The following is a 56,396-nucleotide window of genomic DNA, read 5'->3' on the forward strand; positions in this document are numbered from 1 at the left end:
GGGCTAGAAGAAAATTGCATAACATTTTCATTCCGTATATAGAAATTTGATGAACCCCATCGACTGGGAGCAGCAGCGCGCCTTCCTGGCGGTGCTCGAGACCGGCAGCCTGTCGGGCGCGGCGCGGCGGCTGAACCTTGCGCAACCGACGGTCCGGACACGGATCGAAGCGCTGGAGGCGGCGCTGAGCACGCCGCTGTTCACCCGCTCCCCGGGCGGCCTCACGCCCACCGAGCGGGGACTGGCGCTGCACGAGCATGCCCGCGCCATGGCACTCGCTTCGGACGCCTTTGTTCGCACTGCCTCCGCCGCGCCCGACGAAGTGGCCGGCACGGTGCGCGTCACCGCCAGCGAAGTGATTGCGGTGGAGGCGCTGCCGCCGATCCTCGCCATGCTGGCGCGCCAATATCCGCGTCTGGTCATCGAACTCAGCCCGAGCAACCGCAACGAGGACGTGCTGCGCCGCGAAGCGGACGTGGCGGTGCGCATGGTGCCGCCGCGGCAGGAGGCGCTCGTCGCCCGGCGCATCGGCGCGGTCCCGCTCGGCGTGCATGCCCATCCGGACTATCTCGCCGGCCGGCCCTTCCCCACTCGCTATGCCGAGCTTGCCGGCCACCGGCTGATCGGCCCCGAGCGCGATTCGCCGATGCTGCGCGCGGTGCAGGCGGCGGGCTTCCCGGTGAACATCGGCGAACTGGGGTTCCGCAGCGACAGCGACCATGCCCAGCTCGCCGCGATCCGTGCCGGGCTGGGCATCGGCATCTGCCAGGTGCCGATCGGCCGGCGCGAGGGGCTGGTCAGGCTGCTGCCCGACTTCCAGCTCGACCTCGAAACCTGGGTGGTGTGCCATGAGGACCTGCGCGGGCTGGCGCGCGTGCGCACCGTGTTCGACGCACTCGTCACCGGCCTTGGGGCCTATCTCGGTTAACCCCGCTTAGGCCACGCCGCGCCGCGCTTCGCTTGTCCCGTTGCATCCCCGTCACCCAAGCTTGCGTTCGAAGCATGAGTTTGTTTGCGTTTGGAGTGCAGTAATGAAGCTTATCGGTACGATTCTGGCTGGCGCGACGCTGGCCCTCGCCCCCGCCGCGCTGGCCCAGACGGCGCCGGCCCCGGCACCCCAGCCGGCTCCGCAGGCCCAGGCCCCCGCCAGCGCCGCCACGGTGACCGAAGCCGAAGTCGGGCAGTTCGCCACCGCGGCGCTCGAGATCGACAAGATCCGCAAGGACACCGCCACGCCCGAGGCCGAGAAGGGCACCAAGATGGCCGCCGCCGCCACCGCCGCGGGGCTGACTGCCGAGCGCTTCAACGCGATCGGCCAGGCGATGCAGGCCGACACGGCGCTCAACCAGCGCATCCAGGCGGCGGCTTCCGCCAAGCTGGCCGCAGCGGGCGGCGCGCCCGCGGCGAAGCAGCCGTAAAGCCGGACCGTTCGGGCAAGGCGAAAGGGGCCGGGATATTCAATCCCGGCCCCTTTTTTGCTGGAGTGACGCGGGCCGGGAAGCTTTCCATTTCCGTCGTCGCCACGGACTATTTCCGTCATCCCCGCGCAGGCGGGGATCCAGAGCCACGAACCGGGCGCGCGCGGCTCGCTTCCACATGTCCGGCATCGGAACGCTCGATTGCGTCGATTGTCCCGAACCACCCTGGATCCCCGCCTGCGCGGGGATGACGGGGGGAGTGGGGATGACGGGGGAAGCCGCGATGGCGGAGGGAACCGGGATGACCGTCCGAGGAGAGCAGCCGGCCATCGAGACCGACATGCCCGCTACTTCTCTACCGCCCCGCACAGCCCAGCGCGGCCGCGTCGATCGCAGTCGCCGCGCCGCGCAACGCATAGCTGTCGGCGAAGGGCGCGCCGTTCGCGCCCATCGTCTCCACGCTCATGCTCCGTCCCGCGCGCATCGCCGCGACGATCGCGGCATCGGTGCGCGGATCGGGCGCCCAGGCATCGGCATCCCCCGCCTGCAACTCGAAGCGGCGCTCGCCGATCGACAGCGTCACGCGTGCGTCGGCCGCGCGCGCGCGGCTCAATCTTATGTGCAGCTGGTTGCGCACTCCGTCGCGCGGCCAGGTTGCCACGCTGGCAAAGGGCTTCGCATCCCGATGCTTCTCCACCGGCTGGGCAATGGCGAAGCAGCGCAGCGGCGAGGGATCGCGGAACGCGCCCCAGCCGTCGAAAATGCCGAGCGGCACCCGCGCCTGGAGCAGCAGCAGGAGCGCCAGCATGCTCATGCCGGCGCCGCGCCGCGCCCGGCGCCGACATGCACCACCGTCTCGATCCCGCGCTCGATCCGCACGACCGAGCCCTGGGGCAGATCGGGCGCCACCGGTGCGCCGAACCGCGGCTGCACGGGCAGCCCGGTCATCACGCCGCGCAGGATGCGGCTCGACATGCCGTGCATGATCACCAGCCGGTCGCCCGGGTCGTCGTCGGTGTCGGCGAGCCAGGACGCGACGCGCACCGCGATGCCGTCATACCATTCGCCGCCCGGCGGCGGACGCGTGTAGAGCCCATGCTCCAGGTCAAGAAAGCCCGGCACCTCGGCCATCAGATCGGCATAATAGCGCCCGCTCCATTCGCCCATGCCGATCTCGACCAGGCGGTCGTCGCGATGCGCCTGGTGCCAGTCGAGCTCGAGATGCTCGGCAATGATCGCCAGCGTCTGCAGCGCCCGCCCGGCGCTCGACGACCAGAGCGTGAGCTTTGGCCGGGCCCCCAATATCTCCCGTAGCGCCGCGCCCATCGCATCGGCCTGGGCGAAGCCGGCCCGGGTCAGCGGCGTGTGCGGATGATCGCCCTGCATGCGCCGGGCAAGGTTGAACACGGTCTCGCCGTGGCGGGCGATGAAATCGCGGCCTTTGCGCTGGTTGGTCATCGGCCCCGCACAAGCCTTGGCGGCAAGAGAAAGGCAAGTGCCCAAATTGCGCCCCCTTTCGTTCAGCCAGCGATAAGGTGCGCTATTCCAATAGAACACCAGCCCGTTCGCGGGCAGAACGATAAGAGGGAGTGACCATTGCGGCGAAGTCGTCGCCGCAAAGGGCCAGGTGCGGCCGGCGATTTCAACTGTTGCCGATAAGCCACGCTTTTTTCTGTTTATCGGGGGTTCATGAAACGGCGTCCCTCGCGCCGGGTTGATCTCCCCGCCCGCGCTAAGCAGCGCGGGTGCGTACCCAAGGAGTTCAGTTATGCGTACCAAGTTCATTGCCGCCGCCGCAGCGCTTCTCGCCGGCTCGGCCTTCGCCGCTCCCGCCTTCGCGCAGAGCACCGATGCAAGCTTCACCGGCCCGCGCGCCGAAGCGATCGTCGGCTGGGATCATGTGAAGCCCTCGGGCAGCGGCGTGAAGGGCGCCGACGGCGTGCTCTATGGCGGCCAGATCGGTTATGACTTCCAGGCCGGCAACGCCGTGATCGGCGTGGAAGGCGAAGCCACCGGCTCCACCGCCAAGCGCAGCGACACCAGCGTGCTCGTCGCCGGCGACCGTGCCCGCATCAGCACCGGCCGCGACCTCTATGTCGGCGCGCGCGTCGGCTTCACCGTGGGCGGCAACGCGCTGATCTACGCCAAGGGCGGCTACACCAACGCCAAGTTCGACAGCCGTTACGTGTCGGGCACGACCAACATCCGCACCTCGGACAATGCCGATGGCTGGCGTCTGGGCGCGGGTGCCGAAGTGAAGCTTACCGACAAGGTCTATGTGAAGGGCGAGTATCGCTACTCGAAGTATAATGACGACAATGCCGGCATCGATGCCAAGCGCCACCAGGTGCTCGCCGGCGTCGGCGTGCGCTTCTAAGATCGCCTCCCAGGCGATCCGCCACCGATTTAAGGTGTGAACTATAGGGCCGGGGCGCTTGCTCCGGCCCTTTTTGCCGTTAAGGGTAAAGCTCGGAAAAGTCCCGGTACCGGGTTAGATTCGGGCGATACATGCCCCGGGGGTTCTTGATGAAGGCGACGATCGAACGCGCAACTCTGTTGAGGGGCCTCAGCCACGTCCAGTCCGTGGTCGAGCGGCGCAACACGATCCCCATCCTGTCCAACGTGCTGATCGAAGCGCAATCGGGCGGCGCGCTGCGGCTGATGGCGACCGACCTCGACCTGCAGATCGACGAGACGATCGCGGCGGCGGTGGACCAGCCGGGCGCGATCACCGTGCCGGCGCACACGCTGTTCGACATTGTCCGCAAGCTGCCCGAAGGCGCGCAGGTGGAGCTGTCGGCGGCCGAGGGGCGGATCACCGTCAATGCCGGCCGCGCGCGCTTCACGCTGTCGACGCTGCCGCGCGACGATTTCCCGATGATCGCCGAGGGCGAGCTGCCGACGGTCTTCGAGCTGCCGGCCGAGACGCTCAAGCAGATCATCGACAAGACGCGCTTCGCGATCTCGACCGAAGAGACGCGCTATTATCTCAACGGCATCTATCTGCACGTCGTCGACGAGGCGACGCCGGTGCTGCGCGCCGCCGCGACCGACGGCCATCGCCTCGCCCGCGTCACCGTGGCGCGCCCGGACGGCGCCGATTCGATGCCGGGCGTGATCATCCCGCGCAAATGCGTGGGCGAACTGCGCAAGCTGCTCGAGGAAGTGGACGGATCGATCGGCGTGTCGCTCTCTGCCTCGAAGATCCGCTTCGACCTGGGCCAGGCGATCCTCACTTCCAAGCTGATCGACGGCACCTTCCCCGATTACACCCGCGTCATCCCGACTGCGAACGACAAGCTGCTCAAGCTCGATCCGAAGAGCTTCATGGAGGGCGTCGACCGCGTCTCGACCATCGCGACCGAGAAGACGCGCGCGGTGAAGATGGCGCTGGAGCGCGACAAGGTGATCCTGTCGGTCACCAGCCCCGAAAATGGCGCGGCGGCCGAGGAAGTGCCGGGCGACTATGCCGCCCAGGGCTTCGAGATCGGCTTCAACAGCCGCTATCTGATGGACATCCTCAACCAGATCGAAGGCGATTCGGTGGAAGTCCATCTGGCCGACGCCGCGGCGCCGACGCTGATCCGCGAGAACGACAAGTCGCCGGCACTCTACGTGCTGATGCCGATGCGCGTCTGATCGCACAGCGGATCCGGACGGAAAAAGCCGGTGCGGGGCCGTCCCGCACCGGCTTTTTCGTTTCAGGCGCTTCGGATCAGGCGAACATGCCCCGGCGCAGCGCCACGACGATCGACACGACCAGATAGACTGCCCCCGAGATCGTCATCAGCGTCCACAGGCTGACACTGGCGACGAGGCCGAGCCTGGCAAGCGCGGCCCAGCCGAACAGGCCGAACTGAAGCAGCCAGAAGCTGGCGATCGACGCCTCGGCAAGTGCGGCGCGATTGAGCTCGTCACTGCCGCGCCGGATCCGGGCGCTCAGCCAGGTCTGGAGCGCGAGCAGCGCCGCGATACCGGCCGCGACCGGGATCGCCGCGTCGCCGGTGAACCCGAAACGGACGGCGAGCGGCGGCGCAAGCAGCAGCGCGGCGCCCAGGAGCAGGGCCACGCCGTTCATGCGCAGATAGCGGAGCACGCCGGCGTCGAGCGGGTCGCCCTCCTGGTAGTTCTCGGCCATGCGGCGATAGAGCGTGCGGCTCGACGCGGCGATCAGGGCGAAAAGGCCGAGGGACAGCAGCAGGACGGCGAGCGTGGTGGAGGCCATGTCCGCGACCGGCATCTCCGCCAGCCAGGCGATCAGGCCGCTCCGCCCGGCGGCAAGGGCGATGGCGAAGCCGACCACGGCACCATATGCGGCGTGGACCAGCCGGCGGCGAAGCCTGGGATCAGCCATGGGGGAGCTCGGGCGCGGTCCAGTCGTCGAGGAAGATGGCATCGATGGGCACTCCAAAGATCTTCGAAAGCCGCATCGCCAGCGGCAGGCTCGGGTCGTATTTGTCGGTCTCGACCGCATTGATCGTCTGGCGCGAGACGCCGAGCAGCCCGGCCAGATCACCCTGGCTGAGATTCGCTTCGGCTCGCAGCACGCGCAGTCGGTTCTTCATGCGGCCTGTCCAGAACTCTGTACCATATGACAAGAGTTCTTGTCATCGCGCGCCGCGGCTGTCAAGAACTCTTGTCAGGCCTGCAAAGACAGGCAGGCAGGTTGATTTTCCGATCCGACTCCTATATTGACACTATTGTCAGTAAGGGATTCGCTTCCATGGCCACGCAACCCGCGCCGCAGATCTTCAACCCCGGCATCCCGATGAAGCGGGAATGGGGCACCGCGTTCCGCGCGCTCGGGCGGCTGCTCGCCAATGGCGACGATACCGAGCAGGTCTTCCGCATCATGCGCGCGCTGAACGGCGACGCGACGCAGAAGAGCTATCGCAAGCTGCTGACCATGCCCAATGGCGGGCGCATCGCCTTCCAGCATGTCGAGATGGCCGAGAAGCTTACCGACCGCGCCTGGATCGACGGCTTCGCCGAGGGCACGGTGGGCGCCGCCTATCGCAACTTCCTCGACAGCACCGGCTATTCGGCCGACGGGCTGGTCGCGGTCAGCATGGCCGAGGGCGCGTTCCAGAATGCCGACATCCAGCATCCCTATGCCTGGATGGGACGGCGCGAGCGCGACATCCACGACCTGTGGCACGTGATTACCGGCTATCAGGCCGACGAGCATCTGGGCGAGGCCTGCCTGGTCGCCTTCTCCTATGCGCAGACCGGCGGGCTGGGCTGGGGCTTTATCGGCCTGGGCGCGGCGCTGAAGAGCATCCGCATCACGCGCAGGCTCGATTTCTTCCGCGCGGTGGCCGAAGGCTATCGCCACGGCAAGCGGGCCGAATGGCTGCACGGCGAGGATTACGAGACGCTGCTCGCAGAGCCCCTCGACCAGGTCCGCCGTCGTCTCAACATCGGCGACCCGGTCCGATACCGCGCGGCGCAGGCCAGCCTCGAGGCGGCGGGGCTGAAGGGCATCTGATCCCGGACCGCCCGCTCAGGGCAGGTTCTCGATCTTGCCGGCGCCCGGCCGCATCAGCGCATCCATCGATCCGAAGATCTCCTCGGTCGGAGTGACCGGCGCGGGCAGCACGAAATGCCCGGGGTCGATCTCGGCGCCGTCGACCGAGCGCAGTTCGAGAACGGTCTTGTCGGGCTTGCCCGAATCGATCGGCTGGACACGAAGCGGCGCGCCCTTGGCGAGGATGGCGCGGGCGCTGGCACCGAACTGCGTCGATTCGGGAAGGAAGCCGCCCATGAAATCGAGCGCGACGTCGGCGGCGCGGGCAATCGCCTGCCCGACCGGGGCCAGCTGCGGATCGGGACTCATCACGATCTCGACGTGCTGCTTGCGATTCCTCTCCGTCCCCTCGACCATGCGCAGCAGCCAGACCGAGCCGACACGCCCGGCAACGGCCGCGGATGCCGGGCCCGGCTCGATGCCGAACCGCATCTTCTCCGCCTCGGGCGCCGCGGCCTTGGGCAGCGCAGTCTTGAACAGCGCCGCGACGGCCTGGAACTCGAAGACCTTCGGGCCGGCCTTCTCGTGCACCACGAGATAGTCGGTGCCGTCGCGGCGGATGATCGCGAACTTGCCGGCCAGCTCGACACGGGAATTCCCGCCCTCGTCCACTTCGACGACCAGCTCCTTGCCGTCCACGCCGTAGCGTGCGGTCACGTCGGCCAGCGCGGGCGAGGGCGCGAGCGCGAGCAGCGCGGCCGGGAACAGCTTGGTGCGGAGCATCATATTTCCTTCCCCGAAGGATGCGGGCCGCCCGATCATCGGGCAAGTCCCGTCCGGCGGCAAGCAGGGACGGCGGCGAATCACGGGCAGGTGATCCCCGGCGCACGATCGGCTATCGGCCGGGAATGGCCGTATCCCGCCTCGTCCTCACCGATTTCCGCAACCATGCGGACGCCACGCTCGCCCCCGGCCCCGGTTTCGTGGTGCTGAGCGGGGAGAACGGCGCGGGCAAGACCAATGTGCTCGAGGCATTGTCGCTGCTCGCGCCCGGCCGCGGCCTGCGGCGTGCGCCGCTCGCCGAAATGGCGCGCCAGGGGGGCAGCGGCGGATTCGGCGTCGCCGCGCGACTGGACGAGACGGATATCGGCACGGGCACCCAGGCCAATGCGCCGGAGCGCCGGCTGGTGCGGATCAACGGCGCCGCCGCCGCCGCCACTTCGCTGGCCGAATGGGTGAGCGTATTGTGGCTCACGCCGGCGATGGACCGGCTGTTCGCCGATGGCGCGGGCGAGCGCCGCCGCTTCCTCGACCGGCTGACGCTGGCACTCCTCCCCGGCCATGCGCATCATTCGACACGCTACGAAGCGGCGATGCGCGAGCGCAACCGGCTGCTCGCCGACGATGCCGCGCCCGATCCCGACTGGCTGACCGCGCTGGAGGCGCGCATGGCCGAGCATGGCGGCGCGATCGACGCCGCCCGGCGCGACATGGTCGCGGCGCTCGCCACGCGGCTGGCGGCACAGCCCGAAGGGCCCTTTGCCCGCGCCGGGCTGGCGCTCGAAGGCTGGCAGGGCGATGCCGAGGCGCTGATCCGCGAACTCGCCGCCGGCCGCCGCCGCGACGCTGCCGCCGGGCGCACGCTGGCCGGCCCGCACCGGGCGGACCTGCTCGTCACCCATCTCGGCAAGCACCAGGCGGCGCATCTCTGCTCGACCGGCGAGCAGAAGGCGCTCCTCCTCGGCCTCGTCCTCGCCCATGCCGAACTCGTCGCCGAGCGCACCGGGCGGGCGCCGATCCTGCTGCTCGACGAAGTCGCCGCGCATCTCGATCCCGGCCGCCGCGCCGCGCTGTTCACCCGGCTGGAAGGCCGCGGGCAGGTGTGGATGACCGGCACCGAGCCGGCGCTGTTCGAAGCGGTGCCCGGCGGCGCGACGCGCTACCGCGTCGCCGACGGAGCGGTGCTTACGGAATAGGGCTGGACGGCGGAGCGTTTCCCGCTCACCCTCCTCCGTTCCACGGGGAGGAAGGCATCATGCCCGGCTTGCTCATTCTCGGCGCCGTCACGGCGATGCTCGCGCCGAGCGCGCCCGGCGACAAGCTCCGCGCCTATCCGGCGATGCGCCACGAAGGGGCCGCCTATGCGGTCGCGACCGACACGAAGGACAGGATCGTCACCTGCCTGCCGCTCGACCCCGCCACCGATGCAGCCAGGGCCAGGGCTGCCTGCGCCGCGATCGTCGCCCGGGGCGTGCCGGCGGGAATCACCCCGGCATTGTCCAAGGGCGCGAGCGACACCTGGTTTCCCTCGCGCGACTATCCCGTCGCGTCGATCCCGGCGCACAGTTCGGGCAGCGTGACCGTCCTCTACGAGATCGACGAGCGGGGCACGGCCACTAACTGCATGATCCGGCACAGCAGCGGCATTGAGATGCTCGACTTGGCCGCGTGCGCCGCGATGCTGAAGCGCGCGCGCTTCACCCCGGCCAGCTATCAGGGCAAGCCCGTCCACGCCGCCGCCATCGCCACCTTCGAATATGAGAGCGAATAGCGGAGCTTGGGCCAGTGCCGGCACCTGGAATCGAGCGCCGTCCCTCGCCTGAATTCCACCGTCATCCCCGCCTGCGCGCGGATGACGCGGGAGGGGCCCTGTCATGCGGGGAGGATCGCCGGCGCGCGCCCTATTTTGCTTCCGTTTCGTGACGCCAATTCCTATATGCTGGGCATGGCAACCGACGACACCACACCCGAAAATACCCCGAACCAGAACAGCTACGGCGCAGACTCGATCAAGGTCCTCAAGGGGCTGGACGCGGTGCGCAAACGCCCCGGCATGTATATCGGCGACACCGACGACGGTTCGGGCCTCCACCACATGGTGTTCGAGGTCTCGGACAACGCGATCGACGAGGCGCTGGCCGGCCATTGCGACAAGATCATCATCCAGCTGAATCCGGACGGCTCGGTCTCCGTCGAGGACAATGGCCGCGGCATCCCGACCGGCATCCACTCCGAGGAAGGCGTATCGGCGGCCGAGGTCATCATGACCCAGCTCCATGCCGGCGGCAAGTTCGAGAACACCAGCGACGACAATGCCTATAAGGTCTCGGGCGGCCTGCACGGCGTCGGCGTCTCGGTGGTGAACGCGCTTTCCGAGTGGCTCGACCTCAACATCTGGCGCGACGGCGAGGAACATTACATGCGCTTCGCCTATGGCGACGCGACTGCGCCGCTCAGGGTGATCGGCAAGGCGCCCGAGGGCAAGAAGGGCACGCGCGTGACTTTCCTCGCCTCGACCGAGAAGACCCCGGGCGACGGCGGCACCTTCAAGAACCAGATCGAATACGACTTCGACAAGCTCGAGCATCGCTATCGCGAGCTGGCATTCCTCAATTCGGGCGTGCGCCTGTTCCTCCGCGACGCGCGGCATGAGGAAGTGAAGGAAGTCGAGCTCTATTACGAGGGCGGCATCGCGGCCTTCGTGAAGTGGCTCGATCGCAACAAGCAGCCGCTGATGCCCGATCCCGTCGCGATCGCCGGCACCCGCGACGACGTGACCATCGACGTCGCGCTGGAGTGGAACGACAGCTATTACGAGAACGTCCTGTGCTTCACCAACAACATCCCGCAGCGTGACGGCGGCACCCATCTGGCGGCGTTCCGCGCGGCGCTGACCCGGACCATCAACAACTATGCCGACAAGAGCGGCATGTTGAAGAAGGAGAAAGTGACGCTCACCGGCGACGACATGCGCGAGGGGCTCACCGCGATCGTCTCGGTCAAGCTGCCGGATCCGAAGTTCAGCTCGCAGACCAAGGACAAGCTGGTCTCTTCCGAAGTGCGCCAGCCGCTCGAGAGCCTGATGGCCGACAAGCTGGCCGAATATCTGGAGGAAAACCCCGCCAACGCCCGGATGATCATCCAGAAGGTGATCGACGCGGCGGCGGCACGCGAGGCCGCCAAGAAGGCGCGCGAGCTGACTCGGCGCAAGGGCGTGATGGACATCGCCTCCCTCCCCGGCAAGCTCGCCGACTGCCAGGAGCGCGATCCCGCCAAGTCCGAGCTGTTCCTGGTCGAGGGCGATTCGGCCGGCGGCTCGGCCAAGCAGGGCCGCGACCGGCATTTCCAGGCGATCCTGCCGCTACGTGGCAAGATCCTGAACGTCGAGCGCGCCCGCTTCGACCGGATGCTTTCCAGCCGCGAGATCGGCACGCTGATCCAGGCGATGGGCACCGGCATCGGCCGCGACGACTTCAACCTGGAGAAGCTGCGCTACCACAAGATCGTCATCATGACCGACGCGGACGTGGACGGCGCGCACATCCGCACGCTGCTGCTAACCTTCTTCTACCGGCAGATGCCCGAGATCATCCAGGCCGGCCACCTCTACATCGCCCAGCCGCCGCTCTACAAGGCGACGAAGGGCCGTTCCGAAGTCTATCTCAAGGACGATGCCGCGCTCGACCAGTATCTGGTCGAGGCCGGCGTGGGCGCCACCCGGCTGGAGACCAACGAGGGCCCGATCTTCGGCGATGAGCTGATCAGGCTGGTGGATCATGCCCGGCGCATGCGCACCCTGATGCGCTATGTTCCGCGCCGCTACGCGCCCGACATCGTCGAGGCGCTGGCGCTGGCCGGCGCCTTCGATCCGGAAGCGAGCCGCGAGCAGCGCGCCGAGCGGCTGGGCGCGGTTACCCGCCGGCTCGACCAGACCGACGAGGATGCCCGCTGGTCGGCCCGCGTCACCGAGGATGGCGGCTTCCATTTCGAGCGGCTGTGGCGCGGCGTGACCGACCACCACATCATCGAGGCGGCGTTCCTGACCTCGGCCGAGGGCCGCAAGCTCCACGCGCTCGCCGCCGAGCAGGCGCAAAGCTATGCGGCGCTCGCCAAGCTGGTGCCGGCCAAGACCGCTGCGACCGAGGAGGCTGCTCCGGCCGCCGAGGATGGCGAGGAGCTGGTCGCGGCGGCCAAGGGCGAGACCCTGGTCGCGCGCCCGAGCGAGCTGCTCGACGCGGTGCTGGCCTCGGGCCGCAAGGGCCTGTCGATCCAGCGCTACAAGGGCCTTGGCGAGATGAATGCCGAGCAGCTCTGGGAGACCACGCTCGATCCCGCCAACCGCTCGATGCTCGTCGTCCAGGTCGACCAGGCCGATGTCGCGGACGAGATCTTCACCCGCCTGATGGGCGATGTGGTCGAGCCGCGCCGCGAGTTCATCCAGGAGAATGCGCTGAGCGTCGCCAATCTCGACGTCTAGAGGGGCCATCTGGAATAGACTGATCGGCTGTTTCCGGAAGCGATTGGCCGTTCCGGACAGCGTCTTTTCGGGCCTTTCCAGAAGAGACAGGCCATCTGATCGATGGAAACGGCGTTGAGAAAGCCGATTGCCCAATGGGCAATCGGCTCGTGATGGCGACGCGCTGACGGCCGAATATGATGGCTCGGGCAATATGCCGAAGCGCCCTGCCCGCCCTTCATCCGCAGACCATCGCGCATTGGAGATGCCGATATCATCGCAAGGGCATTCGGCGCGCCGCGGATTTGTCTACCATCGCGGTCTTGCGGAGAGTCCCAGGCCGCAGAAGACAAACAACGCCGCGAGTGCCATCCAGAGCCCCGCCCAGGAACCATGGGCGGAGTGGTGGCCGGGGTCGCGCTGCTGCGGAACCAGTTCGAAGCCGGACACGGCATTCGACGGCGACACGGAACCCGCCCGCGCCGGCGCCGTGCCGCCATCAGCGGCGGCACGGCTACCGCGCAGCGCCTGGCTGACCGAGGCGAAGCCCGGCGCGGACGCTGAAGCCGCGGCGCCCATCCCCAGCTGGCGACGCGTGGCGATATCGGCGTGCCAGTCCCCCCGCGCAATCGCCTCTCGCATCGCCGCGACAAGCTTGTCACGCGCCGCCGGATTGGCTTCGGCGAAGAAGCGGTCGAGCCCAAGATCATAGCGATCGCGCAGATAGACGTCGCGCACGGCCTCCCAGTCGCGATCGCGCACCAGGTCCGGCTTGGTCGCTTCCCACAGCAGCATGGAATCGGTCAGGTCAGCCATGTAGCGCGCGCCGTTATAGCCGCTTGCCTTCATGCCCTTGATCCATTCGGGATTGAGATAGCGGCTGTCGCGCTCACGTGCATAGAAACGACTGAGCGTCTCGATCCGCGCCTCGCCAGCGACCTGGCCATTGGCGACATAGGTTTCGATGTTGCGCCCGGTGCGCTGCCGCACCGCCATCGCCAGACCGCCGAGATACGCCGCGGGCATCGGCGTATCGAGCAGGCCATAGGCGCTGGACGAGCGACTGAATATCGCGGCATCGACGCGTTCCAGATTGGCGGCGAAGGCGGCGGCGTCCGCCTCGCCATCGCCGCCATCGCCATAGGAATATCCCAGCCGCGCCTCGTAGAGGCGGTTGAGCCGCTCCGGGCTCCAGCCTTCCCGGTTGGCGAACTGGGTTGAAGGCGAATAGGCACCGGGCGCAGTGGAAAAGATCCGGCGCAGCGCGCGGCGTTCGGCAAGGCCGGCGGGCACGCCGGCCCGGCGCAGCGCTGCGATCCGCGCCCTGGTCTCGGCACGCACGGGATTGTCGGGCTCCTCGGCCGTGTCGGCCAGGGCGATCGCCCTGGAGATCAGGTCGAGCCGGTCACCAAAATGATCGCGATAGGTGCCCGAAGTGGTCACCAGCACATCGACGCGCGGACGGCCAAGCGCAGTGCGGGGCACGAGCGCGATATCCACCACCTGCCCCCGCGCATTCCAGATCGGCCGGACGCCGAGCAGGCGGAAGATCTGGGCCTCGCTGATGCCGCCATTCTGCGCGGTTTCGCCCGACCACAGGACGAAAGCCACCTTGCGCGGCGATTTGCCCGTACGGACGCGATGCTGGGCGACCAGGTCGTCGGCGAGCCTTGCCCCCGTCGTCCAGGCGGCCGGGGTCGGGATCGCACGAACGTCGAGCGTGTAGGCGTTGCGGCCGCCGGGCAGCGCATCGGGATTGCGGATCGCGTCCTGCATCGGCCCCGGCTCGACATAGCGGCCGGACAAGGCGGCGACGATCGCGTCGATCTCGCGCGGGGCCCGGGCGAGCCGCGCGGCATAGTCGCGCGCCTGCGCGGCCAGTTCCGGGACAAGCGCAGCGTCATCCCCGGCAAGCGATCGGGCCACGGCGGCGAGGCCGGGCGCGCCGCCGCCGCCGGCCAGCATGGCTTGGACGAGCTTCGCCATGGTCGCCGGATCGGGAGCCTGACCAAGGACATGACCGCCCATCGGCATGGGTGCGGCGGAAGTTTCCGCGAGATAGCCGCGGAGGGCAGGCTCGAGCGCCGCCCAGGGCGCGTTCGCGAGATCGAGGCCCAGCGCGCCCGCCATTCCGGCGCGGACGGCGGCGGCGCGGACGGCCTGCTGATCGACGGGCTGGGAATCGAGCAGCTTCGCGACCGCCGCCAAGTCCGGATTGAGCCCGGCACGGACGATCTCCGGCATGAAGCCGATGGTCACCGCATGGGTGCGCCGCTTGTTGCCTACCCCGCCATTCGCCTGCAGCGGCAGCGGCTGAATATGCGGCAGCGCGCCGATCAGCACCGCGACGGCGTCCTCGGCGGCGGGCCCCTCCCGCTTGCCCGGCATCAGCGAGAGCTGAGTGAACATCGGCAGATAGGCGTCGGCACGCTCGCCCTTCTGCATCCAGAGATAGAAGGCGAGATACTGGTGATGCGGCGGCAAGGCGCCCGTCGCCGCAAGTGCACCGGCGTCGGCCTGGACACCCCAGATCGGATGCGCGACCAGCGTGACCTTGCCGAAGCGCAGCGCGGGGATGACGATCCGGCCATCCACCGTCATGATCCTGCCCGGCGGCGGCCCCCAGCGTGCCTCGGTGGCCCGGCGGACCTCGGCGGGCAGCGCCGCGTACCAATCGAGGTAGGTCGCAAGCGGGACGGTGACCGCGCCGTGCGCGATCCGGGTGCGGAGCGCCGCCGCATCGCCCATGGGAGTGTTCGCCCCCGCCTCCGCCATCCGTTTCGACAGAGTCGCGGCATCGGGGACCGGATCGGATCCGACATCAAAGCCTTCGGCACGCAGCCGGGTGAGCAGCGCGACGATGCTCCCCTGCGCATCCATATAGCTGTCGGGATCGCTGCCGACATCGGCGCCGCCCGGCTCTTCGTTGTGATAGGGAATGACGATGCGCTTTTCGGCGTTTGGCAGCCGGCGGAGCCGGGCCCAGGCCATCGCCCTGGCGACGCGCCAGCGGACCTGATCGGGCAACGCGACATAGCCGACTGCGCCATCGGGCGCGACGGCGCGGGCACCGACGACCATCGGCTCGATGATCCCTTCGAGTTCGCTCAGCGCCAGTTCGCCGGTCTGATCGGGCGCGAAGCCGCCCGGACTCTTGCGCCATTCCTCCGGCGTGCGGCGATAATCGGTGGCGCACATCAGCGGCGGAACGCCGAGCCGGGCGGCTTCCGCCGCCCCTGCCTTGGCATCGGCATAGTCGAGCCGGTTCGCGCACAGGATCAGCGCGTCGAGGCGGTCGTCGCCGAGCAGCGAGGACGCCAGGTCGCGCCCTCCCTCGCGCCAGATCGGCACGGGCATGCCGCCCTGGCGCTCGATCTCGCGGATCAGCGCCGACACCACCGCCATGTTGTTCGCCAATACCAGGCTGCGATAGAACAGGATGCCGATGCGCGGCCGGGCGGCGGCGTCCGCCAGCCGGCCATTCTCCCAGGCCAGATAATCGGGAAGCGTCGCGAACAAGGCCTTTGCATCGGGATGCCACAGGGCGAGATCGGGAAATACCCGTGGCGGCGGCACGACAGTGGACAGGCCCAGCAGGCGCGCGCCGGCATAGGCGAAGAGGCCCGCATAATTGTCCTCGGTCGCATTGTCCCAGTATCGCGCGACATCGGAGTGCAAGGCGGGATCGACATTGCCGGTGATCGGCGTGCCGGCGCCCACCACCAGCACCCTGGTCCGTTTCTTCGCCGCTTCGATCTGAGCCGAGAAGTTGAGCAGACGAGGCCCGGCCGCATCGATCAGGACGAGATCATAGGCGCCAAGGTCCACGCCTTCGATGCTGGGCAGCAAGCCGCCGCCCAGCCCGAAGAAGTCGATCGCCATGCTGCCCTCGACACGCTTCGCCCCCGCCCGCGCGATCGTCGGCATTTCGGCGATGTGGATCGAGACGAAGGCGATGCGCGGCCGCCTGGCCTGCGCCTGTGCGGCCGCCGGCGCGACCAGGCCGAGCAACAGGATCAGCGCGACGATCGCCCTCACTTGCCCGCTCCCGCCTTTTCCTCGGGGACATAGACGACCTTGCCGTCGGGCAGCCGATAGGCGACTCCCAGCCGATCGCCGTCGCCCGACAGCTTCTTGTCGCTGACCCGCTCGACCTTGATCGTCTTGCCGTCCTTGCGGACGATTTCCATCCGGCCGTCTGCGGTCGTGCGCGTCATCGTCCAGGACGATTGCGGATCGAGCATCGAGGGCGCGCCCATCATCGAGTAGAGGGCGGCCACCATCGCGACGATGAAGGCGAGGCTGATGTCGAACAGATTGGCGACCCCCGACAGGGGATCTTCCTGCCAGCTGCCGTCGTCGCGGCGCCGGGCGAAGCGCAAGGCCCGCCGCCGTGTCACGCCCTGCCCTCCTCGCGCCGCAGCGCCCGTTCGGCATGGAAGCGCACCGCATCTAGGTCGCTGCGTGCCCAGCCCTCGCGCACCATCGCAATCAGATAGGCGGCCACGCCCACCGCGAGACCGACGACGGTGCTCGAAAAGGCAATCACCATGTTGGAAGCGAGCATCTGGAGATCGCCCCTGGCCAGCCCCGACAGCGCCGTCGCCATCGGGATCAGCGTGCCCATCAGGCCAAGCGATGGCCCCACCCTGATCGCGAAGCGGACCAGGTTCAGCGACCGGGCAGCATCGCTCTCCGCCCGGGCGACGACTTCCTCCACCGCGAGCTCGTCGTCATGCGCGTTGCCGGTCAGCGCCACATCGATCGCGACGCGATAGCGATCCCGCGCCGGCCGTTGCCCGCACAGCCTCCCGACATAGCTGCGCGCGAACAGGCCGATCGCCAGCGCCGTCCAGGCGACGACGCCGAGCAGGCCGATGACTACGGGAAGGAACAGCAGATCGGAGATCGCCGCCAGCGCTTCCTTTGCCCACATGCTCAGAGGCTCCGCACATAGCGGGCATAGATGGTGCGCCCGGGCATGGCGTAGTCCGCCTTCTCGTAATAGTTGATGTCGAACGCGTTCGCGACTTCGAGGCGGAGCGTGTCCTTGGGCGTTATCCGCCAGCGGCCACTGAAATCGACGGTGGTGAACCGGTCATAGGTGAACAGCCCGCCCATCCCGTTGGTGAAGATCTTGCCCTGGCTGTTGTCGGTATCCAGCCGGTCGCCATTGTAGCGCACGGTCACCGTAGCCGAGACCGGCCCCGCATTGATCGTCGCGGAGCCAGTGGCCTTCCAGTCCGCGACGTTGCGGATCGGAGTGGCGGCGCCCGAGGGCAGGATGTCCTCGGCCTTGAGGATGCGGGTGATGCTGCCGTTCAGGCTGAATCCTCCGGGCGCGATGCCCATCGCCGCGCCTGCATCGAGCGCGAACTGCCCCTCGATCCCGCGCATCCGCGACTTGTCCGAATTGATGTAGCTGGTCTGGCGCAACGTCGGGGTTTCCGAGACGATCGCCGTGGTGATGCGGTTTCGCGTGCGGGCGTCGAAATAGGTGACGTCCGCGCTCAGCAGGCCGCGCGCGAAGCCGAATCCGACATCCCAGGTGGTGTTGCGCTCGGGCTTGAGATCCGGATTGCCAAAGGTCACGCGACGCTGGACGCCGGCGAACTCCTCGCTCTCGCCGGCAAGCTGGATTGCCTGGGCGGGTACGAACGCACGACCGACCGTGCCGTGTGCGCGGAAGCCCGCGCCCAGCTTGACCACGGCGCCGCCGCGCGGATTGAACACGCCGAAATCGGCCTTGCCCGGCGTGAAATTGGTCCGGAACGGCGTCGCCCGCGTCGCCACGGCAAGCCAGTCATAGCGGCCGCCGGCCGTCAGGATCACGCGCTCGCCGAACAGGTTGAGCCCGGCCTCCGCGAACACCGCCTTGGTCTCGCGGCTTTCATTCGGGGACGAAGGCGCCTTGCCGGTACCGTTCGCATTGTACGACAGCCGGTCCGCCCAGACCTTCTGCCAGTCGAAACCGTAGGTGAGCCGCAGGGGTGCGATGACCTGCCAGCTGTCCTGCAGCTGGGCTCCGCGATAGGCGGTGACGGTGTTGTTCGACTGGTAGCGCACGGCTGCAGCCGGCACCTCGAAATAATTATAGTCCTCGCGCGAGGCGTAAGCGACCAGGCGGATGGCATGGTCCTGCGGGGTAATCTCTATCCGGACATCGCCGCTGACGCGGTTGGTACCCGTCGCCGAGCGGCTTTGCGGATTGAACGAGCGCGGTCCCGGCGCATTATTGTCGAGGTCCGCGAAATCGATGCTGCCGTCGATCCGCACGATCGGGCCAAGGTCGCTCCCGATACGCAGCCGGCCGGAGGCGCGGCTGAAGTCGCTGTTGGGACGCTTCTCGCCACCGCCCAGGCGGAAATTGCCCATCTGGTCGACATAGCCGAGTTCGAGATCGAAATCGGCACCGCCGGCCAGGTCGCCGCCGAGGCGCATGCCCGAACGGATCGTCTCGAAGCTGCCCCCGCCGATGTTGAAGGAACCGGCGAGCGGCCCGGACGAGCGCCGCGTGATGATGTTGACCACGCCGCCGACCGCCGATGCACCATAGAGCGCCGAAGCCGGCCCCTTCAGCACTTCCACCCGCGCGATGCTCTCCGGAGCGATGGTGGTGAAGCTGGTCGAGCCCGAGGGGCGGCCATCGACCAGCACCAGCGTCCGCGGATTGATGGTGAATTCGAAATCCGGCCGAAGCCCGCGCAGGCCGATCCCGGCCAGCCCGTTGGGATATTGGATCACATCCAGGCCGGCATTCTTCTTGAGCTGATCGAGAAAGGTGACGCCGACAGTCTGATCGAGCTGCGCTTCGGTCACGACCTCCATCGACGATGCCACATTCTCGCGCTTCTCGCGCGTGCGATTCGCCGTGACGACGAGCGCATCCTCCGGCTGCGCCACCGACGCGGCGTCCGCCACGCTCTGCGCCGATACGGGCGTCCCGCTGATGACGGCCAGCCCCAGTCCCCAGATCACATATTTCACAAATGGCTCCCCGCTCTACTGCATGATATGATATCTTGTATCGTGCCTTGGCGATGGTTGTTGCAGCCGTCAACCCGGGGCTTCGCGATAGGGGGCTCCCGCAAGGGATCGCCGCCGATGGTTGGGAATATCGCGTCGGAGTCGACGATGGGCCTTCCGAACGGGGAAACCGGCGCCACCGCCAATTTCAAGTCGATCCTCACCGCTATCCGTGACAGCAGCGTGGAAGCTGGCAATCGCTCTTCCGGCCCCGTCCCTTGGTCGACCCCAACCCTATCGGCCCACGATCCGCGCAGACTTGCCGATCACTGCGCGACTTCATAGCATGTCCGAGCCAATCACCAGCCATGGAAACCGGATGTTCGCCCTCACCTTCGCTCTTCTAGCTTTCCAGCACTCACCTGCCGACTGCGCTTATGATCGCGCCGCCATATTGGCGCTCGACGAAAGGGCGTTCGACCAGAATCTGGAGGGCGGCTGGCGGTCTCTCGCCGCCGCGGGCTGCACGCCGGAGGCTGCCGATCTGATCCGTGACTGGAGGGTCCTGCACAAGGCGACAGCTACGATCCTCTTCTGGCATGAGGGCCAGCTCCGTGCCGAGGCAGGCCAGGCCGACCAGGCGATCGCGCTGTTCGAACAGAGCCGCAGAACCATGGGGGAGGACGGCAGCCAGGCCTGGAATCTGTATGTCGACGGCAGCCTCGCATTCCTTCGCCGCGATCGTGCCGCATTCGATGCGGCCCGTGCGAAGCTCTCCGCGCTGCCGCAGCCGGCTACCTTCGATGCCAATCCCAAGGGCCCGGACGGCAAGCCGATTCTACTGCCCGACGGCCGCCCGCTCACAGTCGCATGGCCTCCCAATCTCAACGTCTTCGATCGTCTGTCCCGATGCTGGGGACAGGGGTACAAGGTCGCCTATGCCTGTCCGGCCGGCCGCGCTTCGGAGTAATGGCCGAAGGCAGGTAGGAAATCGGGTCGAGCGCGCTCGCGCCTGGACAGCGAAAATTGGGGCCCATCGCTGTCCTCGGGCCGCGGCAAGCACGCCTCGAACCGCCATCCGGGAAACCGGCGCTCACCCATCGGCGAGCGCCGGCTCCTCGTCCACGATGTTGCCCGATTGCCGGTCGAACAGCTTGCGGTATCGGCCGTTCGGATCGGACAGCAGGGCGGCATGGTCGCCATCCTCGACGATGCGGCCCTGGTCGAACACCAGGATCCGGTCGAGCGTGCGCACCGTCGAGAGCCGGTGGGCTATGACGATCGCCGTACGGCCCTTCATCAACCGATCCATCGCCTGCTGGATCAGCGCCTCGCTCTCGGAATCGAGGCTCGAAGTCGCCTCGTCGAGGATCAGGATCGGGGCGTCCGCCAGAAAGGCGCGCGCGAGCGCCACACGCTGGCGTTCGCCGCCCGACAGCTTGACTCCGCGCTCGCCGACCGGCGTGGCATAGCCGCGCGGCAGCTTGACGATGAAGTCGTGCGCATTGGCCAGCCGCGCCGCCGCCTCGACCTCCGCCTGGCTCGCTCCGGGGCGGGCATAGGCGATGTTGTCGGCCAGGCTGCGGTGGAACAGGATCGGTTCCTGCTGGACGATCGCGATCTGCGCGCGCAGCGACTGCTGGGTCGCGTGCGATACGTCCTGCCCGTCGATCGTCACCCGGCCCTTGTTCACGTCGTAGAGGCGCTGGATCAGCTTGACGAACGTCGTCTTGCCCGATCCCGAATGGCCGACCAGACCTACGCGCTCGCCGCCGCGGATGAGCAGATCGAGATGCTCGTAGAGGGGCGTATCGTGCCCGCCATAGCGGAAGGTGACGTCGTCGAAGCGGACCTCGCCCGCGGCGATGCGGATCGGCGTGGCATCCGCCCGATCCTCGATCCCCAGCGGCTGCTCGTGCAGTTCGACCAATTCCTCCATCTCGTTCACCGAGCGCTGCAGGTGATGGATGTGGAAGCCGATGTCGAACAGATAGCCGTGGACGACGAAATAGCTGGCCAGCACGAAGGTGACGTCGCCCGGGGTCGCCGCCCCGAGCCACCATAGCCATAGCGCGGTGCCGGTGATTGCGGCACGGATCGCCCACAGCACCGCGATCTGCGCGCTGCCCGACCAAGTATAGCGCAGCCAGGTGCGCCGCGTACGCTTCGCCCATTTGGCGAGCAGCGCGACGACGCGGCCTTCCTCGCGCTCCTCCGCGCCGAACGCCTTGACCACGGCGTTCGAACCGATCGCATCGGAAAGCAGGCCACCGAGCTTCGTGTCCCACGCATTGGACAAGGTTGCGGCGGGCGAGGCCCAGCGCGTCGCGAGCACCAGAGTCATCACCACATAGGCGACGGCGCCGACGGCCATCACCACGCCCAGCACCGGCCAGTGCCACCCCAGCAGGAGCATCGTGCCGACGAGCACGGCGAGCGACGGCAGCAGCTGGAGCAGCAGGACGTCGTTCAGCGTGTCGAAGGCCCACATGCCGCGCGTGATCTTGCGGACCGTGGAGCCGGCGAAACTGTTGGCGTGCCAGTCGGTCGAGAAGCGCTGGACGCGGTGGAAGCCGTCCTGGGTCACGTCGCGCATCATGCGCAGCGTGAAGGGGATGATGCCCGCCCATGCGACGTGCCGGAGCACCACCATGGCAAGGCCGAGCGCCGCCATCGCCGCGAACAGCGTCAGCGCCTCATTGCGCAGATTGGCGGCGAGCGCATCGATCAACCGGCCCGCGAACATCGGGACGAAGATTTCCGTTGCCGTCGCCGCGATGATGAAGAAGGCGATATAGGCAGCGCGCGCCCGCTGCCGTGCCCAGTGGCGGAAAGTGAAGCGCAGGACGCGGCGGATCGAATCCGTGCGGTCGAGGTCGTGTGTCATGTCGTGAACCGGCGCCGGGGCGCCGTCTCCAATGCGATGTCGATCAGGGGTGATGCGGGTGGAAAGCCCGGATCAGGGGGGCTTCAGGACCTAGTGGTGGAAGCGCCCGATGGTGCGGAAGGCACCGGGAAGGCGTGGTGTGGTATCCGTCATCTACGCCCTCCCTTTTTCGCGTTGGAACGGACGCCATGTAAGGCGATATATCAGGGCTGACAAGGCGTTGATTGGGAGTGGCCATGCATCGGAGCCCGGTGGCGCCTGCAATCCTGCCGATGTGCTCCCCATGAACGAAGGGCCGCTTTCGGCCTCGCGCGGGATAGAGTCCGAACCGCCGAACTGAGGACGAATTGCGATCATGGCGCCGAGCCAGTGCCATTTTCCGGCCCCGGGAAGCTTGGAGGACCCGGGCCCGTCGTCACCGCCCGGCCCGCCATAAGCCACCATTTCGCTGCCAACTCCGTTTCGCATCCGCGCCGCGCGCACCTAAGCTGCCGGCGAGCGGCGGGGGCCGATTCCACATGCGGGGCAGGTCCTCCCCCCATGAATCTCGCGCGTCTTTCCGCTTGCCCATTCGAACCGGCGCCCGTCACCGGCGGCCGGCGACAGCGAGAGGAAGATCATGGCCACGCCTCCACCCACCCTGCCGCCCCAGCAGCCCATCGGCTATTCCGGCCTCTATCCGGATGCCGATACGGCATGGAGCATCTCGAACGGCCAGGTGATGGTCGCGCAGGTCGCATCCGGCGTCGCGGGAACGCCCCAGCCCTTCGTCTTCAAGGGCGTCCGCTATCAGCCGACGCCGCTCGACATCAACGGCGGCGCCGCCGGATCGCCGATGGGCGACTTCTATTACATCGGCATGCAGAACCCCGGCACCGATGCCACCACCATGATCATGTACCAGCCGATCTGGAACCGCGACGTCGGGCCGAACGGCCTGATCCGCAAGCTCGGCGCCAACAATATCGGCGTCTATGGCAGCTTCAACATGCCGCCCTTCACGCTGTCGGCCCCGGGCAACGTCACGCCGGTGGTGCCCTCGGCCGGCAACGCCGCGATCGACTGGACCGCACTCGGCCCGATCCGCTACGTCCCGGCCAACGGCCAGGAATATCCGACCTACATGCCCGAGGGGGCGAGCGACAAGCAGGCGCCGCCCTATTGGTATCATTATTGCCACGACGTCTTTCTCGACATGTGCTGGAACGGCGGAGTCGATCCGATCTACGTCTTCCTGTCGGTCGGCGTGTCGGCGACGGCCTTCTACTCGGTGAACCCGGCGCCCGCGTCGGGCTATCAATATACCCAGGTCCAGCAATATTATCTCGATGCCGCGACCTGGCTCGGCCAGAGCTACGGCCATCACCCCGCCCTGGCCGGCTTCTACGTCACCAACGAGACCAACCAGCCCGGCACGAGCGGCACCTATGCGTATCGCGAATATTGGGACTTTCTGAACGCAGTGGGCGCGGCGCTGAAACAGGGCGCGCCGGACAAGCTCACGATTGCCGCGATGCAGGACGACATCGCGACGCTGCAGACCCAGCTGAGCCAATATGTCTCGACGCCGAACCCGGCCGATCCCGCGCCGGCAACCGAATCGCTCTATGTCGACAGCAACGGCAACATCACCACGACCGCCGCCAACAACCGCCCGGCCTATGCCACCGATGTCTACGACCTCGACCTATGGGGCTGGAACCTCTATGCGGCGCCCACCGCGCTCACGCCGATCATCGCCTATCTGAGCCAGCGCAAGGCTGCCGGCCTGCCGATGGCGCCGGTCGTGCTGAGCGAGATCGGCATTCCCCAGGCGATGCGCTTCACTCAGGTCGACGGCGTCGGCTTCGGCCCGCTGGGCGGCAACGATCCCTATGTGGCGAACCCCAATGGAGAGCAGGCGACCTGGGATTCGACCACCGGCACCGCGACGCTCTCGCCCTATATCAAGGGCACGGTGCTGGGCCAGGAAAGCCTGGCGGTCGTCACCTCTTCCAGCACGGACAGGACGTCGCCGAACTTCTTCACCCTCAATCCCGGCTACAATGCCGGCGGGCTGGTCGTCTATGAAGGCGACACAGGCGACTATTGGCTCTTCCAGGGCGTGCCCCAGGTTCCCGGCAACCCCACCCCGCCCCCGCCCAGCTGGGTGCAGCTGGACGCGACGATCTACGGACCGCTGCTCGACGACCTGCGGACCGCGAAACATCCGCCGGCGGCGGCGGGCCCCGCGGTCGCGCTCTACGCCTATCTCCAGGCGGCGGCCGGCTTCCAGGTGGGCAACGACTCGGTCGCTTCCGCCAACCAGCTCCTCCAGGGCGTGCAGGTCTTCGAATTCTCCGACGAATGGTACAAATGGATGGACCCGTCGGTGACCGATGCGACGACGATCCAGACGGCGGCCGGCGTCCATGATTTCCGCGATGCCCCCATAGCCCCCTGGGGCCCGGCGAACGCGCAATTCTACACCTGCTGGGAAGAGGAGTGGTTCGGCCTCTGCTCGGTCCTGCCCGTTGGCCGGAACTCCACCGATCCGGCGATCGCGACCGACGGCTGGCTCACCGGCGGTGTCGCCGACCAGCTCACCCCGCGCGCCAGCTACACCGTGGTGCAGCAGTTCTTCGCGCAATAGCGGGGCGTGACCGGCGGCGGGAGGGCTGGCCTTCCCGCCGCTTCGCGCGGCCGGCCATTTCCTCCGATCCGCGACCGATCGCTCTTTACAAAGGCGGCATGATCGGGATCATTCGCGTCTGGCGTGACGGGAGTTCTGTCGATGCGCATCCTGGCGTTGTCGCTGCTATCTACGCTTTCCTGCGCATCGCCCGCCCTCGCGCAAATGTCCGAACCGATGGCGCTGGACTATCGCGCCGCGCAGGACCGGCTGCTCCAGCGTTCCGACGCGATCGAGGCCGCCGCCGCCAATCTGCGCGGCAAGGAAGCGCAGGAAGGCGCCACCCGCACGCTCGGCCGGCCGGACGTGGACGTCGAGGCACAGCTGCTCGAATATCAGAAGACGCTCTACCTCCCGCTGGGGTCGCTGGCGCCGGTGGCGGAATCCTTCGGCATCCGCGATCCGCTGAAGTTCCGCCAGGAACGGACCAGCACCCGGCCGATCGTCACCGCCACCCTGCCCTTCTACACCGGCGGCCAGATCTCCGGCACCCGGGCGGGCGCCCGCGCGCAGGTCGCCCAGGCCAAGGCCGATCGCGACCTCGCGGTGGACAATGCGCTCGTCCAGCTGGTGCAGGCCTATTACGGGCAGCAACTCGCCGAGCGGGCGCTGGGCATCCGCCGCGACGTGCTCGACGGGCTCAACCGTCATGTCGCCGATGCGGCGAAGCTCGAACAGGCGCGCTTCATCAGCCGCGCGCAGCGCCTCCAGGCGGAAGTGGCGCGCGACGATGCGGCGCGCGAATATGAAAAGGCGATATCCGACCTCGCCACCGCCAATGCCGCGCTCGCCGGCATGCTCCGCGCGCCGGCCGGCGTGCATCCGCTGAGCCCGCTCGGCGTTCATTCGCAGCCGCTGGAGCCGCTCGAAAGCTTCAAGGCCGCCGCGCTCTATGCGCACCCGCAGCTGGCCCGGCTGCAGGCGCTGGAGGAGCAGGCGCGCGCCGGCGTGACGATCCAGCAATCGAAGCTGCGGCCGACCATCTACGGCTTCGGCCAGTATAATTTCGACAGGCGCGACTCGCTGCTCACCGACCCCGACTGGTCGGTGGGCGTCGGCCTGAAGTACAAGCTCATGTCGGGCGCGGGCCGCCGGCAGCAGGTGGACGCGGCGCGCGAGACGGTGGCGCAGGCAGAGGCCGGATTGCGCGAGGCCCGCACCCAGCTCGAGATCGGCGTGACCAAGGCATGGGGCGAGACGGAGGCCGCGCGCCGGCGCTTCCTGCTGCTCGACAGCGCGCTTGCCTCGGCCGAGGAGAATCTGCGGCTCCAGACGCTTTCCTTCCGCGAGCAGCAGGTCACGTCGCTCGACGTGATCGACGCGCAGCTCGGGCTCGGTCGCGCCCGCGTCCAGCGTGCCCAGGCGGCCAACGACTATGTCCAGGCGCTCGCCCAGCTGCTCAGCCTGAGCGGCCAGATGGCCCGGATGCCCGATTATCTCGCCCGGGCCGACAAGGTGATCCCATGACCGATACCGTGATCGAGGACGAAGCCCCCGCCCCCGCCCCGTCGCCCGCTCCTGCCCGGCGGCGCCCGGTCGCGCTGATCGCGGGGCTGGTGGTGGCGGTGCTGCTCGCGCTCGGCCTGTGGCTGGCCTATCGCCCGGCGCCGGACCAGATCCAGGGCATGGTCGACGCGCGCGAAATGCGCATCACCAGCAAGGTCACCGCCCGCATCGCCGCCTTCCATGTCGAGGAGGGGCAGCCGGTCAAGGCCGGGCAATTGCTCTACACGCTCGACAGTCCGGAAGTCGCCGCCAAGTCCGAGCAGGCGGGCGGTGCGCTGGCGGCGGCGCAGGCGGTCGAGAGCAAGGCGGACGAGGGCGCCCGGCCGGAGGATATCCGCGCGGCCGAAGCGCAGTGGCGCCGGGCACAGGCGGCGGCCGAGCTGGCCCGGACCACCTCCGCGCGCACGCAGCGGCTCTACGAGCAGGGCGTGATCGCCGGGCAGAAGGCGGACGAGGCGCGGACCAACGCCGTGGCCTCCGCCGAACAGGCCAAGGCGGCGCGGGCGCAATATGATCTCGCGCTCGCGGGCGCGCGGCGGCAGGACAAGGCGGCAGCGACCGGCCAGGTGCAGCAGGCACGCGGCGCCGTGGCGGAAGTGCAGGCGGCGGCCGACGAAACGCGCGTCACCGCGCCCGCCGATGGCGAGGTCGGCAAGCGGCTGGCCCAGCCCGGCGAGCTGGTGCCGCAGGGCTTCCCGGTGTTCATGCTGACCGACACCGCGCATCCCTGGGTGACGCTCAACGTGCGCGAGGACCAGCTGCGCGGGCTGGCGCGCGGCAAGGAGATCGGCGGCACGATTCCCGCCCTCGCCAACCGGCGGGCGCGCTTCCGCGTGATCTACACCGCTCCGGCCGGCGATTTCGCGACCTGGCGCGCTACCCGGCAATCGACCGGGTTCGACATCAAGAGCTTCGAAGTACGGGTGGTGCCGGTCGCGCCCGTCGAGGGGCTGCGGCCGGGCATGACCGTGCTGTTCGACTGGCCGGCCTGACGGGCATGGCGAGCGCCTTCGGCAGCGCGCTGCGGCGGGAGGTGCGGTTCCTGGCCACCAGTTTCTGGGATCTCGCGCTGGTGTCGTGGGTGCCGCTGCTGCTGATGGCAGTGGTGGCGATCCAGCTCTCCGCCGGCGTGATGCGCGGCTTGCCGATCGCAGTGGTCGACCAGGACGACAGCGCCGTCTCGCGCGAGCTGACGCGGCGGCTGGAGGCGGCGCCGGGCCTGCGTGTCGCGGCGCGGCCGGGGGACATGCGCGAAGCGGAGCGGCTGGTGCGATCGAACCGCGCCTATGCCGTGGTGCTCATCCCGGCGGACAGCGAGCGCGCGGTGCTGCGCGGCACCACCGCCAGCATCACCACTTTCTACAATGCCAGCTATTCGACGGCATCGGGCGCGGCGCTGCGCGAAGTGGGCTCAGTCGTGCAGAGCTATGCGGCGACGCTCGCCGCCACCCAGGCGGCCGCCGTGCTCGGGCCCGGCAAGGTCCGCCGTCCGCCGATCGCGGTGCAGAGCACCGTGCTCTTCAATCCGCAGGGCAGCTACGAGCTGCAGCTGGTCGCGCTGATCCATCCCGCGCTGCTCCACCTGATCTTCATGGTCGCGGTGGCGGGCGCGCTCGGCCGCGAACTGCGCGACGGGACGATCGGCGACTGGATCGGCGAGGAGCCCCGCCTGCGCGCCGCCGCCGCCGTGGCGGGGAAGCTCGCTCCCTATCTCGCGATCTTCACCGGCTGGGGGCTGCTGGCGATCGGCTATGCCGCCGGACTGCGCGGCTGGCCGGTCGCGGGGAGCGTGGCGATGCTGCTCGCCGGCTATGTCGCCATGTACCTCGCCTATGTCGGCGTGACCCTGCTGGTCGTCGGGCTGACGCTGACGATGGGCAAGGCGCTGTCGGTCGCCGGGCTCTATGCCGGCGCGTCCTTCGCCTTTGCCGGCGCGATCTTCCCGATCGAATCCGCATCGGGCTTCGCGCGGCTGTGGAGCGCGCTGCTGCCCTATTCGGCCTTTGCCAGGCTGCTGGCCGAGCAATGGATCATGGGGGCGCCGGCCGGCCAATCGCTATGGCAGATACTGGCGATGCTCGCCTTCCTGCTGGTCGGCGGCGGCATCGGGCTGCCGCGCTATCTGGCGGCGGCGCGGCGGCCGGAAAGCTGGGGCCGGAGATGATCGGCCGCGCCTTCCTCGCCACCTTCCGTGCGATCTTCGCCGACAGCTCGGCACTGATGCTGCTGATCGGATCCTGCATCCTCTACGCCTTCTTCTATCCTTCCGCCTATTCGGGCGAAGTGCCGGTACGGATGCCGGTGGCGGTGGTCGACATGGACCATAGCGGCACCAGCCGCGCGCTGACGAACCGCATCGGCGCGGTGCAGCAGGCGGAGCTGGTCTCGCGCCCGGCCTCGCCCGCCGCCGCACTGCGCCAGCTCCGGGAGGGGCGCGTGAGCGCCATCGCGGTGATCCCCGAAGGCTTCGAGCGGCGCATCCTTGCCGGCGGCCAGGGCATGGTCTCGCTCTATGGCAACGGCGCCTATCTCCTGCGCACCTCGACTGCGCTCGCCGGGGTCGGCGCGGCGCTGGGCGCGGCGGGGCGCGACGCCGCGCTCGACCAGGCGATGGCGCAGGGCGCGCCCGCCCCGCCACCGCTCGCGATGATCCAGCGCCCGCTGTTCAACACGCGCGAAGGCTATGGCAGCACGATCTTCCCCGGCGTCGCCTTTCTGATCATCCAGCAGACCCTGCTCATCGGCCTCGCCATGCTTGCCGCGACGATACGCGAGCAACAGGGGAAACAGGGCCTCGCGGTGCGCAGCCTGCTCGGCATCGCACTCGCCTTCTTCGTCATCGGCTGCGCCAACATCGCCTGGTTCACCGGCTTCGTCTTCTGGTTCCAGGACTATCCGCGCGCGCAGGCGGAACCGGCCGCGCTGCTCGTTTCCGCCGCACTCTTCGTGGCGGCGACGGTGGCGGGGGCGCTGGCGCTCGGCAGCTTCTTTCGCACGCGCGAGCGGCCGATCCAGCTCTGGATCGTGACCTCCGTCCCCATCTTCTTCCTGTCCGGCCTGTCATGGCCGACCGAGGCGACACCCGGCTGGCTGGCCCTCCTCGCGCGCCTGCTGCCGACGACGCCGGGCATCCGCCTGATGGTGGGCATCAACCAGATGGGCGCGACGCTGGGCGAGCAAGCGGCCGAGCTCGCCAATCTCGCGCTGCTGACGCTTGTCTATGGGGGGATCGCCGTCTGGCGCTACCGGATCCGCGAGACAGCGTGAGGCAAGAGCAACCTCGCGCCGATATCTGCTATTGAAAGTTAATCGCAAAAACTCTAGCGCGACGCGGCAATCTTCGAAGGGGACCGCCATGCGCTTCGTCACACGCATCCTGCTGGGAGCGCTCGGCGCGCTGGTGCTCGGCACCGCGGCCCAGGCGCACATGCCCTATCTGCTCCCCACATTGTTCGACGTGGGCAGGGGCGATCACGTCACCGTCACTTCGTCGTTCGGCGAGGATGCGTTCGTGCCGGAGATCGGCATGAAGGACGCGCCGTTCCATTTCATCCGGCCCGACGGCACGCGCGGCGAGGTCGGCAAGCCGACCTATCTGCGCGATCTTACCATCTTCGAGGCGGATCTCTCGGCCGAGGGCACCTATCGCCTCACCACCGGCCAGCGGCTCGGCCGCAAGGGCAAGATGTACCAGGCCGGCGGCAAGTGGATCATCGCCGGCGAGGAGGGCGCGCCGCCCGCCGGTGCGCACCCAGTCGACGTGCAGAGCACGACGCTTGCCGAAGCCTATGTGACGCGCGGCGCGGCCAGCACCGCGGCGCTGCGGCCGATCGGCACCGCGCTGGAGATCCAGCCGCTCACCCATCCGGCGGAGATCGCCGCGGGCAGCGACGCGAAGTTCCGGCTGCTGTTCGACGGCAAACCGCTTGCCGATGCCGAAGTCACGCTGTTCCGCGCCGCGGGCAATTACGACGGCAGGAAGATCGCCGCGCAGGCGCGATCGGACGCGCAGGGCAATTTCACGCTGCGCCCCGGCGACGCCGGCATCTATCTGATCCTGGTTCGCCACCGCACCGAGGCGCCGGCCGGATCGGAGACGCCCTATCGCAGCTACACCTACACGCTGGCCTTCGACGCGGCCTGAGTCGCATCCGCTCCGTCGATGACCGCCGGAATGGGACGGCGCAGCGGCGGCACGGCTCGTCGCCGCCCAACCACCATATGGCGCAGTATCGGCCCGCCGGTGTGGATTTGTTCAGCGATCGGCGGCAGGCCCGCCCCCGGGGCGACACGAGGGGGGTTCAATGGGGGCAAGGTCTGAGCGGGGGATGGCATTTGCCGTTGCGGCGTTGCTGCTTTCGCCCTGCGCGCTCTCCCATGCGAACGCCCCTGGCCTGGCGCCCGCCGCCGCGATCGCCACGGGCGAGGCCAGCTATTATGCCGACCGTTTCGCCGGCAGGCGCACCGCGAGCGGCGAAACCTATGACCCCAGCGACTTCACCGCCGCGCACCGAAGCCTGCCGTTCGGCACGCGCGTACGCGTCACCGACGCCGCAAGCGGGCGCAGCGTGGTCGTGCGGATCAACGACCGCGGCCCCTGGGACAAGAGCCGGCTGATCGACATTTCCCGCGCGGCCGCAAGCGAGATCGGCCTTGTCCGCCGGGGCCGGGGCACCGTTTCGCTCGCCCTGGCGGAAGAAGAAGAGGCCGACGCCGGCCAGGATTAACGGAATGCCCAGCGCAGCGTGCCGGCGATGCCCCGCGTGCCCATGCGCAGCGCCGGCGTCGCCAGCCCGGCGCCGGAAAGCCCGTGCATCGCCCGCGCCCAGCCGGGCAGCAGGTCCACCGCCGCGCCGAAGGTGAGTGCCTGGAAAGGCTTCACCGCCATGCTCGGCGCAGGCTGGTCGAGTACCATGCGCGCGACTTCGCGGGTGCGCGCGTCGACGGCCAGTTCGGGCCGCATCGCGGCGATCAGCGCATTCGCCTCGGCCCGGCTGCGCGGGATTGGATCGGTGCCCAGCGCCGCGGCGATGCGGGCGAAATCGGCGAAATAGCGGTCCTGGTCGGCCAGGCTCATGCCCGGCTCGGCATAGCGGATCCAGGCGTCGAGAAAGCTCACCGCCTCGGTCACGTGCACCCAGGCGAGCAGGCGCGGATCGTCGGCGGCATAGGGCGTGCCGTCGGGCAGCATGCCCTTCACGCGCGTGTGTACCTCGCGCACCTTGTCGATCGCCGCTTCGGCCTCTTCCGCCGAGCCATAGGTGGTCACCGCGATGAACCGCGCGGTGCGCCGCAGCCGCCCCAGCATGTCGCCGCGGAAGCTGGAATGGTCCCACACCCCCGCCAGCACCGCCGGATGCAGCATCTGGAGCAGCAGCGCCGTCACCCCGCCCACCATCATCGTGGTGACGTCGCCATGCACGCGCCACACCACCGATCGGGGGCCGAACAGGCTCTCCTCTGGCCTGCGCCGGACCGGCTTCTCGCCCCGCGCCTGATCGTTGAACACCGCGCGCACCTGGCCGATCAGCGCGCCGCGCAGCCTGTTCGCGATGCCATCGGCGGGACTCATGGGCCCAAGCTAGGGGCTGGCGGCTTTCCCGCAACCACCCATTTCCGCCGGGGCGCCGCGCTGATACGATGGCATGACGTCATCGCATGGGGTGATTCTTGCTCCGATCGAAGCGAATCAAGGCCTTGTCCCTCGCCATCGCCACCGGCCTGCTCGCCACGGCGGGCGCCGCCCAGATGCAGCCGATCGACGACGGCACCGTGATGGCGTCGGTCGAGCGGCTCCGGCCCGGCCAATATATCTGGGTGCCCGAGATCGCGCCGGCCGGCCCGATGCTGGTGGTGGTCAACATCGCCACCCAGCGCGTGGTTGCCTATCGCAACGGCGTGCCGATCGCAGTTTCCACCATATCGACCGGCAAGCCCGGCCATCGCACGCCCACCGGTGTCTTCACCATCCTGCAAAAGGCGAGATGGCACCGCTCGAGCAAATATTCGAACGCACCGATGCCGTTCATGCAGCGCCTCACCTGGTACGGGATCGCACTCCATGCCGGGAACCTGCCGGGTTATCCCGCCTCGCACGGCTGCATCCGCCTGCCGCACGAATTCGCCCGGCTGCTGTTCGAGCAGACCGATCTCGGCATGACCGTGATCGTCACCAACCAGGCCCCGGCGCTGCGCATCGGCGCCAATCCGGCGTCACCCGCGCTCTCCGCCGGCCCGGCCGTGTGGCGGCCCGAGCTTTCGCGCGCCGGCCCGGTCTCGATCGTGGTGAGCGGCGCGGACCGGCGGATGGTGGTGCTGCGCGGCGGCGTCGAGATCGGCTCGGCGCCGGTGGCGTTCGACGGCGTGATCGACCGGGTCCAGGCCTATGTGCTGCAGGACGTAGTCGCGGGCGACTATCGGTGGAAGCGGCTGGCGCTGCCTGGCGAGGGCCGTGCCGTCGCCAGCCTCCCCGTCCCCGATGCCGGACGTTTCCAGGGCAGTGACCCCTTTCGCCGCGCGCTCGCCGGCGTGGTGGGGCCCGGCACCACCCTGGTGGTGATTCCCGATTCGCTCGGGCTCGACAGCGACCTCGCCCCCGCATCCGCGGTGCCGGACGCGCTGATCGAGAATGATCCCGGCGTGGCCGGATGGCTGGAAGACGACCAGGTCACCACCCGCTGAACCGGAAAGCGAAACTAAACGCGCCCCCAAGCGCTTTCGCATTGACCTCGTAACATTTCGCAGTGCAGCAACGCGCCCCATGGCTAGCCTCGCGATCGCAAACAACGAGGATGTTCGCTTCCTCGGTCGGCTCCTCGGCAACGTGATCCGTGCCTATGGCGGCGAGGAACTGTTCAAGCGCATCGAATATATCCGCTCCACCTCGGTCGATCGCGCGCGCGGCGTTGCCGGCGCCGGGGCGGTGGACCGCGGGCTCGACCGGCTGACGCTGGACGAGACGCTCGATTTCACGCGCGGCTTCATGCTTTTCTCGATGCTCGCCAACCTGGCCGAGGATCGCCAGGGCGTGGAGGCCGAGAAGGATGCCGACATCGCCTCGGCGCTCGAGCGGCTGGCGGGCGAGGGCATCGGCCGCGACGCGGTGATGGCGCTGCTCGATCACGCGCTCGTCGTCCCGGTGCTCACCGCGCACCCCACCGAAGTGCGCCGCAAGTCGATGATCGACCACAAGAACCGGATCGCCGAGCTGATGCTGCTGCGCGACCGCGGGGTGGCCGAGACCGAGGATGGCGACAAGGTCGAGGAAGCGATCCTGCGCCAGATCGCGCTGCTCTGGCAGACCCGGGTGCTGCGCCGCGAGAAGCTGGGCGTCGCCGACGAAGTGGAGACGGCGCTCTCCTATCTACGCGACATCTTCCTGCCCGTCCTCCCCGCGCTCTATGCCCGCTGGGACCGGGCGCTGGGCGGCCGCGCACCATCCTTCCTGCGCCCCGGCAGCTGGATCGGCGGCGATCGCGACGGCAATCCGTTCGTGACTGCCGATTCGCTGCAATTCGCGCTCGCCCGCGCCGCCGAGGCGGTGCTCGGCTATTATCTCGACGCGGTCCATGCGCTGGGCGCCGAGCTTTCCATCTCGACCGAGCATGTCCAGGTGAGCGAGGCGCTGCTCAAGCTCGCCGAGGCCAGCCATGACGAAGCCAGGAGCCGCGCCGACGAGCCCTATCGCCGCGCGATCACCGGCATCTATGCCAGGCTCGCCGCCACCCACCAGAAGCTCACCGGCAAAGCCCCGCCGCGCCCTGCCGCGATTGCCGCCGAGCCCTATGCCAATCCGGGCGAGTTCCGCGAGGAACTGGTGACGATCGCCCATGCGCTGGCCGACGAGGGCGAAGGGCCGCTCGCCACCGGCGGCGCGCTCGGCCGGCTGATCCGCGCGGTCGAGACCTTCGGCTTCCACCTCGCCACACTCGACATGCGCCAGAACAGCGCGGTGCATGAGCGCGTGATCGCCGAGCTGCTCAAGGCAGGCGGCGTCGCCGAGGATTATGCCTCGCTGCCCGAGGACGAGCGCGTCGCGCTGCTCCGCAAGGAGCTGGCGAATGCGCGGCCGCTGACCAGCCCCTATGCCGAATATTCGGAGGAGACGGCGTCCGAACTCGCCATCGTCCACGCCGCGGCCCGGGCCCATGCACATTACGGCCGCCAGTGCATCACGCACTATATCGTGTCGATGGCCCAGTCGGTGTCCGACCTGCTCGAGGTCCACATCCTGCTCAAGGAAGCCGGGCTCTACCTTCCCGGGGACGAGCCGCAGGCGCACATCATGGCGATCCCGCTGTTCGAGACGATCAGCGATCTCGAAGGGGCGCCGGCGATCATGGATGCCTGGCTGGGCCTGCCCGAAGTCTCCGCGATCGCGGCGCGGCGCGGGCATCAGGAAGTGATGATCGGCTATTCCGATTCGAACAAGGACGGCGGCTATCTCACTTCGACCTGGCAGCTCTCGCGCGGATCGACGGCGCTGAAGCCGGTGTTCGAGAAAGCGGGCCTGGGCATGCAGCTGTTCCATGGCCGCGGCGGCGCGGTGGGGCGCGGCGGCGGATCGAGCTTCGCGGCGATCCTCGCCCAGCCCAAGGGCACGGTGCAGGGCCGTATCCGCGTGACCGAGCAGGGCGAGATCATCGCCGCGAAATACGGCACCCGCGAAAGCGCGCGCACCAATCTGGAAGCGATGGCCTCGGCCACGCTGCTCGCCAGCCTCGAGCCCGAGAAGCTGGGCAAGTCCGATGCGACACGCTTCGCCGCGGCGATGGACCAGCTCTCGGACAGCGCGTTCAAGGCCTATCGCGGGCTGGTCTACGAGACCCAGGGCTTCCGCAGCTTCTTCCGCCAGGCGACGCCGATCGCCGAGATTGCCGGCCTGAAGATCGGCTCCCGCCCGGCGAGCCGCAAACAGTCGGACGCGATCGAGGACCTGCGCGCCATTCCCTGGGTGTTCAGCTGGGCGCAGGCACGGATCATGCTGCCGGGCTGGTACGGCGTCGGCCAGGCGATGGAAGCGTTCGAGGACAAGGGCCTGCTACGCGAGATGGCGACGGCCTGGCCGCTCTTCGCCTCGACGCTGGCGAACATGGAGCAGGTGCTGGCCAAGTCCGACATGGAGATCGCCGCGCACTATGCTGCGCTGGTCGAGGACGAAGGCCTGCGCGACGCGATCTTCGGCCGGATCCGCGAGGGGTGGCAAAAGACGCATGACGGCCTGCTCCAGGCGACGCGCCAGACGCGGCTGCTGGAGAAACATGCCGGCCTGGAGACGTCGATCCGACTCCGCCTTCCCTATATCGAGCCGCTCAACCTGCTCCAGATCGAGCTGCTCAAGCGCCACCGTGCCGGCGAGGACGACCCCCGGATCGGCGAGGGCATCCTGCTCTCGATCAACGCGATCGCAACCGCGCTGCGCAACAGCGGATAATGCTTGATTCCTCCCCCAGACAAGCTGGGGGAGGAATCAAGAGAGAAACGGCGCCGCCACGTCCGTCGGCACGCGGATCAGCCTGCCCGAAGCCCGGTCGAGGATCGCCCAGGTCGTCTTCGCCTCGACTCGCACCTTTCCGTCCGCGCCGGTGAACTTCATGTACCGGTCGAAGCGGGCCCCGCGCGGCGGCTCGGGAACCCAGGTGAGCGCCGTCACCGTCTCGCCCTCGACCACATTGCCGCGATAATCGATCTCGTGCCGGGTCACGACCCAGATATAGGCTTGCGCGTGTTCGGGCGCGGCAACCGCATGCCAGTGCGCCACCGCCACGTCCTGGATCCACTTCACCCAGACCGCATTGTTGACATGGCCGAGCTCGTCAATGTCCCCGGGGCCGGCGGTGATGGTCGCGCTATAGGAAGCCATGCCGCCCTTCTAGCTTAACCAGTTTCGGAAGCGCAGCCTTCATCGCTTGCGGATATTCCGGCGCGATGATCCCGCGCCACCCCTCCCGGATCTTCCGCAGCCGCTGGGCCGCCCTGCTCTGGGCCGCGGGGGTAATCTTCACCGCCGTCACCTTCATCGGCTTCGGTGACAAGGAAAGCCACCAGGCCGCCGCCGTGATCGAGGACGCCACCGGCACGAACATCAGCAACAGCGACCTGGCGGTGCTGGCCAATTTCGCCGGCGGCTAGACCACGCGCCGAAGCGGATCGCGATACCATCTCCGGCAATGTGGCACGCGAGAGCTCAGTGGATCGCCGTGCAGGCAATCGGCGGCTGGCCCGGCGCTTCGAACGACATGTCGTCGCCCTTGCCCTGGAAGGTCGTCTGCCCGTCCGAATAACGGATGCCCGATGCCATGCGCTGCTGCTCGAGCGTGTGCACCCGGCCGGCGCGCGTGACGTCGACGGTGCCCTTGTCCGGATCGAAACGCGCGACAATGCCCACGCCGTCCATGCAGCGGAAGCGGACGGCCGGCCCGGCGCCGGTCGCGACAGACTTCGCCGTCTCGCCCGCGACCGGTGCCTTGTCGACCGGGGCGGGCGAGGCGTCGTCGGTGATGTTGGTCACTTCCGTCTGCGCGACATTGGTGTCGGCGACGGGCGGTTGGCTGGAGCAGGCGCCGAGCGCGAGCAGGGCGATCAGGGGCAGGCGCATCGGGAATTCCTCGTTCGTCCGTGGGCGTAACGAATAGCCCGACGCGCCCGTTCCGCCAGTATCAGTCTTCGAGCGGCCGATTGCCGACAAAGCCGAGCTTCGTGATCCCGGCCCGCTTCACCGTGGCGAGAATCCCGTCGAACCGTTCGTAGCGCGCCTCGGGATCGGTCTGCAGATGCAGGCTCGCCCCCGACTGGCGGAGCGCCGCCAGCCGCTCGGGCAGCGCCGCGTCGGGCAGCGCGGCGCCGTTCCAATGGAGTGCGCCCTGGCGGTCGATCGCCAGCACCGCGGGCGGCAGCGGATCGGGCGTCCCCCGTCCGGCAGGCAGATCGACCGGCAGCTTGTGCGAGGCGATCGGAATGGCGATGATGATCACGACGAGGAGCACCAGCATCACGTCGATCAGCGGCGTGATGTTGATCGCACCGATCGGGGCGGTATCCGGAATGCGGCGAGCACGGACGGCACGGATCATGGCACCTCTCCTCTTTATGATGATGTAACATCACATAGCCGGGGGACATTGGCAATATGGATGCCGCCGCTCCGCTTCAGGGAGAAGCGGGGAGCGCCTTCAGCAATTCTCGTATTTCCAGTTCCGCCGCTTTCCCTCGCGCATCCAGGCGACTGCCTCGGCCGCTCGCTTGGCCTTGGTTTCCGCCCGCTTCGCTTCGGCGATCCACTCGCAATATTCACGGCGGCAGCTGGGCGGGAAGGCGTTGAAGGCCGCCGCGGCCGCCTCGTCGCGGGCCAGCGCCTCGGCCAGTTCGGGCGGCACTTCCGCTTCGCCCTTGGGCGCGGCGCGCGGCCGGGCGGGCTTCGCCTCCGCCATCGCCGCCGCCGCCGCCTCGCGGATCAGGCGCTCGACTTCCGCGGCCTCGGGCAGATCGGCAAGCGACTCGATCCGGCCGAACTGGCCCATCGCCTCGCCTTCCTTGCCGGTTTCATTATCCTGCCGGTTCCAGAAGCCGAAGCTCGCATGCGCCTTGAACGCGGCCATGTTGGCAAAGGGTTTGCCGCCGAGCGTGAAGAAGGGATGCGACCATTTGATCGTCTCCTCCACTTCCGGCACCGCGGCGTGGAACCGCGCGCGAATCCATGACAGGATCGGCCGCGCGAACGCGGCACGGCTTTCGATATAGGCGTCTATCCGGGGATCGCTGGCCATGGGGCCGCATGTTCCGCCGCCCCCGCGCGCCCGTCAATAGCCAGGCTCAGGGCTCGAGCGCGTCCTCATCGGCATCGCTCAGGTCGCCATCCTCGTCATCGTCGAGATCGTCCGCGTCGAAATCGTCCTGAGCCTCGTCCTCCGAGATGGCCCGCGCCTTCTGGCCGGCGTCGTCATCCTCCTCGCCCGTCTCGTCGTCGGCCATGCGCAGATCGTCTTCGTCGCCATCGTCGTCGCCGAGATCGGGCGCGATGTCGGTCAGGACGTTGCCGTCGCTCGGGCCGTCGGTGGTCGCCTCAAGGATCTCGGCGCGCTGGCTTTCGTCATAGCCTTCCTCGTCGAACCCGTCGTCGCCCGGGCCGCGCCCCGGAACCTGATAGCCACCCATTGCCTGTCCTCGCGTTGCGCGCCCGCCACGGCGGCGGGCCTTCCCAAGTGCGAACGGCGATGATGCCCGAGCGTTCCCTAGCTGGGGCGGAACATGCGTCCGCGCTCGGTCACTGCGATTACCACGAAAGTGGTGAGGCCCATAAGCAGGAATCCGGCATAAAGCGGCACGGTGGTGCCGTCGAACGACTGGCCGATCGCGGCGCCGATCAGCGCCGAGCCGAGCGTAGTGACGAAGCCCTGCAGGCTTGACGCGGTGCCGGCGATCTCGCCCATCCGCTCCATCGCCATCGCCGAGAAGTTGGAAGTGGAAAGGCCCACACAGCCCATCATCAGCGCCTGGAGGAGCGTGAAGCTCCAGAGCGATTCGAACCCGGCCCAGGCCACCGCGAGGTGAATCGCGGCGAAGACGATCATTCCGGCGAGCGCCGTGTGCGAGATGCGGCGCATGCCCATCCGCATCACCAGCCGCGAGTTGAGGAACGAGCCCAGCGCCATGGTCGAGGCGACGCAGGGGAACACCACCGCCAGCAGCTCGGGCGCATGGAACACGTCCTCCATCACCTGCTGCACCGATCCGATGAAGCCGAACATGCCGCCCGACAGCAGCATGATGCCGATCGTATAGCCCACCGCCTGGCGATCGCGCAGCATCAGGCCGTAATCGGCAAGCACGCGCGCCGGGCTGAGCGACAGCCGTGCCTCCTGCGCCAGCGTCTCGGGCATGCGCAGCCAGAACCAGAGCACCACCAGGCACGCCAGCGCAGCAACGCCCCAGAAGATCAGCCGCCATGAACCGGCATAGAGAATCAGCTGCCCCAGGCTCGGCGCGACGATCGGCGCGGCCATGAAGACGATGAAGGCCAGGCTCATCACCCGCGCCATCGCCCGGCCGGCGAAACAGTCGCGTACCAATGCCACCGAGACGACGCGCGCCCCCGCCGCCGATGCGCCCATCGCCGCGCGGGCGATCAGCAGCAGCGTGAAGCTGCCCGAGAGCGCCGCCACGGCGCTGGTCACCACATAGGAGGTCAGCGCGATCGCCAGCACCGGCCGGCGACCGAACCGGTCGGACAGCGGGCCATAGGCGAGCTGGGCGAAGGCGAAACCGATCAGAAAGGCCGTGACGACATATTGGCGGTGATTGGGCGAGTCGACGCCCAGGCTCGCGCCGATCGCCGGCAGCGCGGGCAGCATCGAATCGATGCCGAGCGCGGTGAGCGCCATCATCGCGGCGACCAGGCTGACGAACTCGCCGAACGCGAGCGGCGCCTTGCCCTGCGCTTGCGTTGTGAGGTGCGGCTCTTCCATGCTGGCGCAAATGGCGCATCGTGCCGCGCGCGTCACCCCCCAAAGCCAACGCCATCCCTGCGCCCACCCAATCTTGCGCCAACCGCACGCTTCCGTTAGTGTGTTGCATCAATGATACACCACGGGAGAGCCTCGATGCGCCGCCTGCCCCTTCTGCTGCTTCCCCTCGCGCTCGCCGCCTGCAATGGCGGCTCGGGCACGCCGGTGACGATCGACGTGAAGTCGGACGATGGCGACAATGGCAGCTTCCGGATGGAAAACGGCGCCATCTCGATCAAGGGCGACGGCTTCGAGGGCAATTTCAAGGTGCCGCAGATCAAGATGAAGGCCGACGACGTCGACCTCGACGGCGTGAAGCTCTACCCGAAGTCCGAGATCGCCGGCTTCCACATCACCGGCAGCGACAAGCCCGGCAACGGTAAGGACGGGGGCAAGGACCAAGGCAAGGTGCGGATCGACTTCACCAGCCCGGCCTCGCTCGCCGCCGTCCAGAGCTGGTTCCGCGACGGCTTCACCAGGAAAGGCTTCAAGTTCGCGGCCAGCGGCGACGGCTTCGCGGGCACCACGTCGGACGGCGGCACCTTCACGCTCGACCTGAGCGCGGACGGCAGCGACAAGGTGAAGGGGCGCATGGAGATGACCGGCAAGGACTAGCCGCGCACGCCGTCCGATCCGAGTCGAGGCATGCCGCCGGCGGCGTCCGCCGGCCCGCATCCCGCGCGCCCCTTGTCGCGTCGGCACCGGCGGGTCTAACTGGACCCCAAGGAGACTCATTAGATGGCTATTGTTCTCGACGAGGTCCCCCTCGTCTCGATGGCCGAACAGGCGAACGACCCGGACGGGTTCGCGCAGAAGTTCGGCCAGTCCTTCCGGCGCTTCGGCTTCGCGATGGTCGCCGACCATGGCGTGCCGCAGCACCTGATCGATCGCGCCTGGGCGATGACCAAGGCGTTCTTCGACCTGCCCGAGGCAGAGAAGCGCGCCTATTTCGTCGAAGGCGGCGGCGGCGCGCGCGGCTACACGCCGTTCAAGACAGAGATTGCCAAGGGTGCGCAATATGTCGACCTGAAGGAATTCTGGCACGTCGGCCGCGAGCTGGCCAGGGGCCATCGCTTCGAGCAGGACATGGCCGCGAACATCTGGCCGGATCGTCCCGAGGGCTTCAAGGAGACCTTCCTCGAGCTGTTCCAGGCGTTCGACGATGCCGGCGACCGGCTGCTTTCGGCGATCGCGCGCTATCTCGACCTTCAGCCCGACTGGTTCGATCGCGCGGTTAGGGACGGCAACTCGGTGCTGCGCCTGCTCCACTATCCGCCCGTCGCCGCCGATGCGCCCGAAGTCCGCGCCGGCGCGCACGAGGACATCAACCTGATCACGCTGCTGCTCGGCGCCGAGGAAGCCGGGCTCGAGCTGCTCGACAGGGACGGCCGCTGGCTGCCGGTCAAGCCGCCCGAAGGCGCGATGGTGGTGAATGTGGGCGACATGCTGCAGCGCCTGACCAACCATTATCTGCCGTCCACGACTCACCGCGTGGTCAATCCGCCGGTCGAGCGCCGCGGCACTCCGCGCTATTCGATGCCCTTCTTCCTGCATCCGGCGCCGGACTTCCTGATCGAGACGCTGCCGTCGACGATCACCGCGGACAGCCCGGACCGTTATCCCACGCCGATCACCGCGCACGACTATCTGCACGAGCGGCTCGTCGAGATCGGGCTGATCAAGAAGTAAGGCGGCGCAAAGAAATCCTCCGTCACCTCGAACTTGTTTCGGGGTCCAAGGTGCCGCTAGGGCCGAACCTGCGGCTCCGGCCGCGGGTTGGATGCTGAAACGAGTTCAGCAGGACGGAGGATTGAGCCGAATGACCGAACCGCTTCGTATCGCACTTGCAGGCCTGGGCACCGTCGGCGCGGGCGTGATCCGCCTGATCGACGCGAATGCGGCGCTGATCGCCCGCCGCGCCGGCCGGCCGATCGAAGTGGTCGCGGTCTCGGCGCGCGACCGGACCAAGGATCGCGGCATCGACATCGCCTGCTTCGACTGGGTCGACGACACTGCCGAGCTGGCGCGCCATCCCGGGGCGGACGTGGTGGTCGAGCTGGTCGGCGGCTCGGACGGCCCCGCCCTCGCCCTCGCCCGCGCCGCGCTGAACGGCGGCAAGAGCCTGGTCACCGCGAACAAGGCGATGATCGCGCATCATGGGCTCGAGCTCGCCGGCGCCGCCGAGGATGCCGGCTTGGCGCTCAAGTTCGAAGCCGCGGTGGCGGGCGGCGTGCCGGTGATCAAGGGCCTGCGCGAAGGCGCCGCGGCCAATGAGATCGCCCGCGTCTACGGCATCCTCAACGGCACCTGCAATTTCATCCTGTCCAAGATGGAAGCCGAGGGCCGCGACTTTGCCGAGATCCTCGCCGAGGCGCAGCGCCTGGGCTATGCCGAGGCCGATCCCAGCTTCGACATCGACGGCGTCGACGCCGCGCACAAGCTCTCGATCCTCGCCAGCCTCGCCTTCGGCACCCAGCCGGCGTTCGACCGGGTCGCGATCACCGGCGTGCGCCACATCCTTGCCGCCGACATCGCCGAGGCCGCCTCGCTCGGCTATCGCGTCCGCCTGCTCGGCATCGCCGATGCCGGCCCGGGCGGGCTGTTCCAGCGCGTGCATCCGCATCTCGTGCCGCTCGGCCACCCGCTCGCCCATGTCACGGGCTCCACCAACGCCGTGGTCGCGGAGGGGAATTTCGTCGGCCGGCTGCTGTTCCAGGGCGCCGGCGCCGGCGACGGCCCGACGGCGAGCGCCGTAGTGGCCGATCTGATCGACATTGCCCGCGGCGAATTCGGCCACCCCTATGCGATGCCCGCCGCGGCGCTCGCCGCGCAGGATGCCGCCGATGCCGGCGAGCGCACCAGCCGCGCCTATGTTCGCTTCACCGTGGCGGACAAGGTGGGCGTCCTCGCGGAGATCGCCGCGGCGATGCGCGACGCCGGCGTCTCGATCGAGAGCCTGATGCAGCGCGGCGCCAATCCCGACGGCAGCGTGCTTGTCGCCATCGTCACCCATGAAGGGCCGGAGCGCGCGGTGTCCCAGGCGCTCGACAAGCTGCGCGGCTCCGCCAGCCTCACCGGCGAGCCGATGTGGATGCACATCCTGGCCGGCTAGGGTCCGCACTCAGTCGATGCTGCTCTTCAGCAGCTGTGTTCCCTTGTGCGGGCAGACCGGCGCGCCGGTGGTGCCGCAGGCCATGCCCGTGCTGCGCACGGCATCGCGCTTGGCGTCCGTCACTTCGCTGCTGGGAAGCGGCAGCCGGTAGCGCCTGTCGGGATCGGCCGGCACCGTGATGGACAGGTTGCGCGGCCGCGGGGCGGCACGGTCCGGTATCCTGGTGACGTGCGTCACCCGCGCCCTGGCCTTGCGGCGATGCTGCGGCGGCTCCGCGGCAGGCAGGGCATTGGCGAGGGCGAAGGCGAGCAACAGCATCCGGGTCTCCGAAAAGGGGCACCGCACTCAACGCGCGGCACGCCGCCGGTTTCCCGCGCCGCCGGTTTTCCCGCCGCCGGTCTTCTTCAAGGCGCCAGTTCGCGGCGGACCGTCCGCACGCCGCGCGCGCTGACGCTCATCGTCACTCCCGCAAAGCCGCACCGCACCAGGAACGCGCCCTCGCCGCACGGCGCGTGTCCGTCCGCGCCGTCGAACAACCGGTTGAGCCGCCCCTGATCGGTGTCGGGCCCGTTATAGGTCGTCGTCAGTGGCACCCGGTATTTGTCCGCCTCGCGCCGCGAACACACGACGATCTCGTTCTCGTCGCGCGCGCGCCGGCACGCCGGATTGGCCGACCAGCGTTCGCGATGCGTCTCCATCACCTGGGCGGGCGACTGGCCTTCGTTCTGGGCAAGCAGAAGCAGGGCGATCATCAGCATTTGCACATCCTCCGCCCCCGGACTTCGTTTCGCTAGCGCCAAGTTATGACAGAATTGGGGACGACCACATGCTGACAACGTTAGCGGCATCGACAAGCGTCACTACCCTGCCTAATCGCGCCTCCAAGTCCAATCACCGGGGTATCCCATTCCCATGCCGCAGACCGCCAGCCACGCGCTCGACCGTGTCCTCGTCCTCGAAATGGTACGCGTGACCGAAGCCGCGGCGATCGCGGCCTCCACCCTTGTCGGCCGCGGCGACGAGAAGGCAGCCGATGCCGCCGCGGTCGAGGCGATGCGCGACGCGCTCAACAAGCTCTATCTCGACGGCACCGTGGTGATCGGCGAGGGCGAGCGCGACGAGGCGCCGATGCTCTATATCGGCGAGAAGGTAGGAGCGGCGCAGGGCAAGGGTCCGGCGATCGACATCGCGCTCGATCCGCTCGAGGGCACCACCATCTGCGCCAAGGCCGGGCCCAACGCGCTGGCGGTGCTGGCGGTGGCCGAGAAGGGCGGCCTGCTCAACGCACCCGACGTCTATATGGACAAGATCGCGGTCGGCCCCGGCTATCCCGAGGGCGTGATCGACCTGAACAAGTCTCCGACCGAGAATGTGCGCGCGATCGCCTCCGCCAAGGGGGTGCAACCGCACGAGATCATTGCCTGCGTGCTCGATCGCCCGCGCCACGAGAAGCTGATCGCCGAGCTGCGCGAAGTCGGCTGCGGCGTGGTGCTGATCGGCGACGGCGACGTGGCCGGCGTGATCGCCACCACCGATCCCGAGACGACGATCGACGTCTATATGGGCCAGGGCGGCGCGCCCGAAGGTGTGCTCGCCTGCGCGGCGCTGCGCTGCGTCGGCGGCCAGTTCAAGGGCCGGCTCGTCTTCCGCAACGACGACGAGCGTCAGCGCGCCCGGAAATGGGGGATCGAGGATCTCGACAAGATCTACGACCTCACCGAGCTGGCCAAGGGCGACTGCATCTTCGCCGCGACGGGCGTGACCGACGGCTCGCTGCTCGAGGGTGTGAAGCGCTTCGCCACCAAGATGACCACCGAGAGCGTGGTGATGCGCGCCCATTCGGGCACGGTCCGCTGGGTGAAGGGCGAGCACCGGCTCTAGGCACCGGCGCTCGCGACGCCCTAGCCCGCCGCTGCCAGCCCGTGCGCGGCGGCAAAGGGCAGCCACAGGGAGATGCGTGCATCGTCCGGCAGCGGGATCGCCCGGGCGCGTTCCTCGGGCAGCACCGCCAGCCAGTCATATTGCCAAGGCTCGAGCGGCAGACAGGCGACGCGGTAGTTCGCCCGCACCACTGCGAGCAGCATCGGCCCGCGGCGCGGCGGCACCGGCTCTCCGCTGGCGAGCATCTCGCTGAAATCGAAAGGCAGCGCGAGCAGCCGGGCGCTGTCCGGCCGGTACCAGCACCGCGCCCCGGCCAGCGCGAGCAGCTCGGCGATTGCCGGGTCGATTTCCGGCCAGGCGGGCGCATCGCGCTCGATCCCATGGGCGCGGTGGACCTCGGCCTTGGCCCGCTCGATCCGCGCCAGTGCGGCGGGGATCGCACCGACGTCCTGCGCCCCGCCGGGGGGCCGCGACGCATCGAGCCACGCGGGGAAACCGGCGCCGAAATCATAGAGCGTGTAGCTGCGCGACGGGCGCGCGGCGATATAGCCCTGGGCGAACAGGCCGAAGGCGGTCGGCCCGGCCAGCGCCGCGAGCAACGGATATTCGCGCTCCAGGCACTCGATCAGCCGCTGGCGATAGCCACGGGCATAAATCTGGATCCGGTCTTCGGCGGTGAGCCGATTGTCACCATGGACGTGTTCGCGCGCCCCCCGACCCGAGGCGGCGAGGATCGCGTCCTGCATCCAATCCTGGAGCGCGGCGAGTTCAGGCGGCAAGCGGCAGCCCCTCGCGCACCCGCCGCGCCTTGGCCAGCTCGGCGGCGACTATTTCGAATTCGGGGATATCGGCATCCCATTCGACCATCGTCGCAACCGGCCCGCAGCGCTGCCACACCCGGGCATAGAGCGGCCATACCGCGTCGGGCACCGGCGCGTCGTGCGTGTCGATCAGGTGGGTGCCATGGTCGCTCGGCCCGGCAAGATGGACCTGCACGACATGCGCCGCCGGAATCGCCTCGAGATAGGCGAGCGGATCCTGCGCATGGTTGAAGCTCGAGACATGGACGTTGTTTACGTCGAGCAGCAGCCCGCAGCCGGTCGCTTCGCACAGCCGGGCGAGGAACTCCGCCTCGGGCATCTGGCTGGCGCGGAATTCGAGATAAGTGCTGGGATTCTCGACGATCAGCGGCCGGCCCAGGAAATCCTGCACCCGGCCCACCCGATCGACGACATGCGCCAGCGCCGCCTCGGTCAGCGGCATCGGCAGCAGGTCGTGGCTGTTCACGCCCTGCACCCCGGTCCAGCACAGATGATCCGAGATCCAGAGCGGCCGGAAGCGCTCGGCCAGCGCGCGCAGCTTGCCGAGATAGGCCATGTCGAGCGGCGCGGTGCTGCCGATCGACAGCGACACGCCGTGCAACACCACCGGCCGGTGCGCGGCGACATGCTCGAACACCCGCATGCCATAGCCGGCATTGTCGAGCAGATTCTCGGTGATCGCCTCGAACCAGTCGACGCCCCAGGATTCCGGGGGCGTCGACATCAGGTGCGGGAAATGCTCCTCGCGCAGCCCCAGCCCGTCGCCGGGATTGGGCAGGCCGAGCCGGGGCTGCGTCATCGCGGTGCCGCCCCCTAGGTCGAGGGCGGATAGGCGAGGCGCAGGTCGTTCGGCGCCTGCTGGACCAGGCCCGGCACCGGCTTGTCCGGATCGCCGTTGACCTTGTAGGCGACGACCTTGGCAAAGGCCTGGAAGGCGATGTCCTCCACCTTGTCGCCTTCCTTGAAGTCGATCGTGGCGATCTTCTTCGAGGAAGGCGCGCCGCAGCCCGAGGGGGTAGGCGACGGCGAAGGTGACGGGGTGCCGCACAGATTCTGGTCCGCCTTGGCCTGCGGAGCCCCGCAGCCCGACGGTGAGGGCGTCGGCTTGGGCGTGCCGCAAAGCACCGGCTTGGCGCTGCCGGCCAGTGCCCAGACTTCCATCGTGCCCGCCTTGGGATAGAGCTGGAGCGCCGAGATCGGCACTGCGCAGCCACCGAAGCCGCCGCAGATATTGTCGCTCGGCGCAGTGTACATCGGGCCGCTCGGCGTGGGAGAAGGCGTGGGCGTGGGAGAAGGCGTGGGCGTGCCGCACAGCCCGCCATAGCTGCGCAGCGTCACCGCCGAGCAGCCGCCACCGGCCACGCCGCCGGCCGAGCCGCAGCTGCCGCCGGCGACCGGGCTCGCCTTGGGCGCGTTCGAGGTCTTGGAAGAAGCGGCGCCGCAGCCGCTGCTCGCCCCGCCGCAGCTGCCGCCGCCGCTGGTGAGCTGGACGAAGCCGCAGCCGCCCTGGCCCTTGCACAGGTTGGAGCCGCGGCACGTGTGGTAGATCGAAGTCTGGGCGCAGGCGTTGGCACCCCATTTCCCACCCACTTCCGCCACGTCCAGGCCCTGACAGGCATGGTTGACGATCTTCGCGTCGGGCTGGCCGACGCCCGCCGACAGGTCCGGAGTCTTGCCGAACACCGCCCAGGCAGTCGACATGCGATCGCCCGAGCCCGACATCGACGGGAAGGGGAAGGCCACGGTGGCGCCGGCCGGATTCCAGTAGCTGTCGAGCACGGTGGTGACGCCCTTGATCGCGCCGCACACCGCCTGGCTCATCTTCTGGAAATTGGCCGCTGCCTCGGCGCCGTTCTTCAGGCTGTTGAGCGCGTTCGCGATCGCCTCGGGCGAAGCCAGACCATGGGGATTGTCGTTCGGATCATAGCCGTCGGTGGTCAGGTCCTTCGCCGTCCATTTGCCCACTTTGGGCGACTGGTTCCAGGTCTCGATCGTGCCGGCCTGGATCGCGTCCTTGATCCTGCGGAAGCGCGAATAGTGATCGATGCCGTCATTGCCGGCACGCGCCTCGGCATCGGCCGACTTGATCAGCTTGCCGTCCGGCGAATAGCTCGGATAGTCCGAAGCGAGCGCGGTCCGGTCGGGGCAGTAAGTGGACTTCACTTCGCCCTGGACCAGCTTGGCGGCGCCGTCCGGCAGGCGCCTGCCCTTGTCGTCCCAGCGCGCGCCGAGCGTCGCGCCCTCGCCCTGGTCGGTGATCGCGTTCATCATGTTGAGCGCCTGCTCGAACGCGATGTTCGGATCGGTCATCGCGATCGTGGTCTCGAAGCCCATGAACTCGCGCATCGGATGGCCGGGGAAGCTGAAATTGTTGAACAGGTCGTTCTGCTGGCCCGACGCGTCCATCACATGATCCCAGAGCCGGGTGCCGTCGGCATAGGTGATCTGGAGATAGTCGCGATAGCATTGGTACATATAGCCGATCGAGCCGAACATGATGTGCGCGTCGAGCTCCTTCTCGGTGCTCCACTCGAACGGCACCTTGGGGAAATATCTGTCCTTGTTGTGGATGATGTCGGCCTCGGCCGTCTCCTGCGGCGCCTCGATCGCGAGGAACAGGTTGATACGCTCCTCGTCGAGCGGCCCGACATTCACCGCCACCTTCGAATAGGTCTTGGTGTCCTTGAGATCGACGATCCCCGGGATTTTCGAGAGATTGGGCCCGTAGCAGGTCCAGCCATGGCGGGCATCCTGCAGCGCGGTCGCAGTGAAGCTGGGCGTCGCGCCGATCGCAGTGGCAAGGTTGGCCGCCATCTGGAGATGGAGCATCTCCTGGATGAACACCGAGAAGACGATATTGAACGCGTATTTGTTCTCGCCCTGCTTGCCCGGCTTGCGCTCGAAGGTCGCACTGGTCTTCGCGCCCGGCCATTGCCGGCCCTTGTAGAAGCTGTTCCCCTGGCTGGTGATGGGGTGCATGCCCGTGATCGAATAAAGCGAGGTCATGTAGAGCGGGATGGTGAACAGCTCGACATTCACTGCCGCCTGCGCGATCCAGCGCACCACCAGCATGTCGGTCTTCAAGAATTTGAGAGAGCGCGCGGACAGCTCGCCGGCCTTGTGCGTCAGATGCATGACTATTTCCCCCAAGCCTCGCAATAACCTGCGATTGCACTGGGTTCCACCAACACAATTGGCACGTCAATCGACGAAAGAACCGATATAGTTGCATGCGATATTTGCCATGCTCTCCAGTCAATTTACGCATTTCTTGAACCACTCCCTCATGCTTGCGCCGCGCCGCGCTGCCGCTATCCCGCTGCGGGTTCGGAGGAGGGAGCAGGAGATGCACGCGCTCGTGGCGCCGGTGCTGCTGATCATGTCGCTGGGGGTGCTCGCCTGGTTCCAGCGCAACGATCTGCGTGCGTTTCGCCGGTTCCGCGAGATCGAGGATACGGCGCGGCGCCAGCGCACCTTTCTGCGCTGGGCGCGCAATGCCTGCGCCATGTATCTCGGCATGCCGCTGGTCGGACTGGCGCTGCTCGGGCGCATTGAGGCGCTGTGGACCTTCCCCGCCGAATTCGCCCCGCTGCTCGCCTATGCCCCGGTCTTTCCCGTCGGCGACCGCGTGTTTCTCGGCACGATGTTCGCCAGCGTGCTCGGCGGCATCGCGCTCGGCGTGACGCTCCTCTACCTGCGCGGCCGCCGGCCGGCCGGGGCCCGCCGCGTGCTCGACATCTCGCCGATGCTGCCGCGCAATCGCGCGGAGGCGCTCCACCTCCTGCCGGTGATCCTCAACGCCGGGGTGAGCGAGGAAATCTGCTTCCGCCTCTACCTCCCGCTGCTCCTCGCCCTGTGCGGCGCGCCGGCCTGGGCCGCCTTCCTTGCCGCGACGCTGATCTTCGCCTGGCTGCATCGCTACCAGGGCTGGCTCGGCATCCTGCTCACCGGCGCAGTGGGCACGGTGCTGGCGGCCCTGTACTTCGCCGCGATGGGCCTTGCCTTGCCGATCGCCGTGCACCTGGTGATCAACTTCAACGCGCTGATCGTGCGGCCCGCCCTCCAGCGCCGCTTTGGTCGCAGCGCCGATTGACACGAGCAACACACCGGCTACCCCTGCGCACCGGTTCATGAGGGAGGTGCGCATGCGGTTGGTCAGTCTCTTCGCCCTGGCGGCCGCCGCCGCGCCGGTCGCCGCCCTGCCGGCGCGCCAGGCCGCTCCCGCCGCTCCCGCCCAGACGCAGGGCTCGCCCTTCGTGATGGAGGAGGCGATGATCCCGATGCGCGACGGGACGAAGCTCCACACGGTGATCCTGCGCCCGCGCGACCAGAAGGGTCCGCTCCCGATCCTGTTCGGCCGCACGCCCTATGGCGCCTCGGCCCGTGCCCCGCAGAACGTGCCGGCCAACTGGGCGGCGCTGGCGCGCGACGGCTATATCTTCGTGTCGCAGGACATGCGCGGCCGCTTCCAGTCCGAAGGCGGCCCCTTCACCCTCTCCACCGAGATCAAGACCGGCAAGAACGCCGTCGACGAATCCACCGACGCCTATGATTCGATCGACTGGCTGGTGAAGAATGTGAAGCCGAACAACGGCAAGGTCGGCATGTGGGGCGTCTCCTATCCCGGCTTCACCGCCGCCGTCGCGCTCGCCCGCCCGCATCCGGCGCTCAAGGCCGTCAGCCCGCAGGCCGCCTGGACCGACTATTGGAAGAATGACGACCTGCACCGCTGGGGCGCAATGCGGCTGACCTATGCCAGCGACTGGGTGAACAGCCTCCAGGCCGACAAGACCAATGCCGGCATCGACCTGTACGATCGCTACGACACCTATGAATGGTTCCTCAAGGCCGGCTCGCCGGCGGACATCGAGGAGAAGTATTTCAAGGGCCGGGTGCCGCGCTATCGCGAGATGATCGAGCATCCCGACTATGACGAATTCTGGAAGAAGCAGGTCTGGTCGGACACGCTGAAGCGCACCACCGTGCCGACGCTCAACGTCGCCGGATATTGGGACCAGGAGGATCCCTGGGGCAGCTGGCAGATCTTCTACAAGCAGCGCGAGAATGATCCGGACAAGCTCTCGCTGATGGTCGCCGGTCCGTGGAATCACGGCAGCTGGCGCTCGCCGGGCAACGCGCTGGGCCGCATCCCCTTCGGCGTCGACAGCGGCACCCAGTTCATGGAACAGGTCGAGGCGCCGTTCTTCGCCTATTGGCTGCACGGCAAGGGCGCCAAGCCCGATTATGCGCTCAAGAGCTTCCAGTCGGGCAGCTGGCAGTGGAAGACCTATGCCCAGTGGCCGCTCGCCAATGCGGCACGCCGGAGCCTGTTCCTCCATGCCGATGGCAGCGTCTCGTTCCAGGCACCGGCTACGGGCGAAGGCTGCCGCGAGTATATCTCCGATCCGGCCAATCCGGTGCCCTTCCGCCCGCGCCCGATGTCGGCCACCTATGCGACGCCGGACTGGCGCTGGTGGGAGACCGAGGACCAGCGCTTCGTCGAGTATCGGCCGGACGTGCTGAGCTATGTCAGCGCCCCGCTCGACGGCGACCTGACGGTCACCGGCGCGATCACCGCCAGCCTGATGGCCGCGACCAGCGGCACCGACAGCGACTTCGTCGTCAAGCTGATCGACGTCTTCCCCGAGGACTATGAGAAGCCGCCGACCGCGCTCGGCGCCTATGCCAGGAGCCTCAACGGCTATCAGCTGCCGATCGCAATGGAGATCCGCCGCGGCCGCTATCTGGAATCGATGGAGAAGCCGGCGCCGCTCACGCCGAACAAGGTGACCGACTGGTCGATCCCGCTGCGCGACCACGACCATGTCTTCAAGAAGGGCCACCGGATCATGGTGCAGATCCAGTCGAGCTGGTTCCCCATGATCGACCGCAACCCCCAGACCTTCGTGCCGAACATCTACAAGGCCAAGCCGGCCGACTATCAGAAGGCGACGCAGAAGGTGTGCGCCGGCTCGGCGATCATGCTGCCGGTGGTTGGGAACTAGCCTCGCCGATCGATTCGAGCCCGCTCCCCGGCGAAGGCCGGGGTCCGGCATCGACGAACCGGGCGAGAGCGCGAACCCTCTCGAAAGTCGTGGCAGCCGGACCCCGGCCTTCGCCGGGGAGCGGCAAGGAGAAGGCAGCTATCCCTGCTCCTTCGCCGCGATGATCTGCATCCATGGGTTCGGCCGCGCCGCACCTACCCGGTGCAGCGTGTTGCGGTCGTGATGGTCGAAATCCCCCTGGCCCTTCACTGCGAGCGTGGTGTGGATGTCGTAGCTCCAGCCGCCATCGTCGTTGAAGGCGATGTCGATCGTATAGGCATCGGTGCGGAAGGCATATTCGAGGAAGTCGGTCGAGCAAATGCCATAGTTGGTCTGCCCGCGCGTCGCTTCCACCCGGATCGCCTTGTCGCCCGGCGCGCCCTTGCCGGCGGCGAGCAGCACCTGGCCGCGCGGGATCGCCAGCGTCTGCAGGATCACGCCCGTCGCCGGCTCCCACAGCCAATATCCCACCTGGTCGTGGAAGGTGATGTCCTCTTCCGCGGTGGTGATGTGGATGTGATAGCGCAGGCCGTAGAAGAGCTGCGGCCCGTTCGCCTGCGGGTCGATCGGCACGAACTCGATCCGCTCGATGAATTCGCGCTGCTCAGGGCCGTCGGCCTTGGGATTGATGTCGACGCCCTTCCTGCCCTCCCAGCGGCCGGCGAGCGGCGCCAGCGGCCCCAGATTGGCGAGCGTGTCCGGATCGACGTCCTCGGGCTCGGTGAAGATGTCCAGCGGAAAGGGCTGCATCAGTTCTTCAGCCTGTAGCCGGTGCGGAAGATCGTGACGATGAGCCCGAGGCACAGCGCCAGGAAGGCCGCGACGAAGCCCAGGCTCCAGCGCACGTCGATATCGCCGACATCGCCGAAGAACGCCCAGCGGAAGCCGCTGATCAGATATGCCACCGGATTGAACAGGCTCACCGTGCGCCAGGGCTCGGGGAGGAAGTTCAAGGGATAGAAGCTGCCGCCCAGGAAGGTGAGCGGAGTCAGGATCAGCGCGGGCACCAGGTTCAGCTGCTCGAAGCCCTTGGCCCAGATGCCGATGATGAAGCCGAACATGCTGAAGCTGATCGACGTGAGCAGCAGGAAAGCGAGCATCGCCAGCGGATGATCGACCCGGAGCGGCACGAACAGGCCCGAGGTGAGCAGGATGATCAGCCCGATCACCACCGACTTGGTCGCCGCCGCGCCGACGAAGCCGATCACCAGCTCCACCGCCGAGATCGGTGCCGAGAGCAGCTCGAACACCGTGCCGGTGAATTTGGGGAAATAAATGCCGATCGATGCATTGGCGACGCTCTGGGTGAGCAGCGACAGCATGATCAGGCCGGGCACGATGAAGCTGCCATAGGGCACGCCTTCGATCGACGGGATGCGGCTGCCCATGCCGCTGCCGAACACGATGAAATAGAGCGCGGTGGTGATCACCGGGGTGACGATCGATTGCCAGAGCGTGCGCAGCGTGCGCGCCATCTCGAACTTGTAGATCGCCCAGATGCCGTGGAAGTTGATGCCGGTCATGCCGCGGCTCCCTCGTTCGACGTTTCCCGATGCTCGACCAGCCCGACGAAGATATCCTCCAGGCTCGACTTGGAAGTGTCGAGATCCTTGAACGCAATGCCCATCTCGCCGAGCTTGCGCAGCAGCGAAGGGATGCCGGTGCGCTCGGCCTGGGCATCGAAGGTGTAGCGCAGCCGGTGCCCCTCGTCCTCGAGGCTGAGGTGCCACTCCTCGAGGCCGGCCGGGATCGCCGCCATCGGCTCGACCAGCGACAGGTCGAGCTCGCGCTTGCCGAGCTTCTTCATCAGCGCGGCCTTCTCCTCGACGAGCAGCAGCTTGCCCTTGTCGATCACGCCCACCCGGTCGGCCATCTCCTCGGCCTCCTCGATATAATGGGTGGTCAGGATGATCGTGGTGCCGCGCTCGCGCAGCTTGCCGATCATCTTCCACATGTCGCGGCGCAGCGACACGTCGACGCCGGCGGTGGGCTCGTCGAGGAACAGGATGTCGGGTTCGTGGGACAGCGCCTTGGCGATCATCACCCTGCGCTTCATGCCGCCCGACAGCTCCATGATCTTGGCGTCGCGCTTGTCCCAGAGCGACAGGTCCTTGAGCACCTGGTCGCAATAGGCCTGGTCGGGCGCCTTGCCGAACAGGCCGCGCGAGAAGCGCAGCGCCGATCCGACGGTGGAAAACATGTCGACCGCGATCTCCTGCGGGACCAGCCCGATCTTCGAGCGGGCGGCGCGCGGCGCGCGGACCGCATCGTGCCCGTCGACCAGGATGGTGCCGGTGCTCGGCGTCACGATGCCGCAGATGATCGAGATGAGCGTGGTCTTGCCTGCGCCATTGGGGCCCAGCAGCGCGAATATCTCGCCGCGCCGGATCTCGAGATCGACGTGATCGAGCGCCCTGTGGCCCGACCCATAGGTCTTGCTGACCTGGGAAATCGAAAGAATGGAAGTCATGGTGCCCCCGGCCGGGAAAGGACCCGCTAGGTAAGCGCGCCGCCGCATCGCGGCAACCGGCCGGTACAAAAATCAGCGGACTTAATTCCTCGCCCCGGCTCGCTGGGAGAGGGGGATCGTGCCCGAAGGACGTGGCGGAGAGGCGGCGGAACACTGCCGTCCGCGACGGCGCCCCGCCATCGTCGGTTACTTCTTCCGCGCTTCCGCCACCGCGGCGGCGAGCCCGTCATATTCGCGCATGCCGTAGAGCAGCTTGCCGCCGATCACCCAGCTCGGCGTGCCGGTCATCGCCAGCTTCTGGCCGAATTTGTGGTTGGCGATGATCTCGCCTTCGACTGCCTTCGAGCCGATCGCCTGGCGCGCCTTGTCCATGTCGAGCCCGGCCTTGCGCGCCGCCGCCTCGATATTGCCCGCGCTCGGCCCGTCCGTCGCGAACAGCGCGTCGTGGAAAGCGGGGAACTTGTCCTGCTCGGCCGCGGCCAGCGCCCAGCGCGCCGCGACGAGGCTGTCGGGGCCCAGCACCGGATATTCGCGATAGACGACGCGCACGTTCGGATCGCGCCTCAGCAGCTCCGCGATCGCGGGCAGGCTCGCCCGGCAATAGCCACAGGCATAGTCCATGAACGCGACCAGAGTGACGTCGCCCTTCGGATTGCCGGCCCAGGCGCCGGCATAGGGCGATTGCAGCTTCGCCAGTTCGCCGGGCAGCGCCTTGCTGGCCACGGCCTCCGCCTCGGCCTGCGCCTTCTCGGCCCGGGCGCTCTGCTTCTGGTTGTAGCGCTCGACCGATTCGAGCAGCACCTCGGGATGGGCGAGCAGATAGTCGTGCACCACCCGCTCCACTTCGCCGCGCGGGCCCATGCCCGGGACCACCACCTGGATGCCCGCGAAGATGCCTGCGCCGACCAGCGCGCACAGCGTGAACGCGCCGGCCAGCGCCAGCGGCGACCGCAGAAGCCGTTCGATCATTGCCCCTATCGGTCCTTCTTCTTTTTCCGGATTTCATCCCAGGCGGTCTGGGAGACCATGTTGAGGTCCTGTGCGCGCACCCAGTCGGACGAACCTTGCGGGAGCCCGGCCATGGCGGCGCGCGAGCTCATCAGCGCGGTGCCGACATCGCCCATCAGATGCGCCCGCTCGGCCGTGGCGAGCGCCGTGCGCGGCTCGTCGCCCTTGCGATCATAGACGGTGCCCAGGTTCATCCAGGCAAAGGGATTGTCCTTGTCGCGCGCCACGGCGGTCTTCAGCACCTGCTCGGCTTCGGCGAGATTGGCCTTGTTCTCGGTGGCGAGCAGCGCGTGGCCGAGCGTGGAGGCGATCAGCGGCTGGTTGCCCGACAGCGACGTCGCCTCGCGCAGCGGCGCCAGCGCGTCCTGGGGATTGCCCGATTCGAGCAGGATCTGCCCTTCGAGCTCGAGGAAATAGGGATCCTTGGGCGCGGCCTTGACCAACGCCTGGGTCTCCGCCGCCGCCTGCTCGGGATAGCCCGACTTGTGATAGGCGTAGGCGCGCGCATAATGCGCCTGCACCGACTGGTCGCTCAGCGGATACTTGGCCAGCGTGTCCTTGGGATCGCTGACATAGCCGCGCAGCTTGGCCTGGACGCGCTTGAAGCGGCGCTCCAGATCCTGGTCGAGCGGCTTGTTCCAGCTCGGCGCGTTCATCAGGTCCGCCTTGAGCGTCTCGACGCGGTCCTGCGACATCGGGTGGGTCTGGGCGAACGGATCGACTTCGGGATTGGTGGCGTAATAGCCGTAGCGGTGCATCTGGGCGGTGAGCTTGTTGAAGAAGCTCAGCATGCCCTTGCCGCTGATCCCCGCGCTGTTGATGAACCGGGAGCCGGCAGCGTCGGCCGAGCTTTCCTGGACGCGGCTGAAGGCGAGATATTTGCCGATCGCGGCGCGCTGGCCGGCCATCAGGATGCCGGTGCCCGCCTCGCCGCTGCCCGCCGCCATCGCGGCGACGCCGAGCAGCAGGCTGAGGATCGAGATGTTGGTGTAGCCGCCGTCATTCTGGAACACGGCATGGCCGCCGACGATATGGCCGATCTCGTGCGCGATCACGCCCTGCACTTCGTTGGCACTGTCGGCAGCGTCGATCAGGCCGGAATGGACATAGACGATCTGGCCCCCGGCGACGAAAGCGTTGATCGAATTGTCGTTGATCAGCACCACCTTGGCATTGGCGGGCGAGAGGCCGGCCGCGACGAACAGCGGCCTTGCCATGTCGTTGAGCAGCGCCTCGGTCTCGGCATCGCGCAGGATCGACTGGGCGGCGGCGGGCTGGATCCAGAGCAGCAAGACGGCCGAGAACAGGGCGAGGATGCGCTTCATGGCCGTTCCTATCCTCTGATTCCCGACTGCGATCAATGGCATTGGCCGTGCGTGCGCACCGATGAACCGCGCGTGAAGCCAT

At 68.1% G+C, this 56,396-nt stretch carries 52 protein-coding genes; 25 read left to right on the forward strand and 27 right to left on the reverse strand.

Features of this window, described 5'->3' with window-relative positions; genetic code table 11:
* Positions 1-49 precede the first annotated feature (49 nt).
* On the forward strand, positions 50-928 hold the full coding sequence (locus FFS08_RS05435) for a LysR family transcriptional regulator (protein WP_137862576.1): 879 nt from the start codon (positions 50-52) through the stop codon (positions 926-928).
* Positions 929-1,031: 103 nt separating this feature from the next.
* Positions 1,032-1,418, forward strand: coding sequence for a DUF4168 domain-containing protein (locus tag FFS08_RS05440; RefSeq protein ID WP_137862575.1), 387 nt, complete (start codon positions 1,032-1,034; stop codon positions 1,416-1,418).
* Positions 1,419-1,773: 355 nt separating this feature from the next.
* Here the strand turns inward: FFS08_RS05440 and FFS08_RS05445 are convergent, their stop codons facing one another.
* Together FFS08_RS05445 and FFS08_RS05450 are read right to left on the reverse strand one after the other, a co-directional pair.
* A complete protein-coding gene (locus tag FFS08_RS05445) occupies positions 1,774-2,226 on the reverse strand; it encodes an invasion associated locus B family protein (protein ID WP_171012489.1) in 453 nt (150 codons plus the stop codon).
* Positions 2,227-2,228: 2 nt separating this feature from the next.
* Positions 2,229-2,876, reverse strand: coding sequence for a histidine phosphatase family protein (locus FFS08_RS05450; protein ID WP_137863691.1), 648 nt, complete (start codon positions 2,874-2,876; stop codon positions 2,229-2,231).
* Between the two features lie 310 nt (positions 2,877-3,186).
* Here FFS08_RS05450 and FFS08_RS05455 point away from each other — a divergent pair, with 310 nt between their 5' ends.
* Positions 3,187-3,795: an outer membrane protein gene (locus FFS08_RS05455; RefSeq protein ID WP_137863692.1), complete on the forward strand. Its 609-nt coding sequence runs from the start codon at positions 3,187-3,189 to the stop codon at positions 3,793-3,795.
* A gap of 149 nt (positions 3,796-3,944) precedes the next feature.
* On the forward strand, positions 3,945-5,057 hold the full coding sequence (dnaN, locus tag FFS08_RS05460) for a DNA polymerase III subunit beta (protein ID WP_137863693.1): 1,113 nt from the start codon (positions 3,945-3,947) through the stop codon (positions 5,055-5,057).
* A gap of 76 nt (positions 5,058-5,133) precedes the next feature.
* Here dnaN and FFS08_RS05465 read toward each other — a convergent pair whose 3' ends face one another.
* Both FFS08_RS05465 and FFS08_RS05470 read right to left on the reverse strand, forming a co-directional pair.
* Positions 5,134-5,772: a hypothetical protein gene (locus FFS08_RS05465; RefSeq protein WP_137863694.1), complete on the reverse strand. Its 639-nt coding sequence runs from the start codon at positions 5,770-5,772 to the stop codon at positions 5,134-5,136.
* A complete protein-coding gene (locus FFS08_RS05470; RefSeq protein ID WP_137863695.1) occupies positions 5,765-5,983 on the reverse strand; it encodes a helix-turn-helix transcriptional regulator in 219 nt (72 codons plus the stop codon). The genes FFS08_RS05465 and FFS08_RS05470 overlap by 8 nt, the downstream gene beginning before the upstream one ends.
* A gap of 158 nt (positions 5,984-6,141) precedes the next feature.
* Between FFS08_RS05470 and FFS08_RS05475 the strand changes: the two genes are divergently transcribed.
* Complete coding sequence (locus FFS08_RS05475) at positions 6,142-6,906, forward strand: Coq4 family protein (protein ID WP_137863696.1); 765 nt, start codon at positions 6,142-6,144, stop codon at positions 6,904-6,906.
* A 15-nt stretch (positions 6,907-6,921) separates the two neighbouring features.
* Here FFS08_RS05475 and FFS08_RS05480 read toward each other — a convergent pair whose 3' ends face one another.
* Positions 6,922-7,668 carry a hypothetical protein gene (locus FFS08_RS05480; RefSeq protein ID WP_137863697.1) on the reverse strand — a complete coding sequence of 249 codons (747 nt, stop codon included), beginning with the start codon at positions 7,666-7,668 and terminating at the stop codon, positions 6,922-6,924.
* A 125-nt stretch (positions 7,669-7,793) separates the two neighbouring features.
* On the opposite strand from FFS08_RS05480, the gene recF reads away from it, so the two are divergent.
* The 3 genes from recF (at position 7,794) to gyrB (ending at position 12,142) form a co-directional block, all read left to right on the forward strand.
* A complete protein-coding gene (recF, locus tag FFS08_RS05485) occupies positions 7,794-8,861 on the forward strand; it encodes a DNA replication/repair protein RecF (protein ID WP_137863698.1) in 1,068 nt (355 codons plus the stop codon).
* A gap of 59 nt (positions 8,862-8,920) precedes the next feature.
* On the forward strand, positions 8,921-9,436 hold the full coding sequence (locus FFS08_RS05490) for an energy transducer TonB (protein WP_137863699.1): 516 nt from the start codon (positions 8,921-8,923) through the stop codon (positions 9,434-9,436).
* A gap of 174 nt (positions 9,437-9,610) precedes the next feature.
* On the forward strand, positions 9,611-12,142 hold the full coding sequence (gene gyrB / locus FFS08_RS05495; protein ID WP_502702009.1) for a DNA topoisomerase (ATP-hydrolyzing) subunit B: 2,532 nt from the start codon (positions 9,611-9,613) through the stop codon (positions 12,140-12,142).
* Positions 12,143-12,430: 288 nt separating this feature from the next.
* Here the strand turns inward: gyrB and FFS08_RS05500 are convergent, their stop codons facing one another.
* From FFS08_RS05500 to FFS08_RS05515, 4 genes are read right to left on the reverse strand one after another with little or no spacing between them, the layout of a single operon-like run.
* Entirely contained in the window at positions 12,431-16,159 is a 3,729-nt protein-coding gene (locus FFS08_RS05500; RefSeq protein ID WP_249341172.1) for a cobaltochelatase subunit CobN, read from the reverse strand.
* Positions 16,156-16,521, reverse strand: a complete 366-nt coding sequence (locus FFS08_RS05505) for a DUF2149 domain-containing protein (RefSeq protein ID WP_137863700.1) — start codon at positions 16,519-16,521, stop codon at positions 16,156-16,158. Before FFS08_RS05505 ends, FFS08_RS05500 begins: the two co-directional genes overlap by 4 nt.
* Positions 16,518-17,057, reverse strand: coding sequence for a MotA/TolQ/ExbB proton channel family protein (locus FFS08_RS05510; protein WP_137863701.1), 540 nt, complete (start codon positions 17,055-17,057; stop codon positions 16,518-16,520). The genes FFS08_RS05505 and FFS08_RS05510 overlap by 4 nt, the downstream gene beginning before the upstream one ends.
* Positions 17,058-17,059: 2 nt before the next feature.
* A complete protein-coding gene (locus tag FFS08_RS05515) occupies positions 17,060-19,108 on the reverse strand; it encodes a TonB-dependent receptor (protein WP_249341173.1) in 2,049 nt (682 codons plus the stop codon).
* A gap of 358 nt (positions 19,109-19,466) precedes the next feature.
* Here FFS08_RS05515 and FFS08_RS05520 point away from each other — a divergent pair, with 358 nt between their 5' ends.
* Positions 19,467-20,057 carry a hypothetical protein gene (locus FFS08_RS05520; protein WP_137863702.1) on the forward strand — a complete coding sequence of 197 codons (591 nt, stop codon included), beginning with the start codon at positions 19,467-19,469 and terminating at the stop codon, positions 20,055-20,057.
* Positions 20,058-20,180: 123 nt separating this feature from the next.
* Here the strand turns inward: FFS08_RS05520 and FFS08_RS05525 are convergent, their stop codons facing one another.
* A complete protein-coding gene (locus tag FFS08_RS05525; protein WP_137863703.1) occupies positions 20,181-21,974 on the reverse strand; it encodes an ABC transporter ATP-binding protein in 1,794 nt (597 codons plus the stop codon).
* A gap of 619 nt (positions 21,975-22,593) precedes the next feature.
* On the opposite strand from FFS08_RS05525, the gene FFS08_RS05530 reads away from it, so the two are divergent.
* From FFS08_RS05530 to FFS08_RS05560, 7 genes are all read left to right on the forward strand, one after another.
* Positions 22,594-24,606 (forward strand): hypothetical protein, encoded by a 2,013-nt coding sequence (locus FFS08_RS05530; RefSeq protein WP_137863704.1) that lies wholly within the window; start codon positions 22,594-22,596, stop codon positions 24,604-24,606.
* Positions 24,607-24,810: 204 nt separating this feature from the next.
* Positions 24,811-26,112, forward strand: coding sequence for a TolC family protein (locus FFS08_RS05535; protein WP_249341174.1), 1,302 nt, complete (start codon positions 24,811-24,813; stop codon positions 26,110-26,112).
* Positions 26,109-27,143, forward strand: a complete 1,035-nt coding sequence (locus tag FFS08_RS05540; RefSeq protein ID WP_137863706.1) for an HlyD family secretion protein — start codon at positions 26,109-26,111, stop codon at positions 27,141-27,143. The genes FFS08_RS05535 and FFS08_RS05540 overlap by 4 nt, the downstream gene beginning before the upstream one ends.
* 5 nt (positions 27,144-27,148) lie before the next feature.
* The gene (locus tag FFS08_RS05545; RefSeq protein ID WP_137863707.1) at positions 27,149-28,315 is read left to right on the forward strand and encodes an ABC transporter permease; all 1,167 of its coding nucleotides are present in this window, start codon (positions 27,149-27,151) and stop codon (positions 28,313-28,315) included.
* Positions 28,312-29,418 carry an ABC transporter permease gene (locus FFS08_RS05550; RefSeq protein WP_137863708.1) on the forward strand — a complete coding sequence of 369 codons (1,107 nt, stop codon included), beginning with the start codon at positions 28,312-28,314 and terminating at the stop codon, positions 29,416-29,418. The genes FFS08_RS05545 and FFS08_RS05550 overlap by 4 nt, the downstream gene beginning before the upstream one ends.
* An 88-nt stretch (positions 29,419-29,506) precedes the next feature.
* Positions 29,507-30,295 (forward strand): DUF4198 domain-containing protein, encoded by a 789-nt coding sequence (locus tag FFS08_RS05555; RefSeq protein ID WP_137863709.1) that lies wholly within the window; start codon positions 29,507-29,509, stop codon positions 30,293-30,295.
* Positions 30,296-30,479: 184 nt separating this feature from the next.
* Positions 30,480-30,878: a septal ring lytic transglycosylase RlpA family protein gene (locus FFS08_RS05560; protein WP_137863710.1), complete on the forward strand. Its 399-nt coding sequence runs from the start codon at positions 30,480-30,482 to the stop codon at positions 30,876-30,878.
* On the opposite strand, the gene FFS08_RS05565 is transcribed toward FFS08_RS05560, so the two are convergent.
* Positions 30,875-31,723, reverse strand: a complete 849-nt coding sequence (locus FFS08_RS05565; protein WP_137863711.1) for an oxygenase MpaB family protein — start codon at positions 31,721-31,723, stop codon at positions 30,875-30,877. The genes FFS08_RS05560 and FFS08_RS05565 overlap by 4 nt on opposite strands.
* Positions 31,724-31,821: 98 nt before the next feature.
* Between FFS08_RS05565 and FFS08_RS05570 the strand changes: the two genes are divergently transcribed.
* On the forward strand, positions 31,822-32,832 hold the full coding sequence (locus FFS08_RS05570) for a L,D-transpeptidase (RefSeq protein WP_249341175.1): 1,011 nt from the start codon (positions 31,822-31,824) through the stop codon (positions 32,830-32,832).
* A 79-nt stretch (positions 32,833-32,911) separates the two neighbouring features.
* Positions 32,912-35,584, forward strand: coding sequence for a phosphoenolpyruvate carboxylase (ppc, locus tag FFS08_RS05575; protein WP_137863712.1), 2,673 nt, complete (start codon positions 32,912-32,914; stop codon positions 35,582-35,584).
* Between the two features lie 36 nt (positions 35,585-35,620).
* On the opposite strand, the gene FFS08_RS05580 is transcribed toward ppc, so the two are convergent.
* A complete protein-coding gene (locus FFS08_RS05580) occupies positions 35,621-36,013 on the reverse strand; it encodes an acyl-CoA thioesterase (protein ID WP_137863713.1) in 393 nt (130 codons plus the stop codon).
* Between the two features lie 65 nt (positions 36,014-36,078).
* Here FFS08_RS05580 and FFS08_RS05585 point away from each other — a divergent pair, with 65 nt between their 5' ends.
* Entirely contained in the window at positions 36,079-36,282 is a 204-nt protein-coding gene (locus tag FFS08_RS05585; protein WP_137863714.1) for a hypothetical protein, read from the forward strand.
* 55 nt (positions 36,283-36,337) lie between these two features.
* Here the strand turns inward: FFS08_RS05585 and FFS08_RS05590 are convergent, their stop codons facing one another.
* From FFS08_RS05590 to FFS08_RS05610, 5 genes are all read right to left on the reverse strand, one after another.
* Positions 36,338-36,748, reverse strand: coding sequence for an MliC family protein (locus FFS08_RS05590; protein WP_137863715.1), 411 nt, complete (start codon positions 36,746-36,748; stop codon positions 36,338-36,340).
* A 61-nt stretch (positions 36,749-36,809) separates the two neighbouring features.
* The gene (locus FFS08_RS05595) at positions 36,810-37,223 is read right to left on the reverse strand and encodes an ExbD/TolR family protein (RefSeq protein ID WP_137863716.1); all 414 of its coding nucleotides are present in this window, start codon (positions 37,221-37,223) and stop codon (positions 36,810-36,812) included.
* A gap of 99 nt (positions 37,224-37,322) precedes the next feature.
* Positions 37,323-37,916: a YdeI/OmpD-associated family protein gene (locus FFS08_RS05600; RefSeq protein ID WP_137863717.1), complete on the reverse strand. Its 594-nt coding sequence runs from the start codon at positions 37,914-37,916 to the stop codon at positions 37,323-37,325.
* Positions 37,917-37,962: 46 nt separating this feature from the next.
* A complete protein-coding gene (locus tag FFS08_RS05605; RefSeq protein ID WP_137863718.1) occupies positions 37,963-38,304 on the reverse strand; it encodes a DNA primase in 342 nt (113 codons plus the stop codon).
* Between the two features lie 77 nt (positions 38,305-38,381).
* Positions 38,382-39,614 carry a multidrug effflux MFS transporter gene (locus FFS08_RS05610; RefSeq protein WP_137863719.1) on the reverse strand — a complete coding sequence of 411 codons (1,233 nt, stop codon included), beginning with the start codon at positions 39,612-39,614 and terminating at the stop codon, positions 38,382-38,384.
* 135 nt (positions 39,615-39,749) lie between these two features.
* Here FFS08_RS05610 and FFS08_RS05615 point away from each other — a divergent pair, with 135 nt between their 5' ends.
* From FFS08_RS05615 to FFS08_RS05625, 3 genes are all read left to right on the forward strand, one after another.
* Complete coding sequence (locus FFS08_RS05615) at positions 39,750-40,268, forward strand: hypothetical protein (protein WP_137863720.1); 519 nt, start codon at positions 39,750-39,752, stop codon at positions 40,266-40,268.
* A gap of 123 nt (positions 40,269-40,391) precedes the next feature.
* Complete coding sequence (locus tag FFS08_RS05620; RefSeq protein ID WP_137863721.1) at positions 40,392-41,342, forward strand: isopenicillin N synthase family dioxygenase; 951 nt, start codon at positions 40,392-40,394, stop codon at positions 41,340-41,342.
* A 130-nt stretch (positions 41,343-41,472) separates the two neighbouring features.
* The gene (locus FFS08_RS05625) at positions 41,473-42,765 is read left to right on the forward strand and encodes a homoserine dehydrogenase (RefSeq protein WP_137863722.1); all 1,293 of its coding nucleotides are present in this window, start codon (positions 41,473-41,475) and stop codon (positions 42,763-42,765) included.
* A 9-nt stretch (positions 42,766-42,774) separates the two neighbouring features.
* Here the strand turns inward: FFS08_RS05625 and FFS08_RS05630 are convergent, their stop codons facing one another.
* Entirely contained in the window at positions 42,775-43,083 is a 309-nt protein-coding gene (locus tag FFS08_RS05630; protein ID WP_137863723.1) for a hypothetical protein, read from the reverse strand.
* Positions 43,084-43,169: 86 nt separating this feature from the next.
* Positions 43,170-43,523: a hypothetical protein gene (locus tag FFS08_RS05635; protein WP_137863724.1), complete on the reverse strand. Its 354-nt coding sequence runs from the start codon at positions 43,521-43,523 to the stop codon at positions 43,170-43,172.
* Between the two features lie 154 nt (positions 43,524-43,677).
* On the opposite strand from FFS08_RS05635, the gene glpX reads away from it, so the two are divergent.
* Positions 43,678-44,646 carry a class II fructose-bisphosphatase gene (glpX, locus tag FFS08_RS05640; RefSeq protein WP_137863725.1) on the forward strand — a complete coding sequence of 323 codons (969 nt, stop codon included), beginning with the start codon at positions 43,678-43,680 and terminating at the stop codon, positions 44,644-44,646.
* A 20-nt stretch (positions 44,647-44,666) separates the two neighbouring features.
* On the opposite strand, the gene FFS08_RS05645 is transcribed toward glpX, so the two are convergent.
* The 3 genes from FFS08_RS05645 to FFS08_RS05655 are packed head-to-tail and all read right to left on the reverse strand — an operon-like array spanning position 44,667 to position 48,602.
* The gene (locus FFS08_RS05645; protein ID WP_137863726.1) at positions 44,667-45,425 is read right to left on the reverse strand and encodes an HvfC/BufC N-terminal domain-containing protein; all 759 of its coding nucleotides are present in this window, start codon (positions 45,423-45,425) and stop codon (positions 44,667-44,669) included.
* Positions 45,415-46,266 (reverse strand): MNIO family bufferin maturase, encoded by an 852-nt coding sequence (bufB, locus tag FFS08_RS05650; RefSeq protein ID WP_137863727.1) that lies wholly within the window; start codon positions 46,264-46,266, stop codon positions 45,415-45,417. The genes FFS08_RS05645 and bufB overlap by 11 nt, the downstream gene beginning before the upstream one ends.
* Before the next feature lie 14 nt (positions 46,267-46,280).
* Positions 46,281-48,602: a ferritin-like domain-containing protein gene (locus tag FFS08_RS05655; RefSeq protein ID WP_137863728.1), complete on the reverse strand. Its 2,322-nt coding sequence runs from the start codon at positions 48,600-48,602 to the stop codon at positions 46,281-46,283.
* Positions 48,603-48,813: 211 nt separating this feature from the next.
* Between FFS08_RS05655 and FFS08_RS05660 the strand changes: the two genes are divergently transcribed.
* Both FFS08_RS05660 and FFS08_RS05665 read left to right on the forward strand, forming a co-directional pair.
* Entirely contained in the window at positions 48,814-49,560 is a 747-nt protein-coding gene (locus tag FFS08_RS05660; RefSeq protein ID WP_171012486.1) for a CPBP family glutamic-type intramembrane protease, read from the forward strand.
* A 52-nt stretch (positions 49,561-49,612) separates the two neighbouring features.
* Entirely contained in the window at positions 49,613-51,472 is a 1,860-nt protein-coding gene (locus FFS08_RS05665; RefSeq protein WP_137863730.1) for a CocE/NonD family hydrolase, read from the forward strand.
* Positions 51,473-51,610: 138 nt separating this feature from the next.
* Here FFS08_RS05665 and FFS08_RS05670 read toward each other — a convergent pair whose 3' ends face one another.
* The 5 genes from FFS08_RS05670 to FFS08_RS05690 form a co-directional block, all read right to left on the reverse strand.
* Positions 51,611-52,261, reverse strand: a complete 651-nt coding sequence (locus tag FFS08_RS05670; protein ID WP_137863731.1) for an FABP family protein — start codon at positions 52,259-52,261, stop codon at positions 51,611-51,613.
* A complete protein-coding gene (locus FFS08_RS05675) occupies positions 52,261-53,034 on the reverse strand; it encodes an ABC transporter permease (protein WP_137863732.1) in 774 nt (257 codons plus the stop codon). The genes FFS08_RS05670 and FFS08_RS05675 overlap by 1 nt, the downstream gene beginning before the upstream one ends.
* Positions 53,031-53,981 (reverse strand): ABC transporter ATP-binding protein, encoded by a 951-nt coding sequence (locus FFS08_RS05680; RefSeq protein ID WP_137863733.1) that lies wholly within the window; start codon positions 53,979-53,981, stop codon positions 53,031-53,033. Before FFS08_RS05680 ends, FFS08_RS05675 begins: the two co-directional genes overlap by 4 nt.
* Positions 53,982-54,167: 186 nt before the next feature.
* Entirely contained in the window at positions 54,168-54,950 is a 783-nt protein-coding gene (locus FFS08_RS05685) for a DsbA family protein (RefSeq protein WP_249341176.1), read from the reverse strand.
* A 5-nt stretch (positions 54,951-54,955) separates the two neighbouring features.
* Positions 54,956-56,314 (reverse strand): M48 family metalloprotease, encoded by a 1,359-nt coding sequence (locus FFS08_RS05690; protein WP_137863734.1) that lies wholly within the window; start codon positions 56,312-56,314, stop codon positions 54,956-54,958.
* Positions 56,315-56,396 lie beyond the last annotated feature (82 nt).

Source organism: Sphingomonas sp. 1F27F7B (genome assembly GCF_005503355.1).
Lineage (GTDB): Bacteria > Pseudomonadota > Alphaproteobacteria > Sphingomonadales > Sphingomonadaceae > Sphingomonas.

Coding starts and splice junctions, on each gene's coding strand:
- FFS08_RS05465 (WP_137863694.1), bottom strand. CDS start 5,772: ATGGCTGATCCCAGGCTTCGCCGCCGGCTGGTCCACGCCGCATATGGT.
- gyrB (WP_502702009.1), top strand. CDS start 9,611: ATGGCAACCGACGACACCACACCCGAAAATACCCCGAACCAGAACAGC.
- FFS08_RS05600 (WP_137863717.1), bottom strand. CDS start 37,916: ATGGCCAGCGATCCCCGGATAGACGCCTATATCGAAAGCCGTGCCGCG.
- FFS08_RS05625 (WP_137863722.1), top strand. CDS start 41,473: ATGACCGAACCGCTTCGTATCGCACTTGCAGGCCTGGGCACCGTCGGC.
- FFS08_RS05620 (WP_137863721.1), top strand. CDS start 40,392: ATGGCTATTGTTCTCGACGAGGTCCCCCTCGTCTCGATGGCCGAACAG.
- FFS08_RS05555 (WP_137863709.1), top strand. CDS start 29,507: ATGCGCTTCGTCACACGCATCCTGCTGGGAGCGCTCGGCGCGCTGGTG.
- FFS08_RS05480 (WP_137863697.1), bottom strand. CDS start 7,668: ATGCTCCGCACCAAGCTGTTCCCGGCCGCGCTGCTCGCGCTCGCGCCC.
- bufB (WP_137863727.1), bottom strand. CDS start 46,266: ATGACGCAGCCCCGGCTCGGCCTGCCCAATCCCGGCGACGGGCTGGGG.
- FFS08_RS05655 (WP_137863728.1), bottom strand. CDS start 48,602: ATGCATCTGACGCACAAGGCCGGCGAGCTGTCCGCGCGCTCTCTCAAA.
- FFS08_RS05535 (WP_249341174.1), top strand. CDS start 24,811: ATGTCCGAACCGATGGCGCTGGACTATCGCGCCGCGCAGGACCGGCTG.
- FFS08_RS05455 (WP_137863692.1), top strand. CDS start 3,187: ATGCGTACCAAGTTCATTGCCGCCGCCGCAGCGCTTCTCGCCGGCTCG.
- FFS08_RS05510 (WP_137863701.1), bottom strand. CDS start 17,057: ATGTGGGCAAAGGAAGCGCTGGCGGCGATCTCCGATCTGCTGTTCCTT.
- FFS08_RS05580 (WP_137863713.1), bottom strand. CDS start 36,013: ATGGCTTCCTATAGCGCGACCATCACCGCCGGCCCCGGGGACATTGAC.
- FFS08_RS05680 (WP_137863733.1), bottom strand. CDS start 53,981: ATGACTTCCATTCTTTCGATTTCCCAGGTCAGCAAGACCTATGGGTCG.
- FFS08_RS05525 (WP_137863703.1), bottom strand. CDS start 21,974: ATGACACACGACCTCGACCGCACGGATTCGATCCGCCGCGTCCTGCGC.
- recF (WP_137863698.1), top strand. CDS start 7,794: ATGGCCGTATCCCGCCTCGTCCTCACCGATTTCCGCAACCATGCGGAC.
- FFS08_RS05475 (WP_137863696.1), top strand. CDS start 6,142: ATGGCCACGCAACCCGCGCCGCAGATCTTCAACCCCGGCATCCCGATG.
- FFS08_RS05445 (WP_171012489.1), bottom strand. CDS start 2,226: ATGCTGGCGCTCCTGCTGCTGCTCCAGGCGCGGGTGCCGCTCGGCATT.
- FFS08_RS05665 (WP_137863730.1), top strand. CDS start 49,613: ATGCGGTTGGTCAGTCTCTTCGCCCTGGCGGCCGCCGCCGCGCCGGTC.
- FFS08_RS05610 (WP_137863719.1), bottom strand. CDS start 39,614: ATGGAAGAGCCGCACCTCACAACGCAAGCGCAGGGCAAGGCGCCGCTC.
- FFS08_RS05605 (WP_137863718.1), bottom strand. CDS start 38,304: ATGGGTGGCTATCAGGTTCCGGGGCGCGGCCCGGGCGACGACGGGTTC.
- FFS08_RS05690 (WP_137863734.1), bottom strand. CDS start 56,314: ATGAAGCGCATCCTCGCCCTGTTCTCGGCCGTCTTGCTGCTCTGGATC.
- FFS08_RS05470 (WP_137863695.1), bottom strand. CDS start 5,983: ATGAAGAACCGACTGCGCGTGCTGCGAGCCGAAGCGAATCTCAGCCAG.
- FFS08_RS05595 (WP_137863716.1), bottom strand. CDS start 37,223: ATGATCCGTGCCGTCCGTGCTCGCCGCATTCCGGATACCGCCCCGATC.
- dnaN (WP_137863693.1), top strand. CDS start 3,945: ATGAAGGCGACGATCGAACGCGCAACTCTGTTGAGGGGCCTCAGCCAC.
- FFS08_RS05685 (WP_249341176.1), bottom strand. CDS start 54,950: ATGATCGAACGGCTTCTGCGGTCGCCGCTGGCGCTGGCCGGCGCGTTC.
- FFS08_RS05560 (WP_137863710.1), top strand. CDS start 30,480: ATGGCATTTGCCGTTGCGGCGTTGCTGCTTTCGCCCTGCGCGCTCTCC.
- FFS08_RS05590 (WP_137863715.1), bottom strand. CDS start 36,748: ATGCGCCTGCCCCTGATCGCCCTGCTCGCGCTCGGCGCCTGCTCCAGC.
- FFS08_RS05435 (WP_137862576.1), top strand. CDS start 50: ATGAACCCCATCGACTGGGAGCAGCAGCGCGCCTTCCTGGCGGTGCTC.
- FFS08_RS05550 (WP_137863708.1), top strand. CDS start 28,312: ATGATCGGCCGCGCCTTCCTCGCCACCTTCCGTGCGATCTTCGCCGAC.
- FFS08_RS05630 (WP_137863723.1), bottom strand. CDS start 43,083: ATGCTGTTGCTCGCCTTCGCCCTCGCCAATGCCCTGCCTGCCGCGGAG.
- glpX (WP_137863725.1), top strand. CDS start 43,678: ATGCCGCAGACCGCCAGCCACGCGCTCGACCGTGTCCTCGTCCTCGAA.
- FFS08_RS05530 (WP_137863704.1), top strand. CDS start 22,594: ATGGCCACGCCTCCACCCACCCTGCCGCCCCAGCAGCCCATCGGCTAT.
- FFS08_RS05585 (WP_137863714.1), top strand. CDS start 36,079: ATGATCCCGCGCCACCCCTCCCGGATCTTCCGCAGCCGCTGGGCCGCC.
- FFS08_RS05520 (WP_137863702.1), top strand. CDS start 19,467: ATGTTCGCCCTCACCTTCGCTCTTCTAGCTTTCCAGCACTCACCTGCC.
- FFS08_RS05450 (WP_137863691.1), bottom strand. CDS start 2,876: ATGACCAACCAGCGCAAAGGCCGCGATTTCATCGCCCGCCACGGCGAG.
- FFS08_RS05440 (WP_137862575.1), top strand. CDS start 1,032: ATGAAGCTTATCGGTACGATTCTGGCTGGCGCGACGCTGGCCCTCGCC.
- FFS08_RS05615 (WP_137863720.1), top strand. CDS start 39,750: ATGCGCCGCCTGCCCCTTCTGCTGCTTCCCCTCGCGCTCGCCGCCTGC.
- FFS08_RS05670 (WP_137863731.1), bottom strand. CDS start 52,261: ATGCAGCCCTTTCCGCTGGACATCTTCACCGAGCCCGAGGACGTCGAT.
- FFS08_RS05675 (WP_137863732.1), bottom strand. CDS start 53,034: ATGACCGGCATCAACTTCCACGGCATCTGGGCGATCTACAAGTTCGAG.
- FFS08_RS05635 (WP_137863724.1), bottom strand. CDS start 43,523: ATGCTGATGATCGCCCTGCTTCTGCTTGCCCAGAACGAAGGCCAGTCG.
- FFS08_RS05660 (WP_171012486.1), top strand. CDS start 48,814: ATGCACGCGCTCGTGGCGCCGGTGCTGCTGATCATGTCGCTGGGGGTG.
- FFS08_RS05545 (WP_137863707.1), top strand. CDS start 27,149: ATGGCGAGCGCCTTCGGCAGCGCGCTGCGGCGGGAGGTGCGGTTCCTG.
- FFS08_RS05540 (WP_137863706.1), top strand. CDS start 26,109: ATGACCGATACCGTGATCGAGGACGAAGCCCCCGCCCCCGCCCCGTCG.
- FFS08_RS05490 (WP_137863699.1), top strand. CDS start 8,921: ATGCCCGGCTTGCTCATTCTCGGCGCCGTCACGGCGATGCTCGCGCCG.
- FFS08_RS05565 (WP_137863711.1), bottom strand. CDS start 31,723: ATGAGTCCCGCCGATGGCATCGCGAACAGGCTGCGCGGCGCGCTGATC.
- ppc (WP_137863712.1), top strand. CDS start 32,912: ATGGCTAGCCTCGCGATCGCAAACAACGAGGATGTTCGCTTCCTCGGT.